The sequence below is a fragment of the Nonomuraea sp. NPDC049695 genome (genome assembly GCF_040674955.1).
GTDB classification, from domain to species: Bacteria; Actinomycetota; Actinomycetes; order Streptosporangiales; family Streptosporangiaceae; genus Nonomuraea; species Nonomuraea helvata.
This window is the reverse complement of the sequence record NZ_JBFANV010000020.1, coordinates 1-53414: the sequence shown is the minus strand read 5'-3', so window position 1 is coordinate 53414 and position 53414 is coordinate 1. Positions and strand designations below refer to the sequence as shown.

The window sequence follows — 53414 nt, the reverse complement described above, 5'->3', positions numbered from 1 at the left end:
GAGGATCCCTTCGAGTTCGGCCTCGCGCGGCTGCTGGACGGCATCGAGCTGCTGATCCAACAGCGTTACGAATCTCGTGACGAAACTGGGGGTTGTGTCGTGTGCGGCGCGCCCGTTGACCAGCCCGCGTCCGGACGCCCCAGGGCGTACTGCTCGGCCTCCTGTCGTCAGCGGGCCTACCGCAAGCGCACTGCAGGCCAGGATTGACCAGGCCGGCACGTGCGGGCCGAGGCGCGGCCCGCACGTGCCGGAAACCTCATTTGCCGGTGAGGGCGTTCACGCCGAACGCCAGTGACGTGCCCGCGCCGATCGCGCAACCTCCGATGGCCCCGCCGATGAGCACGGCACCGGTGCTGACCCCGCCGAGCGCGGCCAACCCGACAGCCCAAGGGCTGATCGTCTCGAGCCCCAGCATGGCGCCTTCCACGCAGGCGGCCCCCGCCTGGGCATAGTCGGAGAGCGAGAGCGCGCCGGTCGGGTCGATCCGGTTGACCGGGTCACAGGCGGCGTAGGCGTAGCGGTTGCCGGTCTGGGTGTCGCCCAGGAAGCTCAGTGAGTCCTGCTGGGCGAAGCGGCCGGTGGCCGTGTTGTACCAGCGCTGCCCCAGCTTGACGGACGAGATGTCGGGAGCCATGTTGAGTCCTCTGGAACCAGAGCTCGCCGGGCTGCGGACACGCGATCGACATCGGCATCCAGGCGCGGCGCGTGGGCTTCGGGCGAGCCCCACCACGGCCTACAATTACGCGCCCGCGACGAGAACTCGCCGCGAACCTGGCGCAGGTTCTACTCCAGCGAACGCGACGAAAAGGGCGCCCAGCCCCGCCTCGACATCGTCTACAACGCCGTCCCCGCGGCCCCGTCCATGCTCGGCCAGACCACCACGGCCACCTCGCTCGCCCTGCGCGCCACCGTGGCCGACGCGGACGGAGAATGGCTCGACGCCGACTTCGAACTCTCACCGGATCCCGCCCACGACACGGGAACCGTGGTCTGGCGGGGCAGCGCGTCCACCCGGACCGGCCAACCGGGCACGGTCACCGTGGACAGGGCAGTGCTGCGACCGGACGTCTCGTACCGCTGGCGGGTCAGGGGAAACGACGGCAGCGACACAGGCCCGTGGTCGGCTTACCGATACGTCCGCCTTTCCGGCTGACCGCGCTGCGTCCCCACTATTCATTCAATGTATAGTCGTGATCATGTCGACCGGTCATGTGCTGCTCGGCCTCCTCGCCGAGCGCCCGAAACACGGCTACGAACTCAAGAAGGAGCACGATGACCGCCTGGCCGGCGCGAAGCCGCTGGCCTATGGGCAGGTCTACGCCACGCTCCAGCGACTCGAACGTGACGGCTTCGCCGAAGTGGCGGAGACGCAGCAGGAGGGCGGTCCCGAACGAACGATGTACGCGATCACCGGCAGCGGCCGGGCGGAGCTGGACCGGTGGCTGAACACCGTGGAGCCACCGGCCCCGTACGTCGCCAGCTCGCTTTTCACCCGCGTCGCCGTCGCGGGAAGGGCCGCCGACGCCTACCTCGTACGGCAGCGAGAAGCGCATCTGACCCGGATGCGGGAGCTGACCGCCGCGAAAGCAGGCGGCGCGCCCGCCCGGGTGCTGGCTGCCGACTACGCGCTTCAGCACCTCGACGCCGACCTGCGCTGGATCGAGACCGCACTGTCACGGCTGAAGGAGGAGAACGATGCTTGAGGCCAGAGGCTTGGTCAAGTCGTACGGCAGGACCAGAGCACTGACAGGTGTCTCCCTCGACGTCGCGGAGGGCGAGATCGTCGCGATCACCGGGCCGAGCGGGTCGGGCAAGTCGACGCTGCTGCACTGCCTGGCCGGGATCATCCGCCCGGAGTCCGGCGAGGTCGGCCACCATCCGGGTGGTCACGCTGCCCCATCCCACCTCGCCGATGAGCGGGACCGCCGCCTCCAGCAGCCGCTGCCGGGTGGCCTGACCCCGTTCCGCTGACACCATGGGCACTTCCTTGGGCAAGTGTTTTGGGCAACCATTTTGGGCACTTGACCAAATAGTACGTCCTGCGGGATGCGGGATTGCTCCCCCGACGACGGCCAGACAAAAGGCATGCGTATGGCACCCGGCTGCCGCGACCGTAGAGGAAAATCCCCATGCGAAAAGCCACGAGCGTGCGCCAAGTGGCCGCCGAGGCGGGGGTGGACCCGGCTCTGGTCCGGCGCTTCTTCGGTGGCAAGGAGCAGTTGTTCAGCGCGGTCGTGACCGAGGCGTTCCAGCCGGAGCGTGCCGTTGTCATGCTGTTGGACGGTCCCCGTGGCAAGCTGGGCGAGCGGTTGGCCGCGTACGTCCTGCAGCTGCTGGGCGAGGTGGAGCGGCCGGGCCCGCTGCTTGGGCTGATGCGCTCGGCTGCCACCAGCGAGCACGCCGCGGCCTTGATCCGGAGCTTTCTGGCCGACGACATGCTCGGCAAGGTCACCCAGAAGCTCGGTGTGGATCATCCCGAGCTGCGCGCCGCGTTGGCCGCCGGTCAGCTCGTCGGGTTGGCGATCACCCGCTACGCCGTCCGGGTGGAAGCGCTGGTCGCCGCAGAGCCCGGCGAGCTGACCGACTGGGTCTCCCCCGTGCTCCAGCGTTATCTCACCGGCCGGGCCCCCACTCAGGCGCGTACGCCGACGTCCTCGCGCTGATCAGATGACAGACGCGGCTGTCAGGCCGGCGCCGCATCAGGATCGTCCGCCCGGCGAACCCGTCCACGCGACACGGGTTGATCCGCGGGTGACCGGCCCCGTGGCAGGCTCAGAGACGGTCGAGGTCGCCGGTGAGGTGCCGCTGCACCATGGGGGCCAGGATGGCGATCAGGTCCTCGCGTTCGAGTGACGCGAGCGGCTCCACGCGCAGGACGTACCTGGCCGTGGCGACGCCCAGCAGATGCGCGCCGGTGAGGTTGGCCCGGAGTCCGGCGCGGTCGGCGCCGATGGCGCGGGCCAGAGGGAGCATCACCTCGTCGGCCATGAACGCGGCCACCATCGCCGACGCGCTGGGCGAGGCCGACGCCCCGCGCACCACCGCCAGCAGTCGTGCTCCCGTCACGGGGGCCTCCCAGAGCTCCAGGTAGCGGCGCAGCAGCCGTTCCCCGAGATCGTCGACGGCCCCCTCGCGCACCAGCGACGCCAGGTCGCGGGTGGGGGGGTCGGCCCGCAACGCGGCGTCGAAGAGCCCGTCCTTGCTGCCGAAGAACTGCAGGACGAGCGCGGGATCGACGCCGGCGGCCGAGGCGACTCCCCGGATGGTGGTCGCCAGGTAGCCGTGCTCGGCGAAGCTCTGCTGGGCCGCGCCCAGGATCGACTCGCGCGTCCCCGACACTCCCGGTCGGCGTCCGCCTGCTCTTTTCTGGCGCGTCTCAGTCACCCGGACAGGGTAACTCACCCGTGTTGAGTTTGGGTTGGACGTCATCTATGTTGAACTCACCATCGTTGAGTTATCTCACGGAAGGTACGATGATGCCACGTAACGTAGTGATCACAGGAACATCGTCGGGCATCGGCAGGGCCTCGGCCCTGGCGCTGGCCGAGCGGGGCTTTACCGTTTTCGCCGGGGTTCGCAAGGAAGCCGACGGCGAGGCGTTGCGCGCCGCGTCCGCGGGCGAGATCGTCCCCCTGCACATCGACGTCACCGACGAGACGTCGATCGCCGCAGCCGTTGCTCAGGTGGAACGGGCCACCGGCGCGTCCGGCCTGAACGGGCTCGTCAACAACGCGGGGACGGGCTCGCCGTGGCCCATGGAGCTGATCCCCCTGGAAGAGTTCCGGTACCACCTCGAGGTCAATCTGATCGGCCAGCTCGCCGTCACCCAGGCGTTCCTGCCGCTGGTCAAGCGGGCCAGAGGGCGGATCGTCAACGTCGGCTCCGAAGGCGGTCGCGTCACGCTGCCGTTCCTGGGGCCCATCACGAGTGCCAAACACGGGCTGGTCTCGGTGACCGACGCGCTGCGGATGGAGCTGCGGCCCTGGGGCGTACAGGTGAGCATCGTGGAACCGGGCGCCACGCGGAGCAACGCCCCTGCCAAGCTGGTGGAGAACGGGCGCCGCGCGGTCGCCGAGCTGTTCTCCCCGCAGGACCGTGCCGATTACGGCGCGACGTTCATGCACGTCATCGAGAAGATCGCCGCCGGCCACCAGCGCACCGGCAGCCCGCCCGAGGTGATCGCCGGCGCCGTGGTCCGGGCGATGACCGCCACGCGGCCGCGGACGCGTTATCCCGTTGGCGGCCACGCCAAGCTGCTCACCCGGCTGCGACGCGTCCTGCCGGACCGCGCGATGGACGCACTGGTCATGAAGATGCTCAACCTGGCCGAAGTCTCCACCACTGTGGGGGTGTGACCCGCTTGTTCTCGTCAGGAGGCGGGGCCACACCACTCTGTCAGCACCCGGGCCAGGTCGCCGTGGTCCGCCTGGTCGCCGGCCCAGGCGAGGTAGCCGTCGGGGCGGACGAGCATGCTCTGCGTGTCCACCTTGTCGGGGACGACGTGGAGGACTCGGTCGTCCCAGCCCTCCGGCGGTTTGACCCGAGTGCTGAGCACGAACCGGCCGCCGCGCAGCGCCTCGTACAACCGGCTCGGCTCCTTGCCCTCGAGCGCCAAGTCAGGCACCCGCATTCCCACCCATCTGTGCGCGTTGTCCGGTGCGGCGTAGCGGACGGCGATGCCGGAGAGCATGTTGAGTGCCACCGCCCGGCGCAGGGGCTTCACCTGCATGGCCACGCCGCTGACCTGGTTGCGCAGGGTACGCAGGACGGGCGAGCGCAGCAGCGCCAGCCGGGTGAGGAGTCCGCTGGTGCGCAGGACCGTCCTGCCCACCGGATGCCGCTCGCTTTCGTAGGTGTCCAGCAGGCCGGGCCTGGCCCAGCCGCGCACGGCCGCCACCAGTTTCCAGCTCAGGTTGGCCGCGTCCTGCAGGCCGGTGTTCATACCCTGGCCGCCGGCGGGCGCGTGCACGTGGGCGGCGTCCCCGACGATGAAGACGCGGCCCATCCGGTAGTTGGCGGCCTGCCGCTCCTCGCTGTGGAAACGGGACATCCAGCGCGGATCGTGCATGCCGAAGTCGGTGCCGTAACACTTCCGGGTGAGCCACTTGAGCTCTTCGAAGTCGACCGGCACGTCGTCGGGCAGATCGCCGTTGCCGTGGTTGCGCCCGATGATGCGATACCAGCCGCCACCGAACGGGGCGATGAAGACGAAGCCCTCGCGGACGCCGTTGACCGACAGCAGTCTTTCCGGCCGCTCCGCCAGCTTGACGTCCGCGAGCATCACTGACTGGGCCACGGCGCGCCCGGGGAAGTCGATGCGGGCGGCCTCGCGCACGGCGCTGTGCCGTCCGTCCGCGCCCACCACGTACGACGCGCGCAGGGTCCGGGCATCCCCGTCAAGCGCGCGGACGTGCACGTTCACCCCGCCGCCGTCCTGCTCCAGGCCTGTGACCTCGTGCCCGGACAGCAGTTCGGCGCCGTTGTCGAGGGCTCGTTTCAGCAGTAACCGCTCGATCTCGTACTGCGGGGTGATGAGCATGTACGGGTGCCGGCCAGGAAGCTCAGTCATGCCGATCGTGACGTGGTCCCAAATCAGCAGGCCGGGAACCGTGGTGCCGGTGGCCAGGGCCTGGTCGGCCAGGCCGCGCATGTCCAGCATCTCCAGCGTGCGCGCGTGCACGGCGAAGGCCCGCGACAACGGGGACTCTCCCGTGCGCCGCTCGATCACCCTCACCCGGACCCCGGCGCCGGCCAGGTCACCCGCGAGCAGCAGCCCGGTGGGCCCGGCTCCGACGATGATGACGTCCGCGTTCATGATGCGTCCTCCTTGACGGAAACCGTCTTGAGAAAATGGGTCAGCCGGAAGTCACACACGACGACACCGCCATATCGATCACGCCCAAGCCGGCTCATTCAATGTGCGCCTCTTCAGGAATGTGCCCCATTTTCAATATGGCCGGTCCCGCCTGGAATCTGTCACATGACCGGTCCGAGGCGCGGTTCCCCCAGGCCACGCGCCGACGCCGGCAATCTGAATCGGCCAGGCACACCGCCGGTCGGCTGACAGATTCGCCACCTCGGATCAGGCGCCTAGGGTTATCGCTCTGTGATCGAGCAGAGCCCGGAGCGAAAGGAATGAATCGTGCTTGCTCGCAGCACGATCGAAACTTGGCAAGGAAAACCGGCCACGCGCTGCCGCCACGCCTTCTGTGGCTGCCGCAGTGCAGGTCACCATTAAGGAGTTCGCATCCATGAAACTTGCCTCCCAGGACGCCGTTACCGGCCTGGACGCCGACTTCGGCGCGATGGCGATCAAGCGGGGACGATACGCGTGGGGCCTGCCAGAGCTGACGATGCGCGAAAAGGCGTTCGTATTCGTGGCGGCGGACCTGTGCTGCCACAACCTGCGGTTCCCGCTGCAGACGCACGTCACGATGGCCCTGTCGAACGGCGTGCGCCTGGACGACATTCGCAAGGCCGTACGCCACCTGGCCCCCTTCGTCGGATATCCGACGGCGGCCGAGACTCTGATGCGCCTGATCGAGATCGAGAGATCAGCAGGTCAGAACCTCGACCAGTCGTTCCACGTGCATGTCGCCGTGGCGCTGGACAACGGCGCAGGTGAGGAGAAGGTCCGCGCCGTCCTGCGCCTGGTCTCCGAGTTCGGGGCCGGCCAAGGCCTGGCGGGCGTTCGCCGCGCTGAGCGACGTCCTGGCCACCAGGAGGTGAGCCATTCACCGACATCGCCGCCGCCACGACCGCCCGGCTCCTCCCCGCACACCGCCATAGGTCGAGGGTCACTCCAGTTCCAGCCTGGCCAGCTCGCCCCGCGAGGCCACGCCCAGTTTCGGGTACGCCTTGTACAGGTGGTATCCGATGGTCCGCGGGCTGAGGAAGAGCTGGGCGGCGATCTCCCGGTTGCTCAGGCCGGCGGCGGCCAGCCGGACGATCTGCAGTTCCTGAGACGTGAGCCGGTCCACCAGCCCAGGAGTCCGGATTTCGCCGGTTTGTCGCTCACCGGCGGCGCGCAGCTCGCCGCGGGCCCGCTCGGCCCAGGGCCGCGAGCCGAGCCGTTCGAAGATCTCCGTGGCGGAGCGGAGCCGCCGGCGAGCGTCCGCGCGACGGCGCATGCGGCGTAACCACTCGCCGTAGAGCAGTTCGGTACGTGCCCGCTCGAACGGTCGGCCGCCACGCAGGTGCAGCGCCACGGCCTGTTCGTAGTGGCGCTCGGTCTCCTGGTCGGAGGAGGCCAGCAGCGCCTGGCAGCGCAGCGCCACCGCCTCGGCCCACGGCTGGGCGGTCTGCGCGGCCCACACGCGCACCCGCTCGGCCGCCGCCCGCGCGAAGTCATCCCTGCCGACGCGTACCGCGGCCTCCACCAGGTCCGGGATGCGGTGCATGACCATCACGGCACGCGCGGCGGGGCCGAACGCGCCGAACTCCTCCGCCCTGCGCAGCGCCGCCTCCGGCCGTCCCAGGCTCAGATCGAGCAGGTTCAGCGCGACGCAGCGCAGACCGCCGGTGGCGGCGTCCTGCGCGCCGGCGATCTCCCCGGCCAGGGCTAGGCACTGTTCCTCGTCGCCGTCCAGCGCGGCCAGATAGATCATGATGCCGATCAACAGCTCCGCGTAGTGCCGCTGGCCGGTGTCACGGGCGATTCGCAGGCCCTCGTTGGCGCTGGCCAGCGCCTCCCGGTGCAGGCCCAGGAACATCTGCGACCGCGCCAACAGGGTCAGGGCGAGCGCCAGCAGCCCGATCGCGCCCCTGGCCCGGCACTCGCGCGCGATGGCCGCCGCCCGCTCATAAGCGGCCACGTCGTCGCCGATGACCACGTCCCAGATGGCGAACTGGGCGCGTTCCTGCAGCTCCAGCGGCCGGGTGCTGTCGCGCAGCCCCTCGATCAGATCACGCAGCCACGACAGCCCCGTCGGTGGCTGCTCCGCCGCCAGGTGGCCCATCCCTGCCAGCGCTCTGGCCAGCGGTTCGCCGGAAGGGCGCAGCCGGGACACGCGTTCCGCCGTGCGCGCCATGGCCGCGTAGTCGCTGCCCATCCACGCCGGCGTCAACGCCTCGAAGTACAGGACAATGGCAGCGTCGTCCGCCTGCCCGAGCGCGTTGTCGGCCGCGCGGGCCAACCAGGTGTGGGCGGTCCTGACGTGTCCGTCCGCCATCGCGATCATGGCGCGGGTACGGGCCAGGTGCGACTGCGCCACCGGGTCGGCGACGTCCAGCGCGGCCTCATCGGCGAGCCTGGTGGCCTGCGCGTACTGCCCGGCGTCCACAGCCGCCGCGGCGGCCGCGGCCAGGCGGCGGCCGCGTTCCTTCGGCTCCGGGCTGAGCCTGGCCGCGCGCTCGTATGCGGCGGCGACCGCCGCATACCCTCCCCTGGCCCTGGCATGCTCGGCGCTGAGCTCCAGAGCGGCCGCCGTGTGCTCGTCGAGTCCGGTCGCGGCGGCGGCCAGGTGCCAGGCCCACCGGTCCACGTCTCCCGAGCGTCCCTCAAGGACGCCGGCCAGCGCACGGTGGGCCGCGAAGCGTCGGGACGTGGAGGCGTGCCGGTACGCGGCGGCGCGGATGAGCGGATGGCGGAAGACGAACCGCCCGTCGCGCACGCGGATGAGCCCGGCCGCCTCAGCGGGATCGGCGTCGGTCACGTCCACTCCGAACTCCCGCGCGGCACCCAGTACGACCTCGAGGGCGCCGGTGTCGTCGGCGGCCGCGACCAGCAGCAGGGTACGCGCCCGCGCGGGCAGCCGGGCGATGCGCTCGCCGAACATCCGTGAGACCCGACTGGGCACGAAGGCCGGCTCGGCCCCGACGGCGTGCATCGGCAGCTCGCCCGTGGCCTGCGCCGGGGCCAGCATCGTGGGCAGCTCGAGCAGCGCCAACGGGTTGCCCTGAGCCTCCTTCAGCAGGTGATCACGCGCTGCCGGCGCCAGCTCGCCGACCTGCTGAAGCAGCAGCTCCGCGGAGGCCGCGTCCAGCCCCGTCAGACGCAGCTCCGGCACGCCGGCCGCAGGAAAGACCTGCGGGTCGTCGCGAGCGGCGAAGATGATCGCGACACCCTCGGCCTCGAGGCGGCGGGCCACGAACAGCAGCGCCTCGGCCGAGGCGTGGTCGAGCCACTGCGCATCGTCCACCAGGCATAGCACGGGACACCGCTCGGCCAGGTCCGCCAGCAGTGTGAGCACCGCGAGCCCGACGAGGAAGCGGTCCCCGCCGGGCGACCGGTCCATGCCCAGTGCCGCGCGCAGCGCCTGCGCCTGCGCCTGGGGCAGCCGCCCGATGCCGTCCAGCGCCCCGCGCAGCAGCAGATGCAGTCCGGCGAACGGCAGCTCCATCTCCAGCTCGAATCCCGCGCCGCGCAGCACCCGCACGTCGCCGTCCGCCCATGCCCCGGCGTGATCGAGCAGCGCTGACTTGCCGATGCCCGCCTCACCGCGCAGCACCAGCGCCCCGCTCCTGCCCGCGCGCACGCCCTCGATCAATCGCTCGACGGCCGCCCGCTCGTCGGCCCGCCCGATGAGCATGACCAACCCCCTCTGCCCACAGCCACACAGGTACGGACTTGTCAGGACATGCTAGGGACCACCGACACGACGGCGAATCTGTCGCATGACTGGCATGGCCGCGTGCGACACGTTTCCCCGCGCATCAAGCACTCCCAGAAAGGCCTGCGCGACAGGTAATCATCGCTGGCGGTGCTGCCGCTCTTCCCTGGCCTGTGTAACACCGTCCGCCTGGAGGAGTCCGACGCCCGATATCCTGTCCGGGCGATCATGAACAGAGCCAGATGCCGATATCACCAACGGCGGGGACGTCATACATGGATAGTGTCGAGATCGACGAGGGCTTGGTGCGCTCCTTGCTGCAGGAGCAGCATCCGGACCTTGCGGGGCTGACCATCCGAGAGGTGGCGGGCGGTTGGGGCAACCAAATGTGGCGCCTAGGGGACGAGTTGGCCGTGCGCATGCAGCGCATGGACCCCACCCCGGAGCTCCAGCTCAAGGAGCGGCGGTGGCTACCCGTGCTGGCCCCACGCCTGCCGCTCCCGGTCCCGGTCCCTGTGCGGTTCGGCGAACCGTCCGAGCGCTTCCCCAAGCACTGGACCGTGATGACGTGGGTTCCCGGCGAGCCGCTGGACCACGGCACGATCAGCCGCGGCGACCACGCGGCCGACACTTTGGCGGGCTTCCTGAGGGCGCTCCATGTGGAGGCGCCCGCCGAGCTACCGGCCGCTTCGGACCGCGGCGCTCATCCCAAAGAGTGCACGGGCGGCTTCGAACACTTCTTGCAGGCCGTTGACCCTGGCTACATCGCCGCCGACGTCGGGGCCGTCCGGGCAGTCTGGGACGATGCCGTTGCGGCCCCCGAGTGGGAGGGCCCGCGGGTATGGCTGCACGGTGACCTCCATCCCGCGAATGTCGTCGTCTCGGACGGGACGCTCTCGGGCGTGATCGATTTCGGTTGCATGTTCGCCGGCGATCCGGCGTGGGACCTCGCGGCCGCGTGGGTGCTGCTCCCCGCGCGCGCGGCCGCACGGTTCTTCGACGTGTACGCGCATGCGGACGAGGCGACGATCCGGCGCGCCCGCGGGTTGGCTGCGATGAAAAGCCTGTTCCTCCTGCTTATGGGCCAGAACGGAGATCGGGGCCTTCCTGGCGGCAAGCCGACATGGGGCCCCGCGGGCCGGGCGGCGCTCGATCGTGTTCTGACATCCAGCTTGGGCTGACCTCCCGGGGTGCCCGCCTGGCCGAGCTTGCGGGTGACGGAGCCGCGCTCGAGTTCGCCATCGGAACCGGCCGCGTGGCCGTGCCACTCGCCGCGCGAGGCGTGCCCGTCACCGGCATCGAGGCGAGCAGGTCGCGTGCTTCCGCAACGCGGCCCGCCACCTCATGCCCGGCGGCCGGTTCGTGATCGAGCTCTGGGTGCCTGAGCTGCGCGAGCTTCCGCCGGGTCAGCAGGCCACGGTCTACCATGGCGAGCCCGGCTACATCGGCCTGCGCACCTACGACCTTCTGCGCCAGCACGTTGTGTCGCACCATTTCAGGTTCGACGGAGCATGCATGCCGACTGGGCCGGCGCCGAGTTCACCGCCGAGTCGCGTTCCCACGTGTCCGTCTACCGCATACCGGCGGACCGCTAGCGGGGTTCCGGTCAGGTGCTGTGCGCCCCGGTCATGAGCGCGGCCAGGTCTTCGGGGTGCAGGAAGGACGGGGGCGGCGGCGGGCCCCAGCTGAACAGGCCGCGGGCGCCTTCGAGGGTTTCCGGGGTCCAGAGCTGGTCGTCGATGATGCAGTCCATGTCGGAGTAGTACTCGCTGAAGTTGCCCGCGGGGTCTTTGAGATACCAGAAGAAGTTGGACCCCGCGTGGTGCCGGCCCAGCCCCCACACGTGGCGTTCGGGGTGGTCCTCCAGCATGCGCGTCGCGCCGCGGCCGATGTCGTCGATGTCGTCGACCTGCCATGAGGTGTGGTGCAGGAAGGTGATGGGAGCCTTGAGGACCAGGACGTTGTGGTGGTCGGTCGAGCAGCGCAGGAACGCCCCGGCGTCCTTGATGTAGTCGCTGGCCTTGTAGCCGAGCCCGTCGCGGAAGAACGCCGTGGTGACGGTGAGGTCGGTGGTCGCCAGCACGGCGTGGCCGAGCTTGCGCGGCCGTACGCGGTCGGTGCGCAGGATCCCGGGCGCGCGGGTGCCGATGCGGTCGTCACGACCAGGGCCGTTGTACGGGCCGGCCACCCGGGCGTCCTGGGCGAGCCGGTCCTCGATCTGGACGACGGCGCGAACCCCGGTGGCCAGGTCGTGAGCCACCAGCTGGGCGGGGCGGAGCTGAGCGGGGAATCGCAGGGCGCGCAGCCGGGAGGCGGCGGCCGCCAGGTCGTCGTGGTCGTCGGCACCGATCCGCACCTCGACCAGGCGCCGCGTCGGGGCCGTGACCACGCGGAGCTGGTCGCCGCCGTCGGTGGTGGCCAGCCATCCGTCCGCGCCGGGCCGCAGGCCGAACTCGGTGTAGTAGGCGATGGTCTCTGCGGGGTGGGGCACCCCGATGGTGATCGAGCTGAGCCGGTGCAGCGCCATCACGCGCCTCCTTCGACAAGGTCTGGCGAAGATCGCCGATGCCCTGAACGTACGACACGAGCTCGCCACCGGGGAACCGGTAACCGCTGCGGAGCGCGCAGCGGCCGGACAGGCGCGCGCCCGCGAAGGGCTGAACCGCATTGCGAACGCATAGGGATCGTATTAACGGCGCGCCCCAAACTCGAAGACATGAGGGACACGCGAGTGTTCCACACCGACTCCCCCTCCACGAACGACAGGAGAGACTCCCATGTCCACCACGCAGATCATCGTCACCGTCCTCACCGCCGCCTGGGTCGGCTTCTCCGGCTTCTCCCTGCTGCGTAGGGCCGATTTCGTGGCCAAGCCGCTGGTCGAGTACGGGGTGCCGCAGTCGCTGTGGCCGTGGCTGGGCGCGGCCAAGGCCGCCGGAGCGGTCGGCCTGCTGGTCGGTCTGGCGGTTCCCGCGATCGGCGTCGCCGCCGCGATCGGCCTGATCCTGTACTTCGCCGGCGCGGTCGTCACGGTGCTGCGGGCCCGCTCGTACAAGACCGTCGTCTTCCCTCTGCTGTACCTGGCGCCCGTGGTCGTCGCCCTGGCACTGGGCACGGCGGCATGACCCACCGATCACCACCCCGCTGCGACTGCGCGGCGCCAGCATCGGCCACACCGACCGGGGCGCGCAGGGGGCGGTGGCGATACATGGCCGGCCACCGCCCATTGACACGTCTCCAGCAAGAGATCCACGATCCGATCGAATCGATTCGCTCATCCCCCTTCCGGTGACGCTGGTCAACCAGCAGAGCGGGAAGTGCCTCGACGTGAGCGCTTCGTCCACGGCCGACGGCGCGCCGGTACGGCAGTGGACGTGCACCGGCGGAGCGCAGAACCAGCAGTTCACCCTGCGCAGGGTCACCTATGGGGGCAGCGATTCCCGGGACCACCAGCTCGTCGCCCGCCACAGCGGCGAGTGCGTGGACGTCAGCACCATCTCGACCGCGCCCGGGGCTCCTGTCCACCAGTGGACCTGCAAGCCGGTGGGCCAGGCCAGTCCGCTCAACCAGACGTGGCGGCTCTGGGGCCGGTGACCGCGCCGGCTGCGATCCGCCGCTCGTGGGCGGCGGCGAGGATGAGGTACGCGCTGGCCGTCCAGGTGTAGGCGCGATCGCGCAGTCCCTCCCCGGTGCGTGCGTCAAAGTTCTCGGCGAATCCCGACTTCTCGCACAATGCGCGGAAGCGGGCGCTGACCTCGTCGGCCAGATCCGGGTATCCGGCGCGGCGCAGCCCGTCCTCGATCAGGACGGTCGAGGGCGCCCAGATGGGGCCGCGCCAGTAGCCGTCGTCCAGGTAGTGCGGCGAGCCGGGCAGCTCGGTGGCGGGCCCGAACGCCGTCAGGTGCCGCTCGATCCGCGCGGCCAGCGCCGCGCGGATCGGTTGCGGCAGCTCCTCCCCCAGCACGATCGGCATGAGGTCGAGCAGGCTGGAGCTGGACCACGTACGCCCCGAGTGCACGCCGCGGGCGACGAACCGCTCGCCGTCCCACAGCTCGGCCAGGAGGGCGTCGCGCGTCCGGTCGGCCTGCTCGTTCCACCGGGCGGACGTGTCCGGGTCGGCGGCCAGGCGGGCCAGCTCGCGCATCTGCAGCACGAGGAAGGCGGCCAGGTCGGCGGTCTCGACCACCCGCTCGGGGTCGAAGGTGGTGGCGTTGTCCCAGCCGCTGTCGTTGCCGTGCTGGTAGTGCGGCAGCTCGCGGCCGGGGGCGCGGCGGGCGTCGAGCCAGAAGGCGGTCCAGCGTTCCAGCAGCTGGTAGGTGCCGGGCGCCGGAGGGAGGTGGCGCACGGCCCAGCCGTGGATGGGTGGCTTGACGAAGTTGTAGAGGATCTCGGAGTGGGTGACGGAGTCGGGCAGCGCGCCGGCGGCGTCCTGGTGGTCGAAGGGCAGCCGGAACTGGTCCCAGGCCAGGTCGGGCAGGCCCTCGGCGAGGGCGATGGCGTTGAAGCAGTGGTCCCAGCTCCACACCTTGTCCATCCAGTGCTTGGACATGAGCACGGCCGGCCGGGTGACGAACCCGGCGGGACGTACGGTGGCCGACCACAGCACGTACGCGGCCAGCTCGGCGGCGGGCGTGCGGTCGCTGCGCCAGGGCGCGACCGCCGCCGCGAACGCGTCGAACTCCGCCCGCGCGGCCTTGGCCACCTGCTCGAAGGTGTCCGTGCTCGTGTAGGGGGCGCGGGCGCTCTCGTACTCCTCGATCGCGATCTCCCATGCGCCGCCGAGGACGAGACCGCGTTCGGCGGTGCCGAGCGCCTGCGCGCCGAGGTGTTCGGCCTGCCCGCCGAGGAGGGTGACCCGGTAGCGGCGGCCGGTCTGGTAGACGGTGAAGACGTAGGAGCCGTCCGAGGGATCCTGGTAGAAGTACGGACCGCTGAAGGGCGTCAGCACGGGGTCGGCGGCCAGCAGGCGGAGCCCGAGGCCACTGCCTCTGACGCGTACGGTGTCGGGGTTCTCGTAGGCCAGGTCGATCCGGCCGTCCTCGCCGGCCCAGGTGAGCCGGTGCGGCGTCGCGGTGACGGCGGTCTCGGCGGTGGGGATCAGGCGCAGGATCGGATGCATGCCGGTCTGGTGGGAGACCAGATGGACGTCCTCGGCGTAGGTCTTCTCCGCCACCACGGGCGAGAAGCCGAACCAGGATCCGCGGTGGCTGAACGGGATTTCCCGCACGGAGAACACCGGGCCCGCAGCGGCGACGGTCATGAAGCGAAGGTCCCTTCTGCGAAGGTCAGTCTTTGACGGCGCCCGCGGTGACGCCTGCGGCGACGTAGCGCTGGGCGATGACGAGCAGGATGGCGGCCGGGACGGAGGCGATCACGGCGGTGGCCATGATGGCGTTCCACTCCTGGTTGTTGTTGCCGATGTAGTGGTAGATGCCGAGGGTGATCGGCTGGTGGTCGCCGCCCTGGTCGAGCGTGGAGGCGAAGATGAAGTCCGACCACGCCCACAGGAACGCGAACAGCGACACCGTGATGAGCGAGTTGCGGCTGACCGGCAGCACGATCGAGACGAACGTACGCACGACCCCGGCGCCGTCGGTGCGGGCGGCCTGCAGCAGCTCCTCGGGAATGCCGGACATGAACGTGGTCAGGATGAGCACCGCGAACGGCACGGCGAGGGTGGAGTCGGCCACGATCAGCCCGGGAACGGTGTTGAGCACGCCGGTGGACAGGAAGATGGCGTAGAAGCCCATCGCCATGATGATCCCGGGGATCATCTGCGCGATGAGCAGCACGAAGCTCAGCGCCCCGCCGCCGCGCGGGCGCAGCTTGGCCAGCGAGTACGCCGCCGGCGCCGCGAGCAGCAGGGTCAGCGCCACCGTGCCGACCCCGACGACCAGGCTCACCCCCAGGTACGGCAGCTGCTGGTCCAGCACCGCCCGGTAGCCGTCCAGAGTGCCGTCGACCGGGAACCAGTTCGGCGGGCTCTTGCGCATGTCCTGGTCACGGGTGAACGACACATTGATCATCCAGTAGACCGGGAACAGCATCACGGCGGTGAGCAGCAGCCCGACCGCGGTCTTGACGCGCCTCATAGGGGGGCCTGCCTTCGCTGCGCGCGGATGTAGACCAGCCCGAAGACGAGAGCCGTCACGATGAGCAGGTTGCCCACGGCGGCGCCGGGCCCGAAGGAGGGCACCAGGTTGCCGAACCCGAGCCGGTAGGACCAGGTCGCGAAGGTGGTCGAGGCGCCGCTCGGCCCGCCCTTGGTCATGATCCAGATGATGTCGAACACCTTCAGCGTGTAGACCAGGCCGAGCAGCAGCGTGATCGCCGACACCGGCCGCAGCAGCGGGAACGTCACCTTCCAGAACCGCTGCCAGCCGCCCGCCCCGTCCAGCGCCGCGGCCTCGTAGATGGCCGGCGGGATCGCCTGCAGCCCGGAGTAGAGCACCACGAGGTTGAACGGGATGCCGATCCAGATGTTGGCGATGACGACCGACCACAGCGACCAGTCCGGCGAGGTCAGCCAGTTGACCGGCCCCACACCGAGCCGGCTGAGCACGGCGTTGACCACGCCGGAGTCGCTGTTGAGCATCCACGACCACGTCGAGCCGGACACGATCAGCGGCAGCAGCCAGGGCACCAGGAACAGCCCCCTGAGCGTGGCCGACAGCCGGAAGTTCTTCAGGAAGAACAGCGCCAGCGCCAGCCCGATGACGAACTGGAAGGCCAGCGACACCAGCGTGAACACCACCGTGTGCCACAGCGCGGGCCCGAACGTCGCGTCCGCGAACACCTTGGCGTAGTTGGCGAACCCGGCGAACGGGGCGTCACCCTGCACGAACGAGCGCACCGTGTAGTTGCGCAGGCTCAGTTCGACGTTGCGATAGAGCGGATAGGCGTAGAACACCAGCAGATAGAGCACGACCGGGGCGAGGAACGCCCAGGCTGCCCACTGGCCTGACCGCGCGCGTGCCGCCCGACGACGCCGTGCCGTCGTCCGGGCGGTACGCACGGGTTCCTGTATGACTCGGCTCATGCTGCCTACTGGATCGCGCTCGCCGCCGCGGACTGAGCCGCCGCCATCGCCTCCTGCGGCGACTTGGACCCGCTCAGCGCCGCCTGCACCGCGCCCCACATCGGCTCGGAAATCTTCGGGTACTTGGTGCCCAGGTCGTCGCTGGTGCGGCCCTTGGCCGCCTTGACCGCGTCCACCCACACCTTCAGGTCGGGTGTGGCCGCCACCTGCTTGGCCTGCACCGCCTCCGTCGGGGCGATGTAGGACAGGGTGGTGGTCGTGGTCAGCGAGTTGTCGGTGCTGGTCAGGCAGGCCACGAGCTTCTGGGAGGTGGCGTAGCGGCCGGTGTCGGACTGCACGGGAACGCTGACGAACTCGCCGCCCGTCGGGGCGGGCGCGGTGCCGCCGGACTTGCCGGGGACCGGGATGATGCCGTACGCGAAACCGGCTTTCTTGGCGTTGGCGAGCTGCCAGGTGCCGTTCTCGGCGAAGGCGTAGTCGCCGCCGGCGAACTCCTGCCAGCTCGTCGTCTGGGTGTTGTTGATGACGGAGTTGGGGGCGTACCCCTTCTTCAGCCAGTCGGTCCACAGTGCCACGGCCGAGACGCCCTCGGGCGAGTCGAGCTTGGTGAGGTTCGCGCCGGAGCCCCAGAACCAGGGCAGGAACTGGAAGCTGCCCTCCTCGGTGCCGATCGCCGAGAAGGTGATGCCCTTCTTGCCGGCCGCCTTCACCTTCTCCAGCGCGGCTGTCAGCGAGGCCCAGTCCTTCACCGAGGCGATGTCCACCCCGGCCTTCTTCAGGACCTCCTTGTTGTAGTAGAGGGCGAGGGTGTTGGCGCCGATCGGGACGCCGTACGTCTTGCCGCCGCTCTGGCCGGCCGCCAGCAGGTTCGGCGCGATCGCGGAGACGTCGAGCTTGTTCTCCTCCGTGGTGGTGAGCACCCCGGCCTCCGCCAGGGTGGAGACCACCGGATTGTCCACGATCAGCACGTCCGGCGAGTTGCCCTGCTGGGCCGCCAGCAGCGCCTTGTTCGTCAGGTCGCTGGTGTCGTAACCGGTCCGCTCGACCTTCACCCCGGCGTCGGTGCCGCACTTCTCCAGCAGCTTCACCCACTCCGAGCTCTTGTCGTACTGCGGGTACGGGTCCCAGACCGTGTACGTCCCGCTCCCGGCGGCCTGGCTCGCGCTCGTCGAGCCGCCGCCGCTGCCGCCGTCGCCGCTGCCGGACGATGACGAGCAGGCGACCAGCCCGCCCACGGCGGCCAGAACCGCCAGACTCGCGCCGGCCGCACGCCGGCTCCTTGCCGCTGATCTCATTGGGCTGACCTCCGCTGACAGGCGTTACGCGGCTGTTTCCGAACGATGTCGAATCGGTTCGTCGAATCGGTTCGCCCGAACATAGGCCTGCTGTGCCGCCGAAGTCAATGCCGAGGGGTCGCGGAATTCGTCCGCCGGGCGGCATACCCTGGCCATGAATCGGGCGGAGTCCACGTCAGGAACCGATTCGACCTACGATGGTCGGCGACCGGCGGATCGGAGGAGCACGGGTGAACATCGGAGAGATCGCCAAGCGGGCGGGCGTGTCGCGCAGCACCGTCTCGTACGCGCTCACCGGCAAGCGCCCGGTGTCGGAGGCGACCAAGAGCCGCATCCAGGCGGTCATCGACGAGCTGGACTACCGGCCCAACGCCTCAGCCCGTGCGCTGAAGGAGGGCCGCACCCGCACGATCGGTCTGGTCATACCGCCGGCCGGCCGGCGCCTGACCGACATGCAGCTCGGCTTCGTGGCCAGCGTCGTCGACGCCGCCGCCCGCGCCGACCTCGACGTCCTGCTGTCGCCCTCGGGCGGCGAGCACGACCGTTCCTTCGAGCGCGTCGTCACCGGCCGGCGCGTGGACGGCGTCGTCCTCATGGAGATCCGGCTGGAGGACGACCGGGTCGCCCGGCTGCTGCAGAGCGGCCTGCCGTTCGTCGGCATCGGCCGTACCGGCCACCCGGAGGACATGTCGTGGGTGGACATCGACTACGAGACGCTCATCGCCAAGTGCGTCCACCACCTCGCCGATCTCGGCCACCGGCACCTGGCGCTGGTCAACCGCAACGCCGAACTGGTCGCCGCCGGCTACGGCCCCGGCCACCGCGCGCAGGCCGGGTTCGACCGCGCCATCGCCGAACGCGGCCTGCACGGCGTGCACGTCTGCTGCGCCGACGACGCCCAGGCCGGGCAGTCCTGCCTCGGGCAGCTTCTCGCCCAGCACCCGGAGCTGACCGCCATCGCCACCATCAACGAGGCCGCCGTCGCCGGCATGTACCGCGCGCTGGCCGAGGCGGGCCTGAGCGTGCCCCGCGACTTCTCCATCGCCGGTGTCGCCGCCCAGCACTGGGCCGAGAACCTGCACCCGCCGCTCACCGCCGCCGACGTCCCCGCCGACGAACTGGGCGCGAGCGCCGTCGAACTGCTCATCCAGCGCATCTCCGACCCGGAAACGCCGCACCGTCACCTCCTGGTCGCGCCGCCCATCTCACTCCGCAGCACGACGGGGCCCGCCCGGCCGCGCGCCTGACCCGCCCTACGCCCCCTTGACCGCCGCTCCGGAAGACGCCTATGGTCCGATCGAATCGATTCGCCGAATCGATTCGACCCATCCCCCGCACTCCCCGAACGGGAAAGGCCCATGGCTGAACCCTCGTCCCGGCGGGCACGCCTCGCTGGGCGGGTACGCCTCGCTGGGCGGGTACGATCACCCGTCCAGCCTCTCCAGCAGCGTGGTCATGAGCGAGGCGTCACGGGGGCCTGCCACAGTCCGACGATCGCGTCGATCAGGCTGGTGGCGAGGTCGTCCCAGCTCGGCTGGGGGGTGGGAGCGCCCTCGGCGAGGGCGCGTTCCCGCTCGACGCACATCTGCACGATCACATGACGCGCCATGGTCCCGCGTTCCTCACGCACGGGGGCCGGGAGGTGGGTCAGGCACCGGTTCATGCCGTCCACGAGCAGCCGCACCGAGGGCGAGGGCAGCGATTCCTCGACCGTGATCTGAAAGAGCGCCGGATCGGCCATCACCTGGGCGCGGAAGCGGGCGTACCAGGTGGGGCTGCCCTGGGCCTCCAGGTGCCGGGTGAACGGGCGCACCAGGCAGGCCACCCAGTCGCGCAGGTCCGTGGAGCCGGCGACGTCGGCGACCATCCACACGCGTAGCTGTTCCATCTCATCGGCGTGTTTGCGCGCGATCGCGCGCACCAGGTCGGCCTTCGTGCCGAAGTGGTAGCCCACCGCGGCGCTGTTGCCCTGACCCGCGGCCTCACTGATCTGGCGGTTGGAGACCGCATGCACACCGTGCTCGGCGAACAACCGCTCCGCGGTGGCCAGGATCACCTCCCGCGTCGCGCTCCCCCGGTCGGCCCGCGCTGCCCTGCCCGCCATCACCCTCTCCTCCGTATCGCCCATCACCGCATCGTAGGGAATCTCATCCTTCGAGGCGCGGGCCGGCATGGCCGGCCAGACATAGCCAGCGGCCCTCTTCCTTGACCCAGGTCTGGGTCATCGGCATCCGGCGTGCCGAACGGACGCCTTCGCCGGTGACGACGTCGTCGACCACCACGCAGCGCAGCACCGCGACCGGCGTAGCCGATCAGGATCTCCTGCGGCCAGGGCGTCCGCCCGCTCCAGAGCCGCATCGATGACCTCCTGTTCCTCATTCATGTGTGGAGTCTTGGCGTCGGCGTAGGGAATATCAAGGTTCATCATCGGGCGCCGTTCGACCAAGGAGCTTTTTGCTACGCTCTGTCCAGGTGACCCCGGAGGTCCGGCAATGGCGAGTGGTGTCCTGATCGGCTGCGGGATCGGCGCGCTGGTCATTGTGGCACTGATGTGGCTTGGCCATCTGCGGCGGACGTACGTTGTCGTCACGGTGTCCGGCCGGAGCATGGAGCCGACGCTGCGGGCAGGTGACCGGCTGCTGGTCCGCCGCGTCCCGATATCCGCCGTCAAGCGCGGCCACATCGTGGTGTTCGGCAACAGGACGGCCGGCAGGTGGATCGTCAAGCGGGTGCTCGCGGCACCCGGTGATCCCGTGCCGAAGGAGAACGGCCTCCACCTGCCCTGTTCCGCGGAGAGCGCGGTGCCCGGCGGCCAGCTCGTGGTCCTCGGCGACAACCCGGCCGAGTCGACCGACTCCCGCGACTACGGCTATCTGTCGGCGGAATGGCTGCAGGGCGTCATGGTCCGCCGCCTCGGCTCCGCCCCGGACACGGGCGATCGCGCCGGCGGCGATTCTCTGCCTGCGAAATAACCCGTCAACCCGGTTCAGGGGTCGGCGCGTCCTGATAACCCGCGGCCTGCGAACGGAAGAGTTCGGCGTATCGGCCGTTCTCCCGCATGAGGCTGTCGTGGCTGCCTCTTTCGATGATCCGCCCGTCATCGACAACGACGATCTGGTCGGCCATCCGGACCGCGTTGAGCCGGTGGGAGATCAGCAAGCGGGTCGTGCCCGCGGTCTGTTCGTGGATCGTCCGGTGAACGTGCTCCTCCGCCTCGGCGTCGAGTCCCGCGCTGGGCTCGTCGAGGGTCAGCAGGTCGCGGTCCGCGCGCATCAGCATCCGTGCCAGCGCCAGCCGCTGCCACTGGCCACCCGAAAGTTGGACGCCTGACTGCTCGTCTTCCCCGCCGAAGTGCAGCTTGCTGAGCATCGTCCGGAAGCCCCGCGGCAGGCGGCGGATGGCCCCGTCGATCCCCGCCTTCTCGGCCGCGCCTTCGACGGCAGGGGGATCGTCCATCAGCGCGAGGTCGCCGATGCCGATGTTCTCCGACGCGGTCATGTCGTAGGCCATGTAATCCTGGAACACGGCGCCCATCCGGCGGCGCAGCGATGCGGGGTCGATCTCGCGCAGGTCGATTCCGTCCCAGGTGATGGCGCCCTTGCTCGGCTCGTACAGCCGGGCGAGCAGTTTGACGATGGTGCTCTTGCCGGCTCCGTTGAGCCCCACCAGGCCCATCGACCGGCCGCGCGGGATCTCCATGGTGACACCGCGCAGGACCCATGGGAGATCGTCCGCGTAGCGGAACCAGACGTCGTGGAAGACGATCGCTTCCCGCAGCGGCGGTGCCGGGCGTTCCGGCTTCGCGCGGACCGGATCGGGTGTCGCCTCGGCCAGCGCGTGATAGTGGCCCACCATCAGCAGTGCCTCTGAGGCGTGGCCGATCGCGATCGTCAGCGTGGAGACGGAGGATGCCACGGCCGGCAGTCCGACGACGAAGACCGCGATGCCGCCGGGGCTGATGATCCCCTGGGCGACCTGCCAGCCGGCGAGCGCGAGGGCGCACGTCATCACGATCGTCGAGCCCACGTCCAGCATCGACTGGACCCGCAGCGCCCGCTTGTCCAACCGGCGCTCGGCGAGGTGGATCGTGCGCAGTTCGGAGAGCATGCGCGAACGGAAGAAGTCGCCGAGGCCGAACAGGCGCAGTTCCTTGGCGGCCTGGGGCTCACTCTGCAGCCGGCTGTAGAAGAAGCGGCGGCGCTCCGTCGGACTGATCGTGACCTCGAGCGAGACTCGTTGCTTCGCGAGCCGGAGTTCGGCGACCAGTTGGGGAACGGCGGCCACACACGCCAGCGCGGCCACTCCCGGGCTGACCGCGAACAGGGCCGCAAGAAATCCCAGCAGCGACACGACGCCCTGAATGACCCTGGCCGCGACCTCCACCATCTGCCGCGGGGCGACCTGACCCGCCTGCTGTGCCAGCTCGATCCGGTCATGGAATTCGGGCTGCTCGAACGGCTGCAGCCCGTGCAGCTGGTTCAGCTTTGCGAAGAGCCGGTCCTGCACGAGGAATTCGATCCTCCGGACGAGCTCCGTCTGGAGGTAGACGACGCCGTTCTGGGTCAGCTGGCCGACCAGGAAGACGGCACCGATGCCCAGCATCAGCGCCAGGAGCACCGGCGTCCCGGCCGAGCCGCCCCCGGCCGATTCGTCGATCACGGTCTTGGTGAGCCACGCCCCGGCCACCGGCGTCATGCCGAGAAAAACCGTGCTGGAGACGCTCGCGAGTGCCGCCCAGGGGTGCGCACGCCACAGAATGCCGAGCGCAGCCCTCACTCGCGCGCGAACAGGGACGTCATCCATTGTTTCAGGTGGCAGACTCACCCGCTTACGGCCTTGCCGGATCCCCGTCGAGGAGTATGTCCGGCGTATTGCCTGAAGAGACGACGACGCCCTCTGCGTCTATCAGGAAGAAGGCTGGATAAGCTCTGACCCGGAATGCCGTTTGGAGCGTGCCGCCCAGCGATTCCTTGGTCATCGTCGCCAGGCCGTCGAACGTGCCGACCAATTCCTTCTCGGTCTCGGGCAGCATGCCCGGCACTTCCACCAGCACGACCAGCGACTTGTTCTCCTCCTTTCTGCGTTGTTTGAGAAGGTCCACGAACGCGTGCAGCTGCGCCTCGCAGGAAGGGCAATCACCGGCGATGAAACCGACCGCGGTGGTCCCGTCCGTCAGCCAGGATCGGGTGAGGTCCTGGCCCTCGACGGTGACCGTCGCGAACTCCGGCACCGGCACATCGTTCGGCAGCCCGCTCGGTGACCGGTGCTGACCCTTGTGGCGCGTCTCGGCGATGAGTTCATCCTGGTGGCGCATTCTGCGTACGAGCCCGAGGGTCAGCAGCAGATTGAGCAGCACCAGCGCACCGAGCAGGCACAGCGCGACGACGACGTACTCCATCCGGGAGGTCCTAGCAGTCGCTCAGAGTCACGCACGAGCAGTTGCAGCACCGCCGCCAGACGACCCGAGCCCCCATGGTGCAGCAGAACCACTGACAGTCGATCGAGCACCGGCTGCAGCTGGCCGCATCGGCCTTGGCCTTGGGGAGGAGGGTTTCGAGGAGTTTGTCCGAGAGTGTCTGGACTGATCTGAACATGTCCATCACCATCCTCTGGTGTTTGGCTGGAATACCAGATAAAGGTGATCTTTAACTATAGATCATGTTTTGTCCAGAGAGATCACGAGATCAGGACAATAAGTTAATCCCGCACGCGAGGGGGCCTTTCTGTCGTGACAAAAGACGTCGAAAGAGTGCTTCGGCACTACACGCTGAAGGACGAGGCCGGTCGACTCTGGTCTACCGCCCGTGGCGAACTCACTCGACGCCGCACCTGGGACATCTTCGAACGGTTCCTTCCAGGAAGCGGACAGGTCGCCGACATCGGAGGCGGGCCCGGCACGCACGCGTCGCATCTGGCCGGGCTCGGCTACGACGTGGTGCTGGTCGATCCGGTGCCGAAGCACATCGAACAAGCCTCCGCTGTCGCTGCCGGCTTCCCCTGTCATCTCGGAGACGCTCGCAGCCTTCCGCTCCCCGACGCGAGTTTTGACGCGGTGCTGCTGATGGGCCCGCTCTATCACCTTGCCGACGCCGCCGACCGGCAGTCGGCGCTGCGCGAGGCCTTCCGGGTGCTGCGGCCCGGAGGCCGGTTACTGGCCGAGGTCATCAGCCGCTACGCGTGGATCATCGACGCGACCACCCGGGGTCTTCTGGGTGATCGTGGTATCTGGGACACGTTCGAGCTGAATCTGCGTACGGGGCAGAGCAACACCCCGGACAGGCCCGATGAGGTGTTCTGGGCGTATTTCCACCGGATAGAAGAAGTGGGACCGGAAGTGGAACGGGCCGGCTTCGTCCACGAACGTCTCCTGGCCGTGGAGGGGTTCGCGGGCCCGCTCGGCAACCTCGAGGAGCTGCTGCGAGAGCCGGAGCAGCTCATGCGGGTGATCCGGCTGACCGAGTCCGAGCCGGCCATGCTGGGGATCAGCGCTCACCTGATGGCCGTGGCAGCGAAACCGGTCATCGACGTCGGGGCCTGACGGGCCGGTTCACCGGAGTCGCGCGGCGAGCCGGCTCCACTGGTGCACCGGCGGATGTTCGGGGGTCGAGGTGAGCACGTGGAGACTGACGTGGTCCGCGCCGGCGTCGAGGTGGTCGCGGACCCGGCGCGCGATGTCGTCGGTGTCGCCGGTGGCCACCAGCGCCTCGACCAGCCGGTCGTCGAGGGACTCGGGGTGGTCGAAGCCCAGGGCCCGCAGCAGCGTGAGCCGGTTGGGCAGGGCCGCCGCCGCGTGCGCGCGGGCCAGGTCGGCCGAGCGCGAGCGGGACGGGTCCAGGACGACGAGCTGGGTGACGGCCAGCAGTGCCTGCGGTCCGAGCAGTTTCCTGGCCTGGCGGGTGTGCTCGACCGGCATGCCGAGCGGATGGGCGCCCGAGGCTCGTTCGCCGGCGAGGGTGAGCATCTTCGGACCCAGCGCGGCCAGCAGCCGCGGCGGCGCCTGACGGAACGAGGGCGGCCCGAAGGGAGCGGCGTCCATCGCGTCCAGGTAGGCGCGCATGGTCGCCAGCGGCGGACCGAAGCGGTGGCCGCGTACGTCGGTGACCAGAGCGGGGTGACTCACCCCGAGCCCCAGCAGGAAACGCCCGGGGAACGCCTCGTCCAGGGTGCGCTGTGCGGCGGCGGCGCTGACCGCGTCCCGGGCGTAGATGCCGGCGGCGCCGGTGGCGATGACGGTTCGCCGGGTGGCCGACAGCAGCCAGGCCGCCTGCGCCATGGCTTCGCGGCCGGTCGTCTCGGGGAACCACAGAGCCGGATAGCCGAGGTCTTCGACGGCCGCTACCGCCTCGCGGACGACGGCGGCAGGGTAGCGGTCCAGCTCGCCCGCCCAGATGCCGACCTGCCCGAGGTCGATGTTCCGGCTGCTCATCGGACCTGCCCGAGGTCGATGTTCCAGCTGCTCATCGGACCTGCCCGGCGGCGTCCTGGGTGGCCAGGAATGCGGTGATCTCGGCCGCGCCGGAGCGGGCCAACCAGGTGCGCAGATCCATCACTCCGGGATGGAGCGCGCGGGTGAAGGAGACGTCGGCCCGCCAGCCTGGCCCGTTGAGCCAGCTGTAGGCGAAGGCGAACTCCTCGCCGGCCTCGGCGATCACCTCGAGCGGGATCCGGACGTACGGCAGCCGCCGCCCGACCGCCTCGGAGATGGCGGCGGCGATCTGTACGGGGGTCAGCTCGTCCCCGGCCAGGTCCACCGCGCGGCCGATCCACTCCTGCGGCCGGGCGAAGGCCAGGGCGGCGAAGTGGCCGACGTCGTCGACGGCCATGATCTGCTGCGGCACGTCGGCGGCGAACGCGGTGGCCACGGCGCCGTCGTGCAGGTGGTAGGCGCCGGTGTAGTTCTCCATGAAGGAGACCGGCCGCAGGAACGTCGCGGGCAGGCCCAGCCGGGTGATGTGCTGTTCGATCCGCCACTTGCTGACCACGTTCTGCGGCAGCTTCTCGGTGTTGTGGCGACCCGCGCCGGCGACCGAGGCGTAGACCAGGTGCCGCACCTTCGCGGCATGGGCGGCGTCGGCGACGTTGCACCCCCAGCGGACCTCGTCCTCGGCGGAGAAGCCCGCCGGGGTGCCCGGGGAGCCGACGGTGGGCTGGACGCTGAACATGCCGTAGGCGCCTTCGGCCACGGCGATCAGCGAGGCGACGTCGTCCATCTCGGCCTGCGCGAGCTGCGCTCCGGCCCGCGCCAGGGCCCGGGCGTGGGCGGTGCCTGGATCGCGGGTCACCGCTCGCACCGGCCGGCCGGCTGCGAGCAGCCGCGCGGTCACGGCACGGCCCTGCAATCCGGTCGCTCCCACAACGACGATGGTCTTGTCTTCCGTGATGTTCACGCTGGGTCTCCAGAGAGTCGAGCAGGGAGCAGCCACCCCGATAAGTGGGGTGCCCCTCCGGTTACGGTTGAGTACGATATGGAGGGCCACCCCGTTTTCGCAAGCCCGCCGGAGACCGCATGCCGCACGACAGCCGTACGCCGATGCCGCCCGCACGGCCGAGGCGCGCGGACGCCCGCCGCAACTACGACCGGATCCTCGCCGCCGCCACCGCGGCCATCGCCGAGCAGGGGGCGGACGCGTCCCTGGAGGAGATCGCCCGGCGCGCCGGCGTCGGCTCGGCCACGCTGCACCGGCACTTCCCCTCCCGGCAGAGGCTGCTGGAGGCGGTCTTCCGCGACAAGGTCGAAGCCCTGTGCGCCACCGCCCACGACCTGGCGACCGACCCTGAGCCTGGTCAAGCCCTGATTACCTGGCTCCGCGCCGTCGCCAGGCATGCCTCGTCCAACCGGGGCCTGGCCTCCTCGCTGATCCATGGCGCCCAGGACGGCGACCCCGCGCTGGGCGACACGTGCCACGACCTGATCGTGAACGCCGGGCAGGAACTCCTGGACCGTGCCTGCCAGGCGGGCGCCGTACGCCCTGACATCTCGATCATCGAGCTGCTCAAGCTCGTCAACGCCATCTCCCTGGCCACCGAGCACGAACCCGACGCCGCCGATCAAGCCGACCGGCTGCTCGACCTCGCCGTCAACGGCGTGCGGCCCGCGTAGGGGTTGCGGTGACCATGCGGGCTTACGTGTCGCTCACTGGGGAGACGCGGCGATCTGTACGCGGTCGCTGTCGTTGTCGGAGAGGAACGACGCCAGCGCCCGCCCCTCCTCGGCCACGGTGGCGCGGTCGTCTCGGGAGAAGCGGCGCAGCGGGCTGACGATCACGGTGCCGGCCTCGACGCTCCAGGTCGCGGCGACCCGGCCGTCGACCAGGACGACGCGAGCTCCGGCGACCGACAGGCCGCGGTGGGCGTCGTCGACGATCCGGCTACGGTCGTGGTAACCGAGGAGCGCGTTGTCGAACGCCGGCAGGAACCGCACCGGGGCGGGTGTGTCAGGGTCGGGGCGCGGGGCGTCGGGGAGGTCCAGCAGTTCCCGGCCTCGCTCGTCCCGGAAGGTGACCAGCTCCTCGCGTACCGCGGCGACCGCGACCGGCAGTCCGGCGAGGCCGCACCAGGCGCGCACGTCGGCCGTGGCGGCCGGGCCGAATGCGGCCAGATAGCGCCGTACCAGCGTTTCACCGACCGGATCGGAGCCGTCCTGGGACGGAGGGTCGATCTCGCGACCCAGCCAGGAGGAGAGCAGGACGTTGCGCACCCCCGCCCTGGTGCGCCAGAGCCCGCGCGGGGGCAGCTGCGCCACAGGGACGAGGGCGGCGATCAGCATCTCCCCCAGCGCCCGCGGCCCCGGCGACGGCCAGCGCTCGGCAAGCGCCCGCGCGAGCTCGGTCATCGAGCGCGGCTCGTCATCGGCCATCACCGCCCGGCCTGCCGCGGCGAGCTCGTCGAGATCTATCCCGGCGAGCTCGCGGCGATAGGTCCCGAGTACGCGTTGGCGCAGCATGGCGTCATGGCGGGCCCGCCAGGCGAGGGCGTCGTCGGCGGCGAGGAGGTGGACGGTGCGGCGCATGAGGTGGGTACGCACCACGCTCCGCCGGATCAGCAGGTCCGAGAGCACCGCCGGGTCGAACGTGCGCAGCCGCGACCAGAGCCCGACGAACGGTTCCTGCGGTTCCTGGGCCTGCAGGCCGCACAGGTGCGCGACGGCGTCGAGGACCGGTACGTCGGCGCGATCGAGCAGCAACTGCCGGGCGAGCGTCGCGCGGTTGAGCGCCCGGGTGTTGAGAACGGTCATCGGCTCATGCCCCACTGCGCTCGCCGAGTTGCTCGTCGCTGGGCCCGCGGACGGTGTCGGTCAGGGCGGAGCGCGGCACCCAGGTCGCCACGCGGCGTCGAGGGTTGAGAAGGCGTAGTGGTGGTCACGGCGTTCGGGTCCTTCGGGTCGCTGTCGTCGACTGGCACGCGACCACATTCGCAGGCAAAGCGGACAGGCAGTGTCCGCTTCTCAGGGCACTATGGGGGGTCATGCCGAAGTCCTGAGCCGGCGCGTCACCGCCGTTGAGCCGCGCCTACAGCATCGCCTCAATGCCCGCGACCAGCATGTCCAGCACGGACTCGAACAGCAGGCCCGGCTCCGTCGAGACCGAGTGTTCGGCGACCCTGGCCAGGTGCGGCAGCCCTCCGAGGGGGATCGGCGGCAGCCCCGTCCAGCCGGCCGGGTCCGCTCCGGCGGGCTGCCGGTCGTGCCAGGCGTCCCAGACCTCGGCGAACCCGGCCACCTGCAGCACGGTGATCGCCCATGCGCGATGGGCGTCGTGCGGGGACAGCCCGATGCGCAGGAAGAACCCCACCACCGCGTCGTCGATGCGCAGCAGCTCCGGTGAGGCCAGGGCGGTCAGGTCCTCGGCGCGGGCGAGGGCGAGCAGGCCCGGGTGCGTGCGGTACCAGGCGCGCAGATCCCGGCAGTACGTACGCAGGCTCTCCTGCCAGCGGTCCGGATCCTGGTCGCCGGGCTGGCGGCCGGAGGTGTGGTGACCGTGATCGAGGCGATCGTCTGATCCGGCTGCCACCTGCGCCGGCACTTGGTCGTGGTCACGGCCGCAGCAACACACTGGACCCCGCTCACCCGCACACATTGAGTACGAGCTACTCAAGCCATACCGGCCCCACACCCGCACGCTGGGTCACATGAGAGCACACATTCTTCGCTCGACCGGCCTCCGCGCGGCAGCCGTCACCGCCGCCCTCCTCGCCCTCGGCGCGACCGCCGTCCCCCCGGCATCGGCCGCGCCGTCGTCCACGGCCGTCTGGGCCGCCTCGAACGTCCAGCTCGTGAACCGGCAGACCGGCAAGTGCCTGACCATCGCCGGCGGCGTCAGCACCGAGAACAACGTCCACGCCGTCCAGTACACCTGCGACAGTCACCCCTCCCGCCGCTGGGACGTCTGGGGCTACTCCAGCGCGTACCTGCAGGTCAGGAACCGCCAGACCGGCAAGTGTCTCACCATCGCCGGCGGCGTCAGCACCGAGAACAACGTCGTCGCCCTCCAGTACACCTGCGACACCCACCCCTCGCGCTACTGGGCGCTCGGGAATCGCGTCGGCCAATACCTCGAATTCCGGAACGTCCAGACCGGCAAGTGCCTGACCATCGCCGGCGGCGTCAGCACCGAGAACAACATCGAGGCCGTCCAGTACACCTGCGACGGCCACCCCTCCCGCTTCTGGGAAATCCGCGACTACTACGGCTGACGCCAGTTATCGGGTCCGGGTCGACATCGCGCCGTCGGCCCGCGCCGAGTCCCTGGACGTCGGTTTACGCCGCCGCCTTTACAAAGTAGATCAACTTCTTGAAGGTACGACAGGGCTGATTCACCGGGCTGCGCGTGGGGATTGACCTTGACCTTAGGTCAGGCTGCACGCTGAACGGGTGACCTCCTTGACCTCCCCCTGGACCGGCATGGTGCCGATCGAGGCCGCGGCCGCCTCGTTCGAGGCGCACGTCCGTGCCGCACTCGTCGACGTCGAACGGCGCCTCAATGATCGGATCGACGATCTGATCGCGCGGCGTGACATGCTGCACCGCCTCGCCACCGGCGACCGGGCCCTACTGCCCGACCGCGTTCTCGCGAAGCTGGACAGGGTGGCCGCCGATCTCGGGTTCACCCCGGACGACGTGACGATGGCCCGCGAGGGCCTGGTGCTGATCAGGGCACTGGTGCCGGAGGGCTTCGACGACTATGTCGCCAAGGTCGAGCGCGCCCTTGACGACCCTCGGTACGTCTCCTTGATCAAGCGCATGTGGCGTGCCGCCGAGTGGGAGCCGGACGACCCGCGGGTCGACGAACTCGCCACAGCCATGGCCGGCTACTATCTCGCCCATCCCGCGCTGCTGCCCGTCCCGGCCGGACTCCAGGCCCGCACCGACGCCGCGATCCGATACAGCCTGCTCAGAGACCACGGACAAGAGCAGAAGCCGGCCTGGGCCCGGCTGGACGAGTTGGTCGAGGCGCATCTGCGCACGGCCGGCATCGACATCGCGTAGCGGTCTCCGACGGCGTGGCCTCAGCGGCGCCCGCGGCGGGCGGTGCCGAAGATGGACCGGGTGATCTCCCGGCCGAGAGCGGATGCCGCCGACCGCGCCATCGAGCGGAACTCCTTGGACTCCAGCACGCTCTCCAGCACGGACTGCTTCGGTTCGGGCTCCCGCTCCCTGGGCCTCTCCGGCCCGCGCGGCGCCTCCGGAGCGGGGCCGGCGGGAGTCTCAGGGCGCTGCTGGTCGGACAGTTTCGTGGAGAGAATCTCGTACGCCGACTCGCGGTCGACCGCCGTGCCGTACTTCTGCTGAAGCGGCGAGGCGCCGATGACGCTCTGGACCACGTCCGGGCTCGACGGCGCCATGAGCGTCTGAGGGGCGCGCAGGCGCGTCCAGGCCACCGGGGTCGGCGCGCCCGTCTCCGACAGGACCGTGACGACGGCCTCGCCGGTGCCGAGTTCGGTCAGCAGCCGTTCCAGGTCGTACGCGGACTCGGGGAAGGTCGACACGGTGGCCTTGAGCGCCTTGGCGTCCTGGGGGGTGAAGGCGCGCAGGGCGTGCTGAACGCGCGCGCCGAGCTGGGCCAGCACGTCGCCCGGCACGTCCTTCGGCGTCTGGGTGACGAAGAACACGCCCACCCCCTTCGACCGGATCAGCCGCACGGTCTGGGTGATCGACTGCAGGAACGCCTTGGACGCGTCGTCGAACAGCAGATGCGCCTCGTCGAAGAAGAACACGAGCTTCGGCTTGTCGACATCGCCCACCTCGGGCAGCACGTGGAAGAGGTCGGCGAGCAGCCACATCAGGAAGGTGGAGAAGAGCTGCGGCCGGTCCTGCACGGCGGGCAGCTCGAGGATGGAGATCATCCCGTGGCCGTCGGGCGTCACCCGGAGCAGGTCGCGCACGTCGAACTCCGGCTCGCCGAAGAACGCCTCCGCCCCCTGCGCCTCGAAGTTGGTCAACGTCCGGAGGATGACCCCCGCCGTCGCCGCCGACAGCCCGCCGATGCCGCTCAGCGCCTCAGGTGTGGCGGTCAGATACTGGATGACCGCGATCAGGTCCTTGAGGTCCAGCAGCGGCATTCCGTTCTTGTCGGCGAAGTAGAAGATCAGTCCGAGCGACGACTCCTGCGTCTCGTTGAGCCCGAGGACCTTGGCGAGCAGGGTCGGCCCGAAGGCGGTCATGGTGGCGCGGATCGGAACCCCGGCCCCCAGACCGCCCAGGGAGAGGAACTCCACCGGACAGGCCGCGGGCTGCCATGCCTGGCCGACCTCGGCGGCACGCCGGGTGACGCGATCGGCGGCCGTGCCCGGCGAGGCCAGCCCCGACAGGTCGCCCTTGATGTCGGCGAGGAACACCGGCACGCCCTGGGCCGCGAGCTGCTCCGCCATGAGCTGAAGGGTCTTCGTCTTGCCCGTTCCGGTGGCCCCCGCCACCAGTCCGTGCCGGTTCAGCGTGCTCAGGCCGATCCGGATCTGTTCGGAGGGGTCGGCGGTGCCGTCCTCACGCACCAGGGCGCCGAGTTCGAGCGCCGGCCCCTCGACGTCGTACCCCTTCATCAGATCTCCCCTCGTAGATCGGACCGGCTGGACGGCCCCCGACGCCCAGCCGGCCCGATCTACCACTCGCGCGACAGCACTGGATGCCCGCAGTGTTGTTACCCATCGTGATGGATATGTCACAGAGTGAGCAGGCAGAAGGTCCTAGTTGTCGGCGGTGAGCCCTTCGGCGATCTTGGTGAGCTCGCGTTCGACGGCCTTGGCGTTGGGGAATTTCTTCACGTACGCAGGGCTGAACATGATCTCGGCCCGCCGCTGCTCCCCCATGTTCAGGATGAGCGTGGGGGTGCCCGCCATGCCGTCCTCGCCGACGTTCGCGATGACCGCGTAGCCGGTCCGGTCGCCGACGGTCACCTCTTCGCCCTCCCCCTCGTCGCGATGCGCCTGCACGCGCTCGTCGACCTGCTGGACGGCCTCACCCTCGTACACGAAGATCTGCACGCAGTAGAAGCCGTTCTTGTCGCCGTCGAAGTTCCACGAGGTCGAGTAGCTGTCGCCGTAGTCCACCGACCAGTGGGACCACTTCAGGCCCTCGGGCAGGTAACCCACCTTGACGTGCTTGAGCGTCTTCCCGTCGCCCAGGTCCCCGAGGCTGGGGGGATCGGACGGCACAGGCGGGGTGTCGTCGATGGCGGGCGGATCCGGTGTCTCGGAGACGGCCGGCGTCTCCGAGACGGTGGGCGTCTGCATGGCGCCCGGGGCCGCTGTCAGGTAGAGGGGGCCTGCCGCGATGACGGCCACCGACGTGGCCAGGGCCGCGACCCTGCCCCGCGTCCTCTTCCGCCTGGTGGACCGGACGACCCGGTCCACCAGGTCCGGCGCGGCGTGCAGCCGCGCGGTCTCGTCCGCCATGACCTGGCGGAGCCTTTCCTCAAGCGTGGGCATTGCCGATCACTCCTTCCACGGATGTCTCGCCGAGCGCTGCACGCAGCTTGGCCATGGCCTTCGACGTCTGGCTCTTCACCGTGCCGACCGTGCAGCCGAGCACCTCCGCGGTCTGCGCCTCGCTGAGGTCCTCCCAGTACCGCAGGACGACCACGGCGCGCTGCCGGGGAGGCAGGTCGCGCAGCGCGTCCATGAGCAGGTGGCGCAGATCGACGTCGGTCGAGCGCGCCGCCCTCTCCGGCAGGATGCGCATCGGGATGATGCTCAGGATCGCCCGGCGGCGGGCCCGGCTGATGGCGGTGTTGATGATGACGCGGCGCACATAGGGCTCGGGGCTGTCGTGCCGCACCCTGTCCCAGTTCCTGTAGGTACGCTCCAGCGCTGTCTGCAGCAGGTCCTCCGCCTCCGCCTCGTTCCCGCAGGCGAGATAGGCGACCCGCAGCAGGGTCGTGGCCCTTGCGGCCACGAATGCGCCGAAGTCGTGCTCCGCGCCGCTCACGTGTGTCTGTCCCGTTTCACGCCTCCTAATACGCCTTGGATCCTCCAACAGTTGCCCGAGTGCCGCAGGCAACCTTGTGAGGCGCCCAGGCGTATTGGTGGACATCACTTCGGACCTCTGGAGGAAACAGATGAAGCTCGCGACAGCACCGGCCCGGCCGCTGATCGCCGTAGGGGCCGGCCTGGCCGCCGTGGGCACCGCCGCCCTGCTGGGCCTGCCGAGCGTCGTGAAGGCACCGGAGACGCGGCTCGCGGCCGCCGCGTCGGCTCCGCCGGAAGGCGCCTACTGGCATACGAGGGTGCTGTTCAAGCGCACCAGTCCCCGCCAAATGGGCAGCGGCGCGAATCGCTACTGGGTGGAGGAGCAGGATCTCAGCGAGGAATGGACCGCACCCGACGGCAAGGCCTGGTTCGGATACCGGAAGGCGGGGGCGTACCCGAAGAGCGAGGCGGACCGGAAGGCGTGGCGCCGCGACGGCTCGCCGGCCAAGTGGACCCGCACGGCCGACGGCCAGGTCGTGAAGCTGTCGACCGAGCCGGACAAGGGCCACGTCGGGCCCGTACGTGGCAACAACGACAAGTTCTTCCTGGCCGACCAGCAGCTGACGTACGACGAGGTCCAGCGACTGCCCGCGGACCCGAACGCGTTGAAGTCCTGGCTGGCGGAGGCCGCGCGGGTCTCACGGGTCAAGGAGAACAACGTGGACTCGTACGTCACCGGGGCGCTGCCGGGGCTGCTCTATCAGCTTCCGGCGCCCAAGAACGTCCGCGCCGCGGCCTACCAGCTCTTGCTGACGATGCCCGGTGTCCGTTCGCGGGGAGAGACCAAGGACAGCATGGGCAGAGCCGGCGCGGCCCTCTCGATCGAGCGCCCGGATGCCGTTCAGACGGGCAAGACGTTCACGAGCAAGACCGATCTGATCGTCGACACCAGCACGATGCTTCTGCTGTCCGAGAACCACACGAGCACGATCGACGGCAAGCTGTTCCTCAACAAGACCACCACCCAGACCGTGCTCGAGGCGGGCTGGACCAACACCGCGCCGGCCGTGCCCGCCCTGCCGTAGCGTTGCCCGCACCAGCCTGCGACGCCGGCGAGTCCATCGCCGGCTTCCGTCGCCCCGCGCTCCTTCGCGAGCGCGGGGCGGTGCCCGCCGGAAGCTGAGCCCAGCCACTCGCCGGTCGGGATGTCCGAGGCTCCGGCTCCTTCACGGCGTGATTACCGCGCCGGCTCGGGCGTCGGCGTCGGGCTTGGTGAAGTAGGCGGCGCTCTCCTCGTCCGCCGGGTAGTACGACTCGATCGCGACCTCGTCCAGCGTGATGTCCATCGGCGTGCCGAACGTGGTGGTGGTCGAGAACAGCCGCACTTCTCGCCCGCCGAAGCAGAAGATCATCGGGATCACGACCTCGGACTCGATCGGGTGGCTCGCGTCGTCGGAGTAGGGCGCCAGCAGCTCCTCGTAGAGCGCGGTGAGCTCGGGGTCGGGAGCAGTGGCGAGCTGACGCGTGATGCGGGTACGGAGCACCCCCCGCACCTCGGCCAGATTGACGATGTGTGGAGCGAGCCCGCGCGGGTCCAGTCCCAGCCGCACCATGTTGATCGGCGGCTTCAGCAGCTCGGGGGCGACGTCCGCGAGGAACGGGTCGAGAGCGCGATTGGTCATCACGATGTTCCACCGGCGATCGATGACCAGCGCCGGGAACGGCTCGTGCGCGCGGAGCACCCTTTCGACCGCGCCCCAGGCCGCCGACAGCGTGTCCCCGTCGAGCGGCCGCTCGGCGTACCGGGGTGCGAAGCCGGCGGCGAGCAACAGCCGGTTGCGCTCACGCAGCGGCACACCGAGCTGATCCGCGAGCCGGAGGACCATGTCGGCGCTCGGTTTCGACTTGCCGGTCTCCACCAGGCTGACGTGACGGGCTGAGACGTCGGCGGCGATCGCGAGATCGAGTTGGCTGATCCGCCGGCGATGCCGCCACTGCCGCAGCAGCTCCCCCACCGTGTACATGATCGCCGATGCTACTCCTCGTGGCGCCGTACGCCATGAAATGGGAGTTCATCGACAACCGTCGCGACGGCGGAAACACTGCCTCCATGACTGCAGAGAACAAGAGCATCGTCCAACGCGCCCTGACGGAACTGGTCGGAACAGGCGACGTCGAAGCGCTGGCGCCGTTGCTGAGCGATGACTTCGTCCATCACCGGCCGGATTCGACCTCGTCGACCAAGGCGGAATGGCTCGCCGCCGTACGCACCGCGCTCGTCCCGCTCGCCGACATGCGGGTCGAGATCCATCACGTGCTGGCCGACGGTGATCATGTCGTGATGCACTCGCGGCGCTGGCTTCCCGGCGCGGAGCCGGGGATCGCGGTCGTCGACATCTGGCGGCTCGACGACGGTCTGATCGCCGAGGGGTGGGAGATCATCGAGCCGGTGGCGCAGGCGGCCGCCCATCTGGTGTGGTGGGAATCCGCTGATCGCTGACCTGGCCCCGAGGCCGGTGTTCGTCGAGGGCCGCGGTGAGCAGGGCGCGGGCCGACCAGCGCATGGTGTCGGCCGCTTGCCGGCGGGTGAGTCCGGCGATGTCGGTGAGCCAGATCAGCGACGCGATGCCGGTGGCCGAGCGTATGGTCACGGCCAGCCGGTGCAGGTCGAGGCCGGGGTGGGTGTGGGCGAGCGGGGTCAGGGCGTCTCCGATCCAGCCGATGGCCCGCCCGCCGCGCAGAGGCGGCCGGCCGGTGTCGGGGTGCAGGGACAGGCGCAGCGAGGTGCGCAGTTGCGGTTCCCAGTCGAGGGTGAGCTGGATGAAGGCGGCCATCACGACGTCCAGCCGGGCCTCGGGGTCGGCCGGCGGGACGGCACTCGGTCCACAGGCGTGAGGCCGCGTCCGGGTGGCGAGGAGGCGACCCCGCCAGGCCGGCCGGTCCTCAGCGTTGGATCATCCGCATCTGCTCCTCGTTGTGGTCCTCGCCGGCGGCCGGGGGCAGGTTGTCGAGCTTGGCGAGCTGCTCGGCACTCAGTTCGACGGCGTCGGCGGCGACGTTCTCCTCGACGCGGGCGACCCGCTTGGTGCCGGGGATGGGGGCGATGTGCTCGCCCTTGGCCAGCAGCCAGGCCAGCGCGACCTGCGCCGGGGTGAGGCCCGCCTCGGCGGCGATGGCCTGCACCTCGTCGGCGAGGGCGAGGTTGCGCCGGAAGTTCTCGCCCATGAAGCGCGGGCTGGTCCTGCGCCAGTCGGTGTCGTCGAACTCCTCGGGCGAGCGGATCGCGCCGGTGAGGAAGCCGTGCCCGAGCGGCGAGTACGGCACGAAGCCGATGCCCAGCTCGCGCAGCACCGGCAGCACCCGCTCCTCGACGTCCCGGGTCCACAGCGAGTACTCCGACTGCACGGCGGCGACCGGGTGCACGGCGTGGGCGCGGCGGATCGTCTCCGGCCCGGCCTCGGACAGGCCGATGTGCCGGATCTTGCCCTGCTGCACGAGTTCGGCCAGGGTGGCGACGGTGTCCTCGATCGGGGTGTCCGGGTCGACGCGGTGCTGGTAGTACAGGTCGATGTACTCCGTGCCCAGGCGCTTGAGCGAGCCCTCCACGGCGGTGCGGATGCCGGCCGGGCTGCTGTCGAGGCGGCCGGGGCCGCGGCCGGTGTGCGAGATCATGCCGAACTTGGTCGCCACGACGACCAGGTCGCGGCGGCCCTTCAGGGCCTTGCCGACGAGCTCCTCGTTGGCGTACGGGCCGTAGACCTCGGCGGTGTCGAGGAAGGTGACGCCCAGCTCGAGCGCGCGGTGGATGGTGCGGATGGACTCGGCGTCGTCGCTGCCGGCGCCGGTGTAGCCGAAGGACATGCCCATCGCGCCCAGGCCGATGCGGGAGACGTCCAGGTCTCTCAGTGTGGTGTGCTTCATGATCACCTTTCTGGTCCAGGCGGCCTGTCACGCTCCATCAAACAGCCGCGTGCCGGCATGCGGCAGGGCCTGCCGTTACAGGTAATGGCAGAACCCCCCAGCCGGGGATGCGCCGGTCAGGTCAGGAGGTCCTGGGTGGCGGCCCAGCTGGCGAGCATCTTGAGCGCGTCGGCGGCGGGGCTGTCGGGGGTGGCGGTGTAGACGTTGAGGGTCAGGCCGGGCTCGGAGGGCAGCTCCATCGATTCGAAGTCCAGCTCGAGCCGGCCGACCACCGGATGGTGCAGCCGTTTGCGGCCGCTGCGGTGGAACTGCACGTCGTGGGAGGCCCAGCGCTGCCGGAAGATCTCGCTTCGGGTCGAGAGCTCACCGACCAGCTCGATCAGCGCCCGGTCGTGCGGGTTACGGCCCGCCTCCAGCCGCAGCATGGCGGCGGCGTCGTTGGCGATGCGGTCCCAGTCGACGAAGAACGCGCGCGCGGCCGGGTCGAGGTAGATGAAGCGGGTGGTGTTCGCCGGGCGGCGCGGATCAGCCAGAACGGGTGCGTACAGGGCGCGCGCCAGCCGGTTCATGGCGACGATGTCGTGGCGGCCGTTGCGTACCCAGGCCGGCGCGTCGGTGATGGCATCCAGCACCTGCTGGATCACGGGCCGCACCGTGGCCGGCGGCGTACGGCGGCGGGTCTGGCCCGGGCCGGCGGCCCGGGCCAGGGTGAACAGGTGCTCCCGCTCGGCCTCGTCCAGCTGCAGAGCGCGGGCCAGGGCGTCCAGCACACTGTCGGAGGCACCGGACAGGTTCCCCCGCTCCATGCGGACGTAGTAGTCGATGGAGACCCCGGCCAGCATCGCGACCTCCTCCCGCCGCAGCCCCTGGACACGACGGTTGCCGCCGTAGGCAGGCAGCCCCGCCTGCTCGGGAGTGATCCGCGCCCGCCGCGAACTGAGAAACTCACGTACTTCCGCACGAACGTCGATCTGGCCCATAACCCCAGGGTAAGCACGGTGACGGCAGCGAAGGAGGTAAGGCTGTTACCCCCGAACGAGCGCCACTCCCTTGGCCGCGCGGACGACGAACTTGCCGTCCGCTACGAGGTGACCGTCCTCGTCGCCGCCGTCGACGAATCGTCATCGAGAGCGATCCAGTAGCGGCGCTTGATCCCGATTTCGGTGCTGCGCACATCTTCCAGGACACCGCCGTTTCTTTCGATGGCGCGGGCCGAACCGACGTTGCTGTCGTCACAGATGAGAAGGACTCGGTCCAGACCGAGCCCCGGCGCTTTGCGCAGAACCGCTCCAAGCGCCCACGTGGCCAGTCCTTGTCTTCTGGCGGAAGGCCGGATGCTGTAGCCGATGTGTCCGCCGACTTCCAGCAGAAAGTCGTTCAGATAGTGCCGAAGGTCGATGGCTCCGAGGTAGGTCTCGCCGTCGACGATCCACCAGTGGGTGGCGTGGACGCGTTCTTCGCCGACAGGCAGCGACGGGTCTGACTGCTGGTGCAGTCGCTCGACCCATGAGGCGAACACTTCCGGACTGTCGAGGTCATCCTCATCGACCAGACGCAAGCCGGCTCCGTCCTGGTGAGCACCAGGCGGCCACTCGTCGCGCGCTGCGAGCCACGAGGAATGCAGCCGTTCCGTGGGAGCGATCAGTTCGGTCATGCGATGGACGATAACAGCACGGTTCAGGCGCCTGGGCGCTGGAACAGGCGGGCGCCCGCGAGCAGGCAGAGCGCGGTCAGGACGAGCGTGACGGCGGCGCCGATCATGACGGTGGTGTCGGTGTAGTGGCCGAGGAAAGCCTCGCGTACTGCATCGACGGTGTAGCGGAAGGGCACCACGCGCGACAGGCCGTCCAGCCAGCCGGGGGCGAGGCTCATCGGGAGCAGCAGGCCGGACAGCAGCATGAGCGGCATGCCGGCCGTGTTCGCGATGGCGGCGAACTCCGGCGGCGTGGCGACGTTCATGGCCAGCCCGTACGACAGCGCCGACAGAGCGGCCGCGAGCACGCCGACGAACAGCAGCCCGATCACGATTCCGGCCAGCGGCGCACGCAGCCCGAAGGCCAGGCCGAGGAGCACGAGCAGGACGGACTGAGTCAGCAGTTGGACGACGTCACGCAGCACGCGGCCCAGCAGCAGGGCAAGCGGGCGCACGGGGGTGACCCGCATGCGGTCGATCACGCCGAGGTTGCGGTCCATCAGCAGGCCCAGGCCGACGAAGGAGCCGCCGAGCAGGGCGAGCTGGACCAGCACGCCGGGCACCAGCGCCTGCCAGGACGAGCCGCCGATCCCGAGGTCGAACCGGGTCAGCAGGGGCCCGAACAGCGCCAGGAACAGCAGCGGCTGCAGCATGCCGAAGAACAGGTTGGTCTTGGAGCGGAGCGTGGCGCGCAGGTAGCGGCCGAAGATGACGGAGGTGTCGCCGAGCAGAGTCATGGTTGTCGAGTCTTTCGGGTGGTTCAGATGGCGATGGGCTCGTCGCTGGTGGCGGCGCGGCCGGTGATGGACAGGAAGGCGTCTTGGAGGCTCGCGGCGGGATCTCCGGTGAAGCGGCTCTTGAGGTCGGCGGGAGTGCCTTCGGCGACGATCGCGCCGGCGTCCACGACCACGATGCGGTCGGCGAGCACGTCCGCTTCGTCCAGGTAATGGGTGGTCAGGAACACCGTGGTTCCGTGCTCGGCACGGATGCGCCGGACCAGGTCCCACAGCTCCGCGCGGCTGCCCGGGTCGAGCCCCGTGGTGGGCTCGTCGAGAAAGAGCACCTGCGGCCGGTTGACCAGGCCGAGCGCGATCTCCAGGCGCCGGCGCTGCCCGCCGGACAGAGCGGCGGTGGGCCGGTCCATCAGGTCGAGCAGCGCCAGGTCGCCGGCCAGCTCCTCGGCCCGCTCGCACGCCTCGCTCTTGGACAGCCGGTGCAGCCGGCCCTGCGTGATGAGTTCCTCTCGTACGCCGCACGCGGGATCGAGGCCGCCGGACTGGGCGACGTACCCGATGCGGCGCCGCACGCCCGCCGGATCGCGCAGCAGGTCATGCCCGGCGATCTGGACCGACCCGCCGGTGGGCGGGAGAAGGGTGACGAGCATGCGAAGCGTGGTGGTCTTGCCGGCGCCGTTGGGTCCGAGGAAACCGAGGATCTCACCGGGCGCCACGGTGAGGTCGATGCCGCGTACGGCGTGCACCGTTCCGCTCTTCAGCTGGAACGTCCGGGTGAGGCCCCGGGCGTGGATGACGGGTGAAGACATGCCGTAGAGGAAACCACACTCCACTGCAAAATTGCAATCGACTTAAAATTTGGCATGAGCTCCAATCGGCTAGGATCCGGCCTTATGATCATTCGCTTATTAGCCGGGACGGCCGCCGGACTGGCGCTCCTTTCCGGTACGGCGCTCGCCGAGCCGGTCAAGGGCGCCCCCGAGCTGACCCACAATGAGCTCTACAAGGCGGCCAGACTGCCCAAGGTCGCCTGCGCGCTGGACAAGGGCACGAGCAGCGCGTCGACCAGGAAATACATCACCAAGCTCGTCGGCTGCCTGAACACGGCGTGGAAGCCGGCCATCAAGGACTTCGTCCCTGTGGAGGTGGCGTTCAAGGACGCGGACGACAAGCAGTCGTGCTCCACCGGCCTGGACGTCTCCGGCTCGTTCTCCGAGATCTGCGGCACGGCCATCCGGGTCCGCGTGGCCGACGACTGGATCAAGGCCAAGCAGGATCTCACGGTGTTCACGTCCATCGTGAGGACGTGGAGCGCGGTCGTGACCGGACAGACCGGCATCGGGGAAGCCTGGTGGGGCCTGGAGAACGACGCGTCGGGACCCCTCATGAACGAGCAGAACCGCCGGTACTACCTGCAGATCGACTGCTTCGCGGGCGTGTCGGCCAAGGCGCTCGGGCGGAAGGTCGAGGACTGGAAGCCCGTGATCAAGATCCCGGAGTTCTGGAAGAACAGGTTCCACGCCAAGTCCGCCAACCGCCTCTACTGGCTCGAGAAGGGCTACCGGGCCGGCAAGCCGGGCGCCTGCAACACCTGGACGGCGAGCTCTTCCAAGGTCGCCTGAGCAGATCGGGGCGAGGGCCGGTCCAGGCGTCGCTGCGATCACGTGGGTAGTGTGGCGGCGTGTCGAATGGCGGACTCTTTGCCGGGACAGGTGTGTTCTACGCGCGGTTTCGTCCGGGCTATCCGAAGGTCTTCTTCGACGATCTGGTCCGGCGCTTCGGGCTCGACGGCTCGGGACGCCTGCTCGACCTGGGCTGCGGCACCGGCCAGCTGGCCATTCCGCTTGCCGGGCATGTCGCGGAGGCGGTCGGTGTCGATCCTGAGCCGGACATGCTCGCCGAGGCCGCGCGGCAGGCGCTCGCGAGTGAGGCCGGCAATGTGACGTGGGTGCGCGGCAGTTCAGCGGACCTGCCGGGCACGCTGGGGCGGTTCCGGCTGGTGACCATGGGGCGCTCGTTCCACTGGATGGATCGTGAGCAGGTGCTGGGCGCGCTGGCCGGCATGGTGGAGGACGGCGGCGGCGTGGTGATCGCCAACGACGGCTGCCTGGCGCGCGCGGTCGTGCCGTGGCAGCACGCCATCGAAGAAGTGCAGCACCGTTTCATAGGACCGCTCCCCCAGGCCGGTGCCGGGACGCAGGCCAGGCCGCACGGAGCGGTGCTGGCTGATTCGGCGTTCCGGGACGTCACCCGGGTGGTCCACGAGTTCGAACGGTCGTGGACCACGGACCGGATCATCGGCTACCTCTACTCGACTTCGCTCCCGCTGCGGCGGCTGCTCGGCGATCGGCGGCCCGCCTTCGAGCAAGAGATCACCGACGCTCTGCTGGCGGCCGATCCGAGCGGGTGTTTCGTCGAACCGGTGGCACTCGAAGTGCTGATAGCCAGGTAGCCCGCCGGTTCCCGGCCTGGCAGCCAAGCCGGTGATCGACATCCAGATCGCGGTGCGCTCGTTCGACCCGCTCGACGCGTTCAGGACGCCGGCGGCAGAAGTACGTCGCCGCCAAGGACCTGTACGTCTGGGACATTGTGCGACGTGCTGACGCGTGGGCTCAGAGGACCGGCTGGAGACCCGGTCCGAGCGACGCGTGAGCCGCGCCCGTGTCAGTGGTCCACGGTGACCACGATCTTGCCGAACTGGGTGTTGGACTCCATGTGCCGGTGCGCCTGCACGATCTCCTCCAGCGGGAACAGGCGGTCCACCACGGAACGGAAGGCCCCGGTACGCAGGCCCGACGCGACGAACGCCGCGGCGCGGCGCATCCGCTCGGCGTTCCTGGTGATCTCATGCACCGTGTACGTGCGCATGTTGAGCGCGGGCATGCCCAGTTCGAACCCCGGATAGGGCGTCGGCTGCCCGCTCTGCCCGCCCCACAGGAACAGCGTCCCGTCGGCGGCCACGGCCCTGGCGAGGTCCGCCACGCCAGGACCGGCGACGGCGTCGAAGACGTACTCGGCGCCTCTGCCGCCGGTCAGCGCCAGCACCCGTCCCGCCACGTCCTCCTCGTCAGAGACGATCACCTCGGCGGCGCCCTCCTCGAGCAGCCGCTGCCGCTTGGCGCGGGTGCGGGTGACGGCGATCGGCGTGGCGCCCACGCGGTCGGCCGTGTGGATCGCGGCCAGGCCGACGCTGCTGGAGGCCGCGTTCAGCACCGCCACGTCACCGGCCCGCATCCCGCCCACCTCCACCATCGCGCCGTACGCGGTGAGATAGGGCATCCACACCGAGGCGCCGGAGACGGCGTCCACCCCGTCGGGGCGGTGCAGGAGCGCGGACGCCGGCGCGATCGCCCGTTCGGCGTACATGGCGTAGTCGTTGTACGAGAAGGACGGCACGACGCTGACCGCCTGCCCCGCCTCGAAACCGGCCACCCCCGGTCCGACCGCCTCGATCACACCGGCGGCCTCTGAGCCGAGCCCGGCGGGCAGGTGCTTGACCGGCTCGATGTACCGGCCGCTCCGGAACAGGGCCTCTGCCCGATTGATCCCGATCGCGTCCACCCGGAGCCGCACCTCCCCCGGCCCCGGCTCGCCTGTCTCCACGTCCTCCAGCCGCATCACCTCGGGCCCACCGATCTCGTGGAACCGCACGGTCCTCGCCATGCCAACCATCCTTCGCTCGCTGTGAACGCGACTTACTCAAGCGCATAAGTACGATCGCTGTCAAACTTCGATGGCTGTCGTACTATGGGGCCCATGGGACGCACGCCGCCACACCCCGAGGTGTCACAGTTCGAGCTCCAGCAGGTGCTGGAGGCCCTCGTCGATCCGGTACGCCGGAGCATCGTCACGCAGCTCGACGCCGCCGGCGAGGACATCAAGTGCGGCGATTTCGACATACCGGTCAGCAAGTCCACCGCCACCCACCACTTCAACGTGCTGCGCGAAGCGGGCCTGATCCGGCAGTACTACGTCGGGACCTCGCGGATGAACACGCTGCGCCGCGCCGACATGGAGGAGGCGTTCCCAGGGCTGCTCGACGCACTCACCAGGGCGCGCTGACCTCTTGGCGCCGGAGCCGCAGGAAGGCTTCGGGGTTGCTTCTGTACCTACTAGTATGTACGCTCGCGACCGTGGACATGAGAGAACGGCTGATCGAGAGCACCCGAGAGCTGCTGTGGGAGCGCGGGTACGTGGGCACCTCGCCGAAGGCCATCCAGCAGCGGTCCGGCGCGGGCCAGGGCAGCATGTACCACCACTTCCGCGGCAAGCCCGACCTGGCGCTGGCCGCGATCGCCCGCAGCGCCGACGACATGCGTGTCCGCGCGGAGGCGGAGCTCTCCGGCTCCGGGACCCCGCTCCAGCGGATCACCGCCTACCTGCGCCGGGAGCGGGACGCCCTGCGGGGCTGCCCGGTGGGCCGCCTCACGCAGGACCCGGACGTGATGGCCGATCCCGAGCTGCGCCGCCCGGTCGAGCAGACGTTCGCCTGGCTGCGCAACCGGCTCGCCGGCGTCCTCGCGGACGCGCAGTCACAGGGCGAGCTGGACACCTCACTCGACCCGGCGGCCACCGCCACCGCACTCGTCGCCGTGCTGCAGGGCGGCTACGTGCTGGCCCGCGCCGCCGGTGACGCGGAGGTGTACGCGCAGGCCGTTGACGGCGCGCTCGGCCTGCTCGTCGGCCGCGCCCGCTGAGGGCCGGGATCGTACGGAAAAATCCTTAGAAAGGACGAAATAATGCCCTTTGTTCGCATCGATGCGCTCCGTGCAGACGAGAAGCGGCTGGACGCCCTGGGCCGGGCCGTACACGATGCCCTGGTCGACGCCATCGGCATCCCGCCGGACGACAGGTTCCAGGTGCTCACCGGCCACGACGGCACACACCGCATGATCCGCTACGACGCCGGCTACCTCGGCGTACACCGCGACGACGACCTCGTGTTCGTCGCCATCACGATGCGCTCGGGCCGCACGGCGGAGCAGAAGCAGGCTCTCTACCGCAGGATCGCCGAGCTCGCCGAGGAGTACGCGGGCACCGAGCCGCGCAACGTGTTCGTCACGATCAGCGAGAACCAGCCGATCGACTGGTCGTTCGGCGACGGCGTCGCGCAGTACGCCGAGGCCGGCCTATGAGTCCGCCTTCTTGGCGGACCCGCGCCCGAGTTCGGCGAGGCGGGTCAGGGCGGGCAGCGCGCCGGCGATCGCCCGGCGCTGCTCGGCGGTGAGCTGGGCGACCAGCGGGGCCAGGTGGCGCATCCGGTCGTCGTGGCGGGAGCGGCCGATCCGGCGGCCCGCCTCGGTGATGTGGATGAGGACCGCGCGCCCGTCACTCGGGTCGGGACGGCGCTCCACCAGCCCGTCGCGCTCGAGCCGGGTGACCAGCTGCGTGATGGCCGGCTGACTGACCTGCTCGGTCCTGGTCAGGCCGGTCAGCCGCATCGGGCCGCCGCCGAAGGCGAGGGTGTCCAGCACCGACAGCGTCGTGAACGACAGCTTCTCCAGCGTGGGGAGGCGGATGTAGAAGCGGTTGAAGCTCTCGATGGCCGTGGCGAAGGCGTCCACGTCCAGGTCGTCGTCATCGGGAAGGTCGTCCACTCCCCGAATATACATCGAAAATTTATATAAGATGCTTATGATGTAGGCCACGAGAGGAGACACATATGACTGTTCGTGTTGGTATCAATGGCTTCGGGCGGATCGGGCGCAACGTCTTCCGCGCTACCGCCGCCCGGGGCGCCGATCTGGAGATCGTCGCGGTCAACGACCTCGGCGACGTAGCGACCATGGCCCATCTGCTGGCCTACGACTCGATCCTGGGCCGTTTCCCCGGCGAGGTCGTCGCCGAGCCCGGCGCGATCCGCGCCGGCGACGCCACGGTCAAGGTGCTGGCCGAACGCGACCCCGCCGACCTGCCGTGGGGCGAGCTGGGCGTGGACGTGGTGATCGAGTCCACCGGCATCTTCACCAGCGCCGCCAAGGCCCGCGCCCACGTGGACGGCGGTGCGAAGAAGGTCATCATCGCCGCCCCCGCGAGCGGCGAGGACGTCACGATCGTGCTCGGCGTGAACGACGACGCCTACGACCCGGAGCGCCACACGATCATCTCCAACGCCTCCTGCACCACCAACTGCCTGGGGGTGCTGGCCAAGGTGCTGCACGACGCGGTCGGCATCGACTCCGGCATGATGACCACCGTCCACGCGTACACCCAGGACCAGAACCTCCAGGACGCCCCGCACAAGGACCTGCGCCGTGCCCGCGCGGCGGCGCTCAACATCGTGCCCACCTCCAGCGGCGCCGCCAAGGCCATCGGCCTGGTCCTGCCCGAGCTCCAGGGCCGGCTCGACGCCTTCGCCCTGCGGGTGCCCGTCCCGACCGGCTCGGTCACCGACCTGACTGTCACCACGCGCCGCCCGACCACCGTGCAGGAGGTCAAGGAGGCGTACGCCGAGGCCGCCGCGGGGCCGTACAAGGGGCTGCTGACCTACACCGAGGCGCCCATCGTCAGCACCGACATCGTCACCGACCCCGCCTCCTGCGTCTTCGACGCCCAGCTCACCCGGGTGCTCGGCTCGCAGGTCAAGGTCGTCGGCTGGTACGACAACGAGTGGGGCTACTCCAACCGCCTCATCGACCTCGCCCTGCTGGTCGGCGGCACGCTGTAGACGCTCGTCGCCGCTCGCACGACGTCTCCTCGCGTCGAGATCCTGCGAGGAGACGCCAGGACGAATCTGCCGGACGACCGGCGGTCAAGGGGTGAAGAAGCGCCGCAGCTCTTGCACCACCCGTTCCGGCCGGCCGCCGCGGTCGGCATTCCAGGGCGCCCCGTGGCCCAGGCCGGCGAACTCCACCCGCCTGACTCGTGGCAGCACGCGCTCCAGCGCTGCCAGAGACGCCTTCTGGTACGGGACGCTCCTGGAGCCGCCGAGCAGGAGGACCTCGGCACGCATTGCGCGGAAGTCTTCCAGCCGTTCCTCCATCTCGATGAGTACTCCGACATCCTGCAAGAGGGTCGGCGCCAGGGCGCGCATCGGCACGTACCGGCCGGATCCGTTGCGCTCCTCCCTTCGCATCCCCTGCTCGCTTCCCCACTCCAGCAGCCAGCGCGGCATGGCCCGTATGAAGGCAGGGCCCATTTGGGCGTCCTTGAGGGCGGTGACCAGGGCGGCGGCCGTCCTGCCTGTGGCGAGTTCGCGCTCGAACCTGGCCAGCCAGGCGGTGGGAGCGGTGAACGCGCCGGGTTCGTAGACGGCGAGCCTGTCGATGGCGTCGGGCAGCGTCAGCGCGGCCTGCAGGGCGACGGTGCCGCCGACGCTGAGGCCGAACAGGTAGCGGGCGCCGGTCCTGGCGATGACCGCCTCCAGGTCCGCCACGTCCTGCTGGATGCCGTGGCCGGGACGGTAGGGTCCGCTCATGCCACGCCCGCGGCGGTCGGGCAGGTAGACGGTGTACGTGTCGGCCAGGGCCTGGGCCTGCTGGATGTGGTTGTAGGCCGATCCCATGCCGCCGTGGGAGATGACCAGGCCGGGACCGCGGCCCACCTGGTAGTAGCCGATGGCGGTGCCGTCGGCGGACGTCATGGTCAACTCGTTGATCTTGTTGCTCAAGGGGTTCTCCTTGGGGACGGGAGACCCGCGTATCCTTGGGGTTGCTGCCTTCTCGCTTAGGGACCGCGGGTCTCGGTGGGAAGGTCCCTGGCGGGCTGTTGGCGCAGCCCGCCAGGGGTTTCATGGAGTGGTGTCGGCGTGGTGGGCTCGCCAGGCGGCCAGGTCGGGGAACGTACCGGTGGTGAGCTCGCCGAGCAGATCCCGGACCCAGGCCAGCTCCGTCTCGCGCAGGGCCAGCTCGTACTCGTCCTCGATCAGGAACAGGCGAGGAGTTTTCCGGAGATGATCTGAAAGCGTCTCCCGCTGATCGGCGATCTGCTCCTGCAGCAGTTCCAGCCGTCGCTGAAGCAGGGTGACCGCCTCCTCGGGGGTGAGGACGCCCAGCACCGACAGGGCGGCCTTGAACCTGGAGTGCTCACGCTCCGGCGTGGAGACCAGCTCACGCTCCCAGTCCTGCAGTTCCCGGCGGCCGGCCCCGGTGATCCGGTAGATCGTCCGCTCCGGCCGTCCGCCCTGCCGTCCGCTCTCGACGGCCTCGATCAGCTCATGTCGGGCCAGGCTCTGCACGACCGAGTAGAACGATCCCCATTTGATCTTCATGTCCTGGTCCTTGCCGTGGGCGCGCAGGACCGAGGCCATCTCGTAGGGATGCATCGGCCGTTCTGTCAGCGCCGCCAGCACGGCGAGCGCCATCAGATTCCCGACCTTTCGCCGCTTCGCCACCGATCCTCGCTTCCGTATATTCGAAAACGAATATACGGAAGTCGCTGGAACACCTCAAGCCCTGCGGCCAATGTACTAGTTCACTATTTTGCCGTACTAGTTCACTTCTTGCTGCGAAAAGCCACAAATAACGCCCATGTCCTTGCGAGTGTCGATACGGTGTACGCATGGCAGTTGATACACCATACGCATCCGTTCGACGGGCGGATGCCGAAGATCAGCAGGCGGTGGTGGACGTCCTCACCGAGGCGTTCATGAACGATCCCCTCGCCTGCTGGCTCTTCCCCCAGGCAGGTGAGCGAGGTCGTCTCCTGTCGCACTTCTACCGCCCCCTGCTCACCCATCCCCAGGGCGAGGCATATCTGGCGGGCCGGCGCGAGGGCGCGTCGGTGTGGCTGACGTCGGCCGCGGGCCAGTCGCCCCATGAGGAGCCTCCGGACGCGCCCGAGGAGAGCGCGGCCACGGTCTTCGGTGAGAACGGCGGGCGGCTGCGGGCTCTCGGAGAGGCGCTGGCTCCACGGCGCCCCGATCGCGAACCGCACCTCTACCTCCCGTGCATGGGCGTGGTGAGCGGACGGCAGGGCGGCGGGCTCGGCTCGGCGATGCTGCGGCACCGGCTGGCGCGAGCGGACGCCGACGGGCTCGGCGCGTACCTGGAGGCGAGTTCGGCCCGGAGCCGGGCCCTCTACCTGCGGCACGGATTCGAGGATCTCGGCGAACCCGTCCGGGTGGACGACAGCCCGCTCCTGTGGCCGATGTGGCGCCCGCCGGGCCGTTGACCGCGACGTACGAGAGCTCAACCAGCAGACAGGAACAAGGAGAGAACGTCGATGACAACCCACCACGAAGCAGCAAGCACCGTCGCCGATCGGCGGCCGCCGACCCTGGTGTTCGTCCACGGCACCAACTCGTCGTCGGCCTGGACCTCGGGACTGATGAGCGAGCTCACGCTGCGCGGGCACCGCAGCGTGGCCGTCGACCTCCCGGGACACGGCAACGAAGCGTTCTACCCCCGTGCGTACCAGGCCCCGCAGGACCTCGAGGCGCTGGCGACCGAGCCGTCGCCGCTCGCCAAGATCACCATCGACGACTACGTCGAGCGCGTCGTGGAGGTGGTGCGCCGCGCCCGCCGCCACGGGCCGGTCATCCTCGCCGGCGCCAGTCAGGGCGGCGTCACCGTGAGCAGGGTCGGCAACGCCATCCCGGACCTGCTCGAACGGGTGGTCTATGTCGCGGCGTACTGCTGTGTGGACCTGCCGAACATGGCCGCCTATCTCTCCACGCCGGAGAACAGTGAGAGCCTGCTCCCCCTGGTGGAGGCGATCAAGGTCGCCGATCCAGCGGTCCTGGGGGTGAACCGGCTCAACTGGCGCTCGGCCGACCCGTCGGTGTTCGACGCCGTCAAGCAGTGTCTGGCCGGCGACTTCACCGACGAGGAGGTGAGCCGGCTGCTCAACATGCTCGAACCGGACGAGTCCGCCACCATTCCCATGGCCGAAGCCCGGGGCGAAGCGCACACCTGGGGCCGCATTCCCCGGACGTACGTGCGCTTCACCCGCGATCGGCTGATTCCCCTGGCGCTGCAGGACCGGTTCATCCACGAGGCCGACCGCCTCACTCCGCACAACCTGACCGACGTGCGAAGCGTCGCGGCGTCCCATGTCGGCCCGTTCGACCGGCCTGAAGTGGTGGACATCTTCGCCGAGCTCGCCGGCCGCTGACCCGGCCGTCCGGCCGGACTCAAGCCCCCGGTCTCCGTCAGTTCGCGGCGGTGACCTCCCACGTGACCCCGTACGGGGCGAGGTGGTCCAGGAAGCCGGCCGGGTCGAAGGCCTGCGCGGGGCTGAGCACCCCACCCTTGGCGCCGTCGGCGAGAAGCCGGCGTACCCCTTCGACGGCGATCACGGCTGTGCTGCCGTAGATGTCCGTGCCCCGTACGACTCCTGTGGCCTGGCGTCCGTCACCGCCTGCCGCCTCGGCGACGATCGTGAAGCCCGCGGCCGGCCGCCGTTCGGGCGACGGCCCTTCCGGCAGGGCGTCGATGACCGCGTTGAGCGCGTCGGGTGGCGTCTGCAGGAGGGCGGCCACCTCCGGGGTGAAGGCCGCCATGTCGATGATGACCTCGGCCCTGCTGGTGCGCACGTGGCGGGGGACGGTGACGATCTCGGCGCCGGGCCACCGCATCGTGGGGGCCTCACGTGCGTCCCCGGGATAGCGGAAGGAGGTACGCCTGGCCGGGATTCCGCCGGGGGCCCAGGCGCCGTCCTCGTAGACGAGGTCGCCGTCGTGCATCATCTCCAGCGCCGAGCGGATGGTGCCGCGCGTCATGTCGAACTCGCTCACCTGGTAGGCGATGGTCAGCTCCGCCAGAGGCTCGACCCGCTCCCCCGCCAGGTGCGCGATCATGTCGCCTGGGAGGATGTCGTAGCCCAGGGCCGGTACGACGGCGACTCCGGCGCGTTCCGCGTCCTCGGCGCACGTGTCGAAGACATGCTTGACGAAGAGCTGCTCGGCCGAGGTGTCGACGTAGTGGCAGCCGGCGTCGATGGCGGCGCGCACGACGGGCTCGCCGATGCGCGCCGAGGACGGCCTGCCTCGCGTGCGGGCCCTGGCGGACGCGTGGATCGACTACCTGGGCACGTTCGACGGCGGCTGTTTCTTCTGCACGGTCGCGCCCGAGTTCGACGGGCGGGACGGGCCCGTCCGCGACGCGATCATCGAGGTGGCGCTGTCCGGGTCGGACGTGCTGGTGAAGCAGATCCGGCTGGCCTGCCGCCTCGGCGAGCTCAGGCCGGACATCGACGTCGAGCAGCTCCTGTTCGAGTTCCACGGTGCGGTGCTGCAGGCCAACTACGCGCGCAGGCTACTCAACCAGGCCGACGCCTACGACCGCGCCCGCCGCGCCATTCACGACCGCCTCGACGGCGCCCGCCCTACACCCTCATAGCCCCGTTCCACCGGACAGGCGTTCTGACGGAACGTCCTCTTCAGCGTGCCGCGACATCACCCATGTGACTTTTCGATTCAGTACCTTATACTTCAAAAAGAGGAACTAGAGACTTTCGACGGAGAACTCTCATGACCGTTTTCGTGCTCGTTCCCGGTGCCTGGCATGGCCCGTGGGCCTGGGACCGTGTCACTCCGCTGCTGCAGCAAGCCGGCGCGCACACCGTCACGCCCGCCCTCACCCTCGACGGCGACACCGGACTGCACCGGCACGCCGACGAGGTCGCCGCGGTTCTCGATGCCCTGGCCGACCGGTCGGCGGATGACGTGGTTCTGGTTGGGCACAGTTACGCCGGCCTGGTGGTCCGGCAGGCCGCCGACCTCCGGCCGCACCTGGTCACCCAGGTCGTGCTGGTGGACGGATGGGCGGGTGGCGACGGATCCAGCCTGTTCGACCTGACGCCCGATTCCTTCGTGACGGCGATGCGTACCGCCGCCGAGGCCCGCGGAGGCGGTACGACGGTGCCGGCTCCTCCCCCGGGCGCGTACGGCATCACCGACCCGGCGGATGCCGCCTGGCTCGCCGACCGGCTGACGCCCCAACCGCTGCGGACCTTCACGGAGCCGACCCGTTTGACGGGAGCGGTCGACAAGATCCCCGGGACAGGCATCTACTGCCGCCCCCTGACGTACCCCTTCAACCGGTTCGCCGACGAGCTGGGCTACCGGTCGATCCCTCTGGACGGTCCCCACAACGTGATGCTCAGCGATCCCGAGGCGCTCGCCCGGCTCCTCCTCCAGGTCGCCGACCACCGTGACTACGGAAACGAGAAGCCCGGGCATTAAGATATTGAGGTGGAGCGGAGCTACAACCAGTATTGCGCGACCGCGCGCACCCTCGACATCGTCGGCGAGCGCTGGACGCTGCTCCTGATCCGCGAGCTGCTCACCGGCCCCAAACGCTTCGGCGACCTGCAGAACAACCTGCGTGGCCTGGGCACCGGCCTCCTGGCGTCCAGGATGAAGAGCCTGGAACGCCACGGACTGGTGCACAAGGTCACGCTTCCCCCGCCGGCGCGCACACCGGCCTACGCCCTGACCCAGGCCGGCGAGGAGCTCGGCCCGGTGGTGCTGGACCTGGCCCGCTGGGGTCTGAAGTGGGCGATGGAGGATCCCCGCGACGAGGAGTCCTTCCATCCCGGCTGGGCCGTGCTCGGCCTGCAAGCCTGTTTCCAGGCCGAAGCCGCCGCCGGGCTACGCGCGATCTACGAGTTCCGCGTGGGTGACGAGACCTTCCACGCCCGCGTTCATGACGGCACCCTGGAGACGGTCCACGGGCCGGCTCAGTACCCCGATGTGACCATCACGACTGACGATCAGACCTTCCGCGACATCGCGGCGGGCACGGTCACGCTCGCCGGCGCGCTCGAGAGCCACGCCGCTTCGGCGACCGGCGACCGTGACGCCCTGCGCGCGCTGCACACGCTCTTCCGCCTGCCGTCGCGCTCAGCTCAGTGATGCCCGGCGTGCTGAACGGCGAGGCGGATGGGGGCGTTCGCGGCGCCGTACCCCTGATATCCGCCCGTACGCTGGACGATCTCGAAGAAGACGCGTCCTACGGTGACGGTGTACAGGTGCCGGAACTCGCCGTGCTCGTCGCGGTCGTACAGCACGCCCAGCTCCCTCAGCTCGGGATCGACGTCGTCGTGGCGGGCCTCGAGGTCGTCGTAGTAGTTGGCGGGGATGGGCAGCAGCAGGTCCGGGTGCTCGGCGCGCAGGCGGCGGGCGATGGCCACGATGTCGTCGCAGGCCAGCGCGACATGCTGCCACGGGAGGTCTTCCGTGCCGACCTGGGCGAGGTTGATGACCATCCGTACGCGCCCGTCGGGGTCCGCCATGGCCTTGCTGCGCAGCAGCCCGTACGGGTCGGGCACCTCCAGGCTCTCCTGCGGGCTCAGCCCGAGCACGCTGCGGTAGAACAACTCCGCCTCGTCGAACTGGTGCCACGGCTGCGTCAGCGCCACATGGTCGATCCGGGTGATCTCACCGGGAACCGGCCCGGAGCGGCCGAAGTCGTCGAGCCAGGCCGTGTCGCAGAAGAAGATCTGGGTGCCGTCGGGGGCGGCGACGGCGTCCAGGCGTGCTTCCCTGGGCGCGCGCTCGCGTGGCAGCACCGGTGACAGCAGCGACTCGGCGTGCTTGACCGCCGCGCCGGGGTCAGGGCTGTCGAGACCGATGGCGACCAGCGCGGGGTCCCCACCGGTGTCGCTGCCGGTGGCGTTGAGCAGCAGCCGCGCCCCGCCCTGCTCCCACAGCTCGACCGGTTTCGTGGCATGTGTCCCGGTACGTGCGAAGCCGAGCGCGCTGAGCACCCCACTCAGGGAGCCGGGGCCGGCCAGCTCGGCGAAGGCGAAGCCGGTGGGCACGGCCGGGTGCGCGGCTCCGTGCAGGGTGTCCTCCAGGGCGATGAGCGAGCGCATGCCGTCGCGCGCCGTACGCCCGGT

At 69.9% G+C, this 53414-nt stretch carries 62 protein-coding genes and 2 pseudogenes (1 of these 64 running past the window's edge); 30 read left to right on the top strand and 34 right to left on the bottom strand.

What is annotated here, in order from left to right; all coding sequences use genetic code 11:
* Nucleotides 1–207, top strand: partial view of a TetR/AcrR family transcriptional regulator gene (locus tag AB0J64_RS19605; protein ID WP_364028548.1) — the final stretch only. Its footprint begins 657 nt before the window's first position; only the last 207 of its 864 coding nucleotides appear in the window; the start codon falls outside the window, past its left edge; it ends in the stop codon at nucleotides 205–207.
* Between the two features lie 49 nt (nucleotides 208–256).
* On the opposite strand, the gene AB0J64_RS19600 is transcribed toward AB0J64_RS19605, so the two are convergent.
* Nucleotides 257–634, bottom strand: coding sequence for an RHS repeat-associated core domain-containing protein (locus AB0J64_RS19600; RefSeq protein ID WP_364028546.1), 378 nt, complete (start codon nucleotides 632–634; stop codon nucleotides 257–259).
* A gap of 228 nt (nucleotides 635–862) precedes the next feature.
* Here AB0J64_RS19600 and AB0J64_RS19595 point away from each other — a divergent pair, with 228 nt between their 5' ends.
* From AB0J64_RS19595 to AB0J64_RS19580, 4 genes and pseudogenes are all read left to right on the top strand, one after another.
* Nucleotides 863–1153 (top strand): hypothetical protein, encoded by a 291-nt coding sequence (locus AB0J64_RS19595; RefSeq protein WP_364028544.1) that lies wholly within the window; start codon nucleotides 863–865, stop codon nucleotides 1151–1153.
* A gap of 43 nt (nucleotides 1154–1196) precedes the next feature.
* The gene (locus AB0J64_RS19590) at nucleotides 1197–1703 is read left to right on the top strand and encodes a PadR family transcriptional regulator (protein ID WP_364028542.1); all 507 of its coding nucleotides are present in this window, start codon (nucleotides 1197–1199) and stop codon (nucleotides 1701–1703) included.
* Nucleotides 1696–1869 (top strand): annotated as a pseudogene (locus AB0J64_RS19585) (ATP-binding cassette domain-containing protein); the annotation flags it as partial. The gene AB0J64_RS19590 and the pseudogene AB0J64_RS19585, both read left to right, overlap by 8 nt.
* A 260-nt stretch (nucleotides 1870–2129) precedes the next feature.
* The gene (locus AB0J64_RS19580; protein ID WP_364028540.1) at nucleotides 2130–2663 is read left to right on the top strand and encodes a TetR family transcriptional regulator; all 534 of its coding nucleotides are present in this window, start codon (nucleotides 2130–2132) and stop codon (nucleotides 2661–2663) included.
* A 109-nt stretch (nucleotides 2664–2772) separates the two neighbouring features.
* Here AB0J64_RS19580 and AB0J64_RS19575 read toward each other — a convergent pair whose 3' ends face one another.
* Nucleotides 2773–3384, bottom strand: a complete 612-nt coding sequence (locus AB0J64_RS19575; RefSeq protein WP_364028538.1) for a TetR family transcriptional regulator — start codon at nucleotides 3382–3384, stop codon at nucleotides 2773–2775.
* Between the two features lie 89 nt (nucleotides 3385–3473).
* On the opposite strand from AB0J64_RS19575, the gene AB0J64_RS19570 reads away from it, so the two are divergent.
* Complete coding sequence (locus AB0J64_RS19570) at nucleotides 3474–4355, top strand: SDR family oxidoreductase (protein WP_364028536.1); 882 nt, start codon at nucleotides 3474–3476, stop codon at nucleotides 4353–4355.
* 14 nt (nucleotides 4356–4369) lie between these two features.
* On the opposite strand, the gene AB0J64_RS19565 is transcribed toward AB0J64_RS19570, so the two are convergent.
* From AB0J64_RS19565 to AB0J64_RS19555, 3 genes are all read right to left on the bottom strand, one after another.
* Entirely contained in the window at nucleotides 4370–5815 is a 1446-nt protein-coding gene (locus tag AB0J64_RS19565) for an FAD-dependent monooxygenase (protein WP_364028534.1), read from the bottom strand.
* 739 nt (nucleotides 5816–6554) lie between these two features.
* Nucleotides 6555–6734 (bottom strand): hypothetical protein, encoded by a 180-nt coding sequence (locus AB0J64_RS19560; protein WP_364028532.1) that lies wholly within the window; start codon nucleotides 6732–6734, stop codon nucleotides 6555–6557.
* A 63-nt stretch (nucleotides 6735–6797) separates the two neighbouring features.
* Nucleotides 6798–9530 (bottom strand): AAA family ATPase, encoded by a 2733-nt coding sequence (locus AB0J64_RS19555; protein WP_364028530.1) that lies wholly within the window; start codon nucleotides 9528–9530, stop codon nucleotides 6798–6800.
* A gap of 296 nt (nucleotides 9531–9826) precedes the next feature.
* Between AB0J64_RS19555 and AB0J64_RS19550 the strand changes: the two genes are divergently transcribed.
* Both AB0J64_RS19550 and AB0J64_RS19545 read left to right on the top strand, forming a co-directional pair.
* The gene (locus AB0J64_RS19550) at nucleotides 9827–10732 is read left to right on the top strand and encodes an aminoglycoside phosphotransferase family protein (RefSeq protein ID WP_364028528.1); all 906 of its coding nucleotides are present in this window, start codon (nucleotides 9827–9829) and stop codon (nucleotides 10730–10732) included.
* A gap of 14 nt (nucleotides 10733–10746) precedes the next feature.
* Nucleotides 10747–11146 (top strand): annotated as a pseudogene (locus AB0J64_RS19545) (SAM-dependent methyltransferase); the annotation flags it as partial.
* Nucleotides 11147–11157: 11 nt separating this feature from the next.
* Here the strand turns inward: AB0J64_RS19545 and AB0J64_RS19540 are convergent.
* Nucleotides 11158–12078 (bottom strand): VOC family protein, encoded by a 921-nt coding sequence (locus tag AB0J64_RS19540; RefSeq protein ID WP_364028526.1) that lies wholly within the window; start codon nucleotides 12076–12078, stop codon nucleotides 11158–11160.
* 250 nt (nucleotides 12079–12328) lie between these two features.
* Here AB0J64_RS19540 and AB0J64_RS19535 point away from each other — a divergent pair, with 250 nt between their 5' ends.
* Both AB0J64_RS19535 and AB0J64_RS19530 read left to right on the top strand, forming a co-directional pair.
* Nucleotides 12329–12676, top strand: coding sequence for a DoxX family protein (locus AB0J64_RS19535; protein ID WP_364028524.1), 348 nt, complete (start codon nucleotides 12329–12331; stop codon nucleotides 12674–12676).
* A 163-nt stretch (nucleotides 12677–12839) separates the two neighbouring features.
* Nucleotides 12840–13145 (top strand): RICIN domain-containing protein, encoded by a 306-nt coding sequence (locus AB0J64_RS19530; RefSeq protein WP_364028522.1) that lies wholly within the window; start codon nucleotides 12840–12842, stop codon nucleotides 13143–13145.
* Here AB0J64_RS19530 and AB0J64_RS19525 read toward each other — a convergent pair.
* The 4 genes from AB0J64_RS19525 to AB0J64_RS19510 are packed head-to-tail and all read right to left on the bottom strand — an operon-like array spanning nucleotide 13114 to nucleotide 17885.
* Nucleotides 13114–14811, bottom strand: a complete 1698-nt coding sequence (locus tag AB0J64_RS19525; protein ID WP_364028520.1) for a hypothetical protein — start codon at nucleotides 14809–14811, stop codon at nucleotides 13114–13116. The two genes, AB0J64_RS19530 and AB0J64_RS19525, sit on opposite strands and share 32 nt — an antisense overlap.
* Before the next feature lie 25 nt (nucleotides 14812–14836).
* Nucleotides 14837–15643 (bottom strand): carbohydrate ABC transporter permease, encoded by an 807-nt coding sequence (locus tag AB0J64_RS19520; RefSeq protein WP_357612252.1) that lies wholly within the window; start codon nucleotides 15641–15643, stop codon nucleotides 14837–14839.
* A complete protein-coding gene (locus AB0J64_RS19515) occupies nucleotides 15640–16590 on the bottom strand; it encodes a sugar ABC transporter permease (RefSeq protein WP_364028518.1) in 951 nt (316 codons plus the stop codon). The genes AB0J64_RS19520 and AB0J64_RS19515 overlap by 4 nt, the downstream gene beginning before the upstream one ends.
* A 5-nt stretch (nucleotides 16591–16595) precedes the next feature.
* Complete coding sequence (locus AB0J64_RS19510) at nucleotides 16596–17885, bottom strand: extracellular solute-binding protein (protein WP_364028516.1); 1290 nt, start codon at nucleotides 17883–17885, stop codon at nucleotides 16596–16598.
* A gap of 230 nt (nucleotides 17886–18115) precedes the next feature.
* On the opposite strand from AB0J64_RS19510, the gene AB0J64_RS19505 reads away from it, so the two are divergent.
* The gene (locus AB0J64_RS19505; RefSeq protein ID WP_364028514.1) at nucleotides 18116–19132 is read left to right on the top strand and encodes a LacI family DNA-binding transcriptional regulator; all 1017 of its coding nucleotides are present in this window, start codon (nucleotides 18116–18118) and stop codon (nucleotides 19130–19132) included.
* A 206-nt stretch (nucleotides 19133–19338) separates the two neighbouring features.
* Here the strand turns inward: AB0J64_RS19505 and AB0J64_RS19500 are convergent, their stop codons facing one another.
* Together AB0J64_RS19500 and AB0J64_RS19495 are read right to left on the bottom strand one after the other, a co-directional pair.
* A complete protein-coding gene (locus AB0J64_RS19500) occupies nucleotides 19339–20013 on the bottom strand; it encodes a helix-turn-helix domain-containing protein (RefSeq protein WP_364028512.1) in 675 nt (224 codons plus the stop codon).
* Nucleotides 20014–20032: 19 nt separating this feature from the next.
* On the bottom strand, nucleotides 20033–20179 hold the full coding sequence (locus AB0J64_RS19495) for a hypothetical protein (protein ID WP_364028510.1): 147 nt from the start codon (nucleotides 20177–20179) through the stop codon (nucleotides 20033–20035).
* A 198-nt stretch (nucleotides 20180–20377) separates the two neighbouring features.
* Between AB0J64_RS19495 and lepB the strand changes: the two genes are divergently transcribed.
* A complete protein-coding gene (gene lepB, locus AB0J64_RS19490) occupies nucleotides 20378–20857 on the top strand; it encodes a signal peptidase I (protein WP_364028508.1) in 480 nt (159 codons plus the stop codon).
* 4 nt (nucleotides 20858–20861) lie between these two features.
* Here lepB and AB0J64_RS19485 read toward each other — a convergent pair whose 3' ends face one another.
* Both AB0J64_RS19485 and AB0J64_RS19480 read right to left on the bottom strand, forming a co-directional pair.
* A complete protein-coding gene (locus AB0J64_RS19485) occupies nucleotides 20862–22580 on the bottom strand; it encodes an ABC transporter ATP-binding protein (RefSeq protein WP_364028506.1) in 1719 nt (572 codons plus the stop codon).
* Between the two features lie 133 nt (nucleotides 22581–22713).
* Nucleotides 22714–23283: a redoxin family protein gene (locus tag AB0J64_RS19480; RefSeq protein ID WP_364028504.1), complete on the bottom strand. Its 570-nt coding sequence runs from the start codon at nucleotides 23281–23283 to the stop codon at nucleotides 22714–22716.
* Between the two features lie 330 nt (nucleotides 23284–23613).
* On the opposite strand from AB0J64_RS19480, the gene AB0J64_RS19475 reads away from it, so the two are divergent.
* The gene (locus AB0J64_RS19475) at nucleotides 23614–24423 is read left to right on the top strand and encodes a class I SAM-dependent methyltransferase (protein WP_364028502.1); all 810 of its coding nucleotides are present in this window, start codon (nucleotides 23614–23616) and stop codon (nucleotides 24421–24423) included.
* Between the two features lie 9 nt (nucleotides 24424–24432).
* Here the strand turns inward: AB0J64_RS19475 and AB0J64_RS19470 are convergent, their stop codons facing one another.
* Nucleotides 24433–25311 (bottom strand): TIGR03620 family F420-dependent LLM class oxidoreductase, encoded by an 879-nt coding sequence (locus tag AB0J64_RS19470; RefSeq protein WP_364028500.1) that lies wholly within the window; start codon nucleotides 25309–25311, stop codon nucleotides 24433–24435.
* A gap of 31 nt (nucleotides 25312–25342) precedes the next feature.
* On the bottom strand, nucleotides 25343–26272 hold the full coding sequence (locus AB0J64_RS19465; RefSeq protein ID WP_364028498.1) for an NmrA/HSCARG family protein: 930 nt from the start codon (nucleotides 26270–26272) through the stop codon (nucleotides 25343–25345).
* 119 nt (nucleotides 26273–26391) lie between these two features.
* On the opposite strand from AB0J64_RS19465, the gene AB0J64_RS19460 reads away from it, so the two are divergent.
* The gene (locus AB0J64_RS19460; protein ID WP_364028496.1) at nucleotides 26392–26985 is read left to right on the top strand and encodes a TetR/AcrR family transcriptional regulator; all 594 of its coding nucleotides are present in this window, start codon (nucleotides 26392–26394) and stop codon (nucleotides 26983–26985) included.
* 33 nt (nucleotides 26986–27018) lie between these two features.
* Here AB0J64_RS19460 and AB0J64_RS19455 read toward each other — a convergent pair whose 3' ends face one another.
* Nucleotides 27019–28119, bottom strand: a complete 1101-nt coding sequence (locus AB0J64_RS19455) for a winged helix DNA-binding domain-containing protein (RefSeq protein ID WP_364028494.1) — start codon at nucleotides 28117–28119, stop codon at nucleotides 27019–27021.
* 274 nt (nucleotides 28120–28393) lie between these two features.
* On the bottom strand, nucleotides 28394–28894 hold the full coding sequence (locus tag AB0J64_RS19450; RefSeq protein WP_364028492.1) for a TetR/AcrR family transcriptional regulator C-terminal domain-containing protein: 501 nt from the start codon (nucleotides 28892–28894) through the stop codon (nucleotides 28394–28396).
* Between the two features lie 118 nt (nucleotides 28895–29012).
* Here AB0J64_RS19450 and AB0J64_RS19445 point away from each other — a divergent pair, with 118 nt between their 5' ends.
* Both AB0J64_RS19445 and AB0J64_RS19440 read left to right on the top strand, forming a co-directional pair.
* Nucleotides 29013–29576, top strand: a complete 564-nt coding sequence (locus AB0J64_RS19445; RefSeq protein WP_364028490.1) for an RICIN domain-containing protein — start codon at nucleotides 29013–29015, stop codon at nucleotides 29574–29576.
* Between the two features lie 178 nt (nucleotides 29577–29754).
* Complete coding sequence (locus tag AB0J64_RS19440; protein ID WP_364028488.1) at nucleotides 29755–30369, top strand: hypothetical protein; 615 nt, start codon at nucleotides 29755–29757, stop codon at nucleotides 30367–30369.
* Between the two features lie 20 nt (nucleotides 30370–30389).
* Here the strand turns inward: AB0J64_RS19440 and AB0J64_RS19435 are convergent, their stop codons facing one another.
* From AB0J64_RS19435 to AB0J64_RS19425, 3 genes are all read right to left on the bottom strand, one after another.
* Nucleotides 30390–31919, bottom strand: a complete 1530-nt coding sequence (locus tag AB0J64_RS19435) for a helicase HerA-like domain-containing protein (RefSeq protein ID WP_364028486.1) — start codon at nucleotides 31917–31919, stop codon at nucleotides 30390–30392.
* A gap of 144 nt (nucleotides 31920–32063) precedes the next feature.
* Complete coding sequence (locus AB0J64_RS19430; RefSeq protein WP_364028484.1) at nucleotides 32064–32804, bottom strand: hypothetical protein; 741 nt, start codon at nucleotides 32802–32804, stop codon at nucleotides 32064–32066.
* Nucleotides 32791–33303, bottom strand: a complete 513-nt coding sequence (locus AB0J64_RS19425) for a SigE family RNA polymerase sigma factor (RefSeq protein WP_344987825.1) — start codon at nucleotides 33301–33303, stop codon at nucleotides 32791–32793. Before AB0J64_RS19425 ends, AB0J64_RS19430 begins: the two co-directional genes overlap by 14 nt.
* A gap of 130 nt (nucleotides 33304–33433) precedes the next feature.
* Between AB0J64_RS19425 and AB0J64_RS19420 the strand changes: the two genes are divergently transcribed.
* Nucleotides 33434–34369 (top strand): hypothetical protein, encoded by a 936-nt coding sequence (locus AB0J64_RS19420; RefSeq protein ID WP_364028482.1) that lies wholly within the window; start codon nucleotides 33434–33436, stop codon nucleotides 34367–34369.
* 141 nt (nucleotides 34370–34510) lie between these two features.
* Here the strand turns inward: AB0J64_RS19420 and AB0J64_RS19415 are convergent, their stop codons facing one another.
* The gene (locus AB0J64_RS19415) at nucleotides 34511–35308 is read right to left on the bottom strand and encodes a helix-turn-helix transcriptional regulator (RefSeq protein ID WP_364028480.1); all 798 of its coding nucleotides are present in this window, start codon (nucleotides 35306–35308) and stop codon (nucleotides 34511–34513) included.
* 20 nt (nucleotides 35309–35328) lie between these two features.
* Between AB0J64_RS19415 and AB0J64_RS19410 the strand changes: the two genes are divergently transcribed.
* Entirely contained in the window at nucleotides 35329–35784 is a 456-nt protein-coding gene (locus AB0J64_RS19410; protein ID WP_364028478.1) for a nuclear transport factor 2 family protein, read from the top strand.
* On the opposite strand, the gene AB0J64_RS19405 is transcribed toward AB0J64_RS19410, so the two are convergent.
* From AB0J64_RS19405 to AB0J64_RS19380, 6 genes are all read right to left on the bottom strand, one after another.
* The gene (locus AB0J64_RS19405; protein WP_364028476.1) at nucleotides 35723–36118 is read right to left on the bottom strand and encodes a hypothetical protein; all 396 of its coding nucleotides are present in this window, start codon (nucleotides 36116–36118) and stop codon (nucleotides 35723–35725) included. The genes AB0J64_RS19410 and AB0J64_RS19405 overlap by 62 nt on opposite strands.
* A gap of 109 nt (nucleotides 36119–36227) precedes the next feature.
* On the bottom strand, nucleotides 36228–37205 hold the full coding sequence (locus tag AB0J64_RS19400; protein WP_364028474.1) for an aldo/keto reductase: 978 nt from the start codon (nucleotides 37203–37205) through the stop codon (nucleotides 36228–36230).
* 116 nt (nucleotides 37206–37321) lie between these two features.
* Nucleotides 37322–38176 carry a helix-turn-helix transcriptional regulator gene (locus AB0J64_RS19395; RefSeq protein WP_364028719.1) on the bottom strand — a complete coding sequence of 285 codons (855 nt, stop codon included), beginning with the start codon at nucleotides 38174–38176 and terminating at the stop codon, nucleotides 37322–37324.
* A gap of 110 nt (nucleotides 38177–38286) precedes the next feature.
* Entirely contained in the window at nucleotides 38287–38859 is a 573-nt protein-coding gene (locus AB0J64_RS19390) for a GNAT family N-acetyltransferase (protein ID WP_364028472.1), read from the bottom strand.
* A gap of 23 nt (nucleotides 38860–38882) precedes the next feature.
* A complete protein-coding gene (locus tag AB0J64_RS19385) occupies nucleotides 38883–39635 on the bottom strand; it encodes an ABC transporter permease (RefSeq protein ID WP_364028470.1) in 753 nt (250 codons plus the stop codon).
* Between the two features lie 23 nt (nucleotides 39636–39658).
* A complete protein-coding gene (locus AB0J64_RS19380; protein WP_364028468.1) occupies nucleotides 39659–40441 on the bottom strand; it encodes an ATP-binding cassette domain-containing protein in 783 nt (260 codons plus the stop codon).
* 84 nt (nucleotides 40442–40525) lie between these two features.
* On the opposite strand from AB0J64_RS19380, the gene AB0J64_RS19375 reads away from it, so the two are divergent.
* The 3 genes from AB0J64_RS19375 to AB0J64_RS19365 are packed head-to-tail and all read left to right on the top strand — an operon-like array spanning nucleotide 40526 to nucleotide 42235.
* Nucleotides 40526–41254 (top strand): hypothetical protein, encoded by a 729-nt coding sequence (locus AB0J64_RS19375; RefSeq protein WP_364028466.1) that lies wholly within the window; start codon nucleotides 40526–40528, stop codon nucleotides 41252–41254.
* A gap of 59 nt (nucleotides 41255–41313) precedes the next feature.
* A complete protein-coding gene (locus tag AB0J64_RS19370) occupies nucleotides 41314–42084 on the top strand; it encodes a class I SAM-dependent methyltransferase (protein ID WP_364028464.1) in 771 nt (256 codons plus the stop codon).
* Between the two features lie 31 nt (nucleotides 42085–42115).
* Entirely contained in the window at nucleotides 42116–42235 is a 120-nt protein-coding gene (locus AB0J64_RS19365) for a hypothetical protein (protein WP_364028462.1), read from the top strand.
* A gap of 61 nt (nucleotides 42236–42296) precedes the next feature.
* Here the strand turns inward: AB0J64_RS19365 and AB0J64_RS19360 are convergent, their stop codons facing one another.
* Entirely contained in the window at nucleotides 42297–43295 is a 999-nt protein-coding gene (locus AB0J64_RS19360) for a zinc-dependent alcohol dehydrogenase family protein (protein WP_364028460.1), read from the bottom strand.
* A 93-nt stretch (nucleotides 43296–43388) separates the two neighbouring features.
* Here AB0J64_RS19360 and AB0J64_RS19355 point away from each other — a divergent pair, with 93 nt between their 5' ends.
* From AB0J64_RS19355 to AB0J64_RS19345, 3 genes are all read left to right on the top strand, one after another.
* Nucleotides 43389–43694 carry a helix-turn-helix transcriptional regulator gene (locus tag AB0J64_RS19355; protein ID WP_364028458.1) on the top strand — a complete coding sequence of 102 codons (306 nt, stop codon included), beginning with the start codon at nucleotides 43389–43391 and terminating at the stop codon, nucleotides 43692–43694.
* Between the two features lie 77 nt (nucleotides 43695–43771).
* Nucleotides 43772–44329 carry a TetR/AcrR family transcriptional regulator gene (locus AB0J64_RS19350; RefSeq protein ID WP_364028717.1) on the top strand — a complete coding sequence of 186 codons (558 nt, stop codon included), beginning with the start codon at nucleotides 43772–43774 and terminating at the stop codon, nucleotides 44327–44329.
* A gap of 42 nt (nucleotides 44330–44371) precedes the next feature.
* Complete coding sequence (locus tag AB0J64_RS19345) at nucleotides 44372–44767, top strand: tautomerase family protein (protein ID WP_357612352.1); 396 nt, start codon at nucleotides 44372–44374, stop codon at nucleotides 44765–44767.
* On the opposite strand, the gene AB0J64_RS19340 is transcribed toward AB0J64_RS19345, so the two are convergent.
* The gene (locus tag AB0J64_RS19340; protein WP_364028456.1) at nucleotides 44762–45229 is read right to left on the bottom strand and encodes a MarR family transcriptional regulator; all 468 of its coding nucleotides are present in this window, start codon (nucleotides 45227–45229) and stop codon (nucleotides 44762–44764) included. The two genes, AB0J64_RS19345 and AB0J64_RS19340, sit on opposite strands and share 6 nt — an antisense overlap.
* A 65-nt stretch (nucleotides 45230–45294) precedes the next feature.
* Between AB0J64_RS19340 and gap the strand changes: the two genes are divergently transcribed.
* On the top strand, nucleotides 45295–46299 hold the full coding sequence (gene gap, locus AB0J64_RS19335; RefSeq protein ID WP_364028454.1) for a type I glyceraldehyde-3-phosphate dehydrogenase: 1005 nt from the start codon (nucleotides 45295–45297) through the stop codon (nucleotides 46297–46299).
* Between the two features lie 84 nt (nucleotides 46300–46383).
* Here gap and AB0J64_RS19330 read toward each other — a convergent pair whose 3' ends face one another.
* Both AB0J64_RS19330 and AB0J64_RS19325 read right to left on the bottom strand, forming a co-directional pair.
* The gene (locus AB0J64_RS19330) at nucleotides 46384–47241 is read right to left on the bottom strand and encodes an alpha/beta hydrolase (RefSeq protein WP_364028452.1); all 858 of its coding nucleotides are present in this window, start codon (nucleotides 47239–47241) and stop codon (nucleotides 46384–46386) included.
* 120 nt (nucleotides 47242–47361) lie between these two features.
* Nucleotides 47362–47964, bottom strand: a complete 603-nt coding sequence (locus AB0J64_RS19325; RefSeq protein WP_364028450.1) for a PadR family transcriptional regulator — start codon at nucleotides 47962–47964, stop codon at nucleotides 47362–47364.
* A gap of 167 nt (nucleotides 47965–48131) precedes the next feature.
* On the opposite strand from AB0J64_RS19325, the gene AB0J64_RS19320 reads away from it, so the two are divergent.
* Complete coding sequence (locus tag AB0J64_RS19320; protein ID WP_364028448.1) at nucleotides 48132–48743, top strand: GNAT family N-acetyltransferase; 612 nt, start codon at nucleotides 48132–48134, stop codon at nucleotides 48741–48743.
* Nucleotides 48744–48794: 51 nt separating this feature from the next.
* Nucleotides 48795–49685, top strand: a complete 891-nt coding sequence (locus tag AB0J64_RS19315; RefSeq protein WP_364028446.1) for an alpha/beta hydrolase — start codon at nucleotides 48795–48797, stop codon at nucleotides 49683–49685.
* A 37-nt stretch (nucleotides 49686–49722) separates the two neighbouring features.
* Here AB0J64_RS19315 and AB0J64_RS19310 read toward each other — a convergent pair whose 3' ends face one another.
* On the bottom strand, nucleotides 49723–50523 hold the full coding sequence (locus AB0J64_RS19310) for a hypothetical protein (RefSeq protein WP_364028444.1): 801 nt from the start codon (nucleotides 50521–50523) through the stop codon (nucleotides 49723–49725).
* Here AB0J64_RS19310 and AB0J64_RS19305 point away from each other — a divergent pair.
* From AB0J64_RS19305 to AB0J64_RS19295, 3 genes are all read left to right on the top strand, one after another.
* Nucleotides 50510–50911 (top strand): hypothetical protein, encoded by a 402-nt coding sequence (locus AB0J64_RS19305; protein ID WP_364028442.1) that lies wholly within the window; start codon nucleotides 50510–50512, stop codon nucleotides 50909–50911. The two genes, AB0J64_RS19310 and AB0J64_RS19305, sit on opposite strands and share 14 nt — an antisense overlap.
* Nucleotides 50912–51042: 131 nt before the next feature.
* On the top strand, nucleotides 51043–51756 hold the full coding sequence (locus AB0J64_RS19300; protein WP_364028440.1) for an alpha/beta hydrolase family protein: 714 nt from the start codon (nucleotides 51043–51045) through the stop codon (nucleotides 51754–51756).
* A 9-nt stretch (nucleotides 51757–51765) separates the two neighbouring features.
* Nucleotides 51766–52428, top strand: coding sequence for a winged helix-turn-helix transcriptional regulator (locus AB0J64_RS19295; protein ID WP_364028438.1), 663 nt, complete (start codon nucleotides 51766–51768; stop codon nucleotides 52426–52428).
* On the opposite strand, the gene AB0J64_RS19290 is transcribed toward AB0J64_RS19295, so the two are convergent.
* On the bottom strand, nucleotides 52422–53414 hold a 993-nt coding region (locus tag AB0J64_RS19290), incomplete at its 5' end, for a VOC family protein (RefSeq protein ID WP_364028436.1). The two genes, AB0J64_RS19295 and AB0J64_RS19290, sit on opposite strands and share 7 nt — an antisense overlap.

Bases quoted from the DNA above. Each gene is read 5' to 3' on its own strand.
- AB0J64_RS19600 (WP_364028546.1), bottom strand. From the start codon at position 634: ATGGCTCCCGACATCTCGTCCGTCAAGCTGGGGCAGCGCTGGTACAAC.
- AB0J64_RS19595 (WP_364028544.1), top strand. From the start codon at position 863: ATGCTCGGCCAGACCACCACGGCCACCTCGCTCGCCCTGCGCGCCACC.
- AB0J64_RS19590 (WP_364028542.1), top strand. From the start codon at position 1,197: ATGTCGACCGGTCATGTGCTGCTCGGCCTCCTCGCCGAGCGCCCGAAA.
- AB0J64_RS19580 (WP_364028540.1), top strand. From the start codon at position 2,130: ATGCGAAAAGCCACGAGCGTGCGCCAAGTGGCCGCCGAGGCGGGGGTG.
- AB0J64_RS19570 (WP_364028536.1), top strand. From the start codon at position 3,474: ATGATGCCACGTAACGTAGTGATCACAGGAACATCGTCGGGCATCGGC.
- AB0J64_RS19565 (WP_364028534.1), bottom strand. From the start codon at position 5,815: ATGAACGCGGACGTCATCATCGTCGGAGCCGGGCCCACCGGGCTGCTG.
- AB0J64_RS19560 (WP_364028532.1), bottom strand. From the start codon at position 6,734: ATGGCTCACCTCCTGGTGGCCAGGACGTCGCTCAGCGCGGCGAACGCC.
- AB0J64_RS19555 (WP_364028530.1), bottom strand. From the start codon at position 9,530: ATGCTCATCGGGCGGGCCGACGAGCGGGCGGCCGTCGAGCGATTGATC.
- AB0J64_RS19550 (WP_364028528.1), top strand. From the start codon at position 9,827: ATGGATAGTGTCGAGATCGACGAGGGCTTGGTGCGCTCCTTGCTGCAG.
- AB0J64_RS19540 (WP_364028526.1), bottom strand. From the start codon at position 12,078: ATGGCGCTGCACCGGCTCAGCTCGATCACCATCGGGGTGCCCCACCCC.
- AB0J64_RS19535 (WP_364028524.1), top strand. From the start codon at position 12,329: ATGTCCACCACGCAGATCATCGTCACCGTCCTCACCGCCGCCTGGGTC.
- AB0J64_RS19525 (WP_364028520.1), bottom strand. From the start codon at position 14,811: ATGACCGTCGCCGCTGCGGGCCCGGTGTTCTCCGTGCGGGAAATCCCG.
- AB0J64_RS19520 (WP_357612252.1), bottom strand. From the start codon at position 15,643: ATGAGGCGCGTCAAGACCGCGGTCGGGCTGCTGCTCACCGCCGTGATG.
- AB0J64_RS19515 (WP_364028518.1), bottom strand. From the start codon at position 16,590: ATGAGCCGAGTCATACAGGAACCCGTGCGTACCGCCCGGACGACGGCA.
- AB0J64_RS19510 (WP_364028516.1), bottom strand. From the start codon at position 17,885: ATGAGATCAGCGGCAAGGAGCCGGCGTGCGGCCGGCGCGAGTCTGGCG.
- AB0J64_RS19500 (WP_364028512.1), bottom strand. From the start codon at position 20,013: ATGGGCGATACGGAGGAGAGGGTGATGGCGGGCAGGGCAGCGCGGGCC.
- lepB (WP_364028508.1), top strand. From the start codon at position 20,378: ATGGCGAGTGGTGTCCTGATCGGCTGCGGGATCGGCGCGCTGGTCATT.
- AB0J64_RS19485 (WP_364028506.1), bottom strand. From the start codon at position 22,580: ATGACGCCGGTGGCCGGGGCGTGGCTCACCAAGACCGTGATCGACGAA.
- AB0J64_RS19480 (WP_364028504.1), bottom strand. From the start codon at position 23,283: ATGGAGTACGTCGTCGTCGCGCTGTGCCTGCTCGGTGCGCTGGTGCTG.
- AB0J64_RS19470 (WP_364028500.1), bottom strand. From the start codon at position 25,311: ATGAGCAGCCGGAACATCGACCTCGGGCAGGTCGGCATCTGGGCGGGC.
- AB0J64_RS19460 (WP_364028496.1), top strand. From the start codon at position 26,392: ATGCCGCACGACAGCCGTACGCCGATGCCGCCCGCACGGCCGAGGCGC.
- AB0J64_RS19455 (WP_364028494.1), bottom strand. From the start codon at position 28,119: ATGACCGTTCTCAACACCCGGGCGCTCAACCGCGCGACGCTCGCCCGG.
- AB0J64_RS19445 (WP_364028490.1), top strand. From the start codon at position 29,013: ATGAGAGCACACATTCTTCGCTCGACCGGCCTCCGCGCGGCAGCCGTC.
- AB0J64_RS19435 (WP_364028486.1), bottom strand. From the start codon at position 31,919: ATGAAGGGGTACGACGTCGAGGGGCCGGCGCTCGAACTCGGCGCCCTG.
- AB0J64_RS19430 (WP_364028484.1), bottom strand. From the start codon at position 32,804: ATGCCCACGCTTGAGGAAAGGCTCCGCCAGGTCATGGCGGACGAGACC.
- AB0J64_RS19420 (WP_364028482.1), top strand. From the start codon at position 33,434: ATGAAGCTCGCGACAGCACCGGCCCGGCCGCTGATCGCCGTAGGGGCC.
- AB0J64_RS19415 (WP_364028480.1), bottom strand. From the start codon at position 35,308: ATGTACACGGTGGGGGAGCTGCTGCGGCAGTGGCGGCATCGCCGGCGG.
- AB0J64_RS19405 (WP_364028476.1), bottom strand. From the start codon at position 36,118: ATGGCCGCCTTCATCCAGCTCACCCTCGACTGGGAACCGCAACTGCGC.
- AB0J64_RS19400 (WP_364028474.1), bottom strand. From the start codon at position 37,205: ATGAAGCACACCACACTGAGAGACCTGGACGTCTCCCGCATCGGCCTG.
- AB0J64_RS19390 (WP_364028472.1), bottom strand. From the start codon at position 38,859: ATGACCGAACTGATCGCTCCCACGGAACGGCTGCATTCCTCGTGGCTC.
- AB0J64_RS19385 (WP_364028470.1), bottom strand. From the start codon at position 39,635: ATGACTCTGCTCGGCGACACCTCCGTCATCTTCGGCCGCTACCTGCGC.
- AB0J64_RS19380 (WP_364028468.1), bottom strand. From the start codon at position 40,441: ATGTCTTCACCCGTCATCCACGCCCGGGGCCTCACCCGGACGTTCCAG.
- AB0J64_RS19375 (WP_364028466.1), top strand. From the start codon at position 40,526: ATGATCATTCGCTTATTAGCCGGGACGGCCGCCGGACTGGCGCTCCTT.
- AB0J64_RS19360 (WP_364028460.1), bottom strand. From the start codon at position 43,295: ATGGCGAGGACCGTGCGGTTCCACGAGATCGGTGGGCCCGAGGTGATG.
- AB0J64_RS19355 (WP_364028458.1), top strand. From the start codon at position 43,389: ATGGGACGCACGCCGCCACACCCCGAGGTGTCACAGTTCGAGCTCCAG.
- AB0J64_RS19350 (WP_364028717.1), top strand. From the start codon at position 43,772: ATGAGAGAACGGCTGATCGAGAGCACCCGAGAGCTGCTGTGGGAGCGC.
- AB0J64_RS19345 (WP_357612352.1), top strand. From the start codon at position 44,372: ATGCCCTTTGTTCGCATCGATGCGCTCCGTGCAGACGAGAAGCGGCTG.
- gap (WP_364028454.1), top strand. From the start codon at position 45,295: ATGACTGTTCGTGTTGGTATCAATGGCTTCGGGCGGATCGGGCGCAAC.
- AB0J64_RS19320 (WP_364028448.1), top strand. From the start codon at position 48,132: ATGGCAGTTGATACACCATACGCATCCGTTCGACGGGCGGATGCCGAA.
- AB0J64_RS19315 (WP_364028446.1), top strand. From the start codon at position 48,795: ATGACAACCCACCACGAAGCAGCAAGCACCGTCGCCGATCGGCGGCCG.
- AB0J64_RS19305 (WP_364028442.1), top strand. From the start codon at position 50,510: ATGGCGGCGCGCACGACGGGCTCGCCGATGCGCGCCGAGGACGGCCTG.
- AB0J64_RS19300 (WP_364028440.1), top strand. From the start codon at position 51,043: ATGACCGTTTTCGTGCTCGTTCCCGGTGCCTGGCATGGCCCGTGGGCC.